This window comes from Paraburkholderia sp. BL17N1, from assembly GCF_003634175.1.
Lineage (GTDB): Bacteria > Pseudomonadota > Gammaproteobacteria > Burkholderiales > Burkholderiaceae > Paraburkholderia.
In genome coordinates this window covers 115,344-173,014 of sequence record NZ_RBIW01000003.1, presented here as the reverse complement: position 1 = coordinate 173,014, position 57,671 = coordinate 115,344, and the positions used below count along the sequence as shown (strand labels likewise).

45 protein-coding genes and 4 pseudogenes (1 of these 49 only partly in view) are annotated in these 57,671 nt (G+C 58.5%); 22 read left to right on the top strand and 27 right to left on the bottom strand.

The window, feature by feature from the left end; genetic code table 11:
• Positions 1-405 precede the first annotated feature (405 nt).
• Positions 406-960, top strand: a complete 555-nt coding sequence (locus tag B0G82_RS36560; protein ID WP_121311189.1) for a hypothetical protein — start codon at positions 406-408, stop codon at positions 958-960.
• A gap of 262 nt (positions 961-1,222) precedes the next feature.
• Here B0G82_RS36560 and B0G82_RS36555 read toward each other — a convergent pair whose 3' ends face one another.
• The 5 genes from B0G82_RS36555 to cofE form a co-directional block, all read right to left on the bottom strand.
• Complete coding sequence (locus tag B0G82_RS36555) at positions 1,223-2,170, bottom strand: LysR family transcriptional regulator (protein WP_121311188.1); 948 nt, start codon at positions 2,168-2,170, stop codon at positions 1,223-1,225.
• Positions 2,171-2,425: 255 nt separating this feature from the next.
• Positions 2,426-2,692: a hypothetical protein gene (locus tag B0G82_RS39595; protein WP_206751630.1), complete on the bottom strand. Its 267-nt coding sequence runs from the start codon at positions 2,690-2,692 to the stop codon at positions 2,426-2,428.
• A 978-nt stretch (positions 2,693-3,670) separates the two neighbouring features.
• The gene (gene cofC, locus B0G82_RS36550; RefSeq protein ID WP_121311187.1) at positions 3,671-4,258 is read right to left on the bottom strand and encodes a 2-phospho-L-lactate guanylyltransferase; all 588 of its coding nucleotides are present in this window, start codon (positions 4,256-4,258) and stop codon (positions 3,671-3,673) included.
• A complete protein-coding gene (gene cofD / locus B0G82_RS36545; protein WP_121311186.1) occupies positions 4,255-5,193 on the bottom strand; it encodes a 2-phospho-L-lactate transferase in 939 nt (312 codons plus the stop codon). Before cofD ends, cofC begins: the two co-directional genes overlap by 4 nt.
• A complete protein-coding gene (gene cofE / locus B0G82_RS36540) occupies positions 5,190-5,927 on the bottom strand; it encodes a coenzyme F420-0:L-glutamate ligase (protein ID WP_121311185.1) in 738 nt (245 codons plus the stop codon). Before cofE ends, cofD begins: the two co-directional genes overlap by 4 nt.
• 271 nt (positions 5,928-6,198) lie before the next feature.
• On the opposite strand from cofE, the gene cofH reads away from it, so the two are divergent.
• The 12 genes and pseudogenes from cofH (at position 6,199) to B0G82_RS39590 (ending at position 19,761) form a co-directional block, all read left to right on the top strand.
• On the top strand, positions 6,199-8,511 hold the full coding sequence (gene cofH, locus B0G82_RS36535) for a 5-amino-6-(D-ribitylamino)uracil--L-tyrosine 4-hydroxyphenyl transferase CofH (RefSeq protein ID WP_121311184.1): 2,313 nt from the start codon (positions 6,199-6,201) through the stop codon (positions 8,509-8,511).
• Positions 8,512-8,613: 102 nt separating this feature from the next.
• Positions 8,614-9,261 (top strand): NADPH-dependent F420 reductase, encoded by a 648-nt coding sequence (npdG, locus tag B0G82_RS36530; protein WP_121311183.1) that lies wholly within the window; start codon positions 8,614-8,616, stop codon positions 9,259-9,261.
• A 129-nt stretch (positions 9,262-9,390) separates the two neighbouring features.
• The gene (locus B0G82_RS36525; protein WP_158608221.1) at positions 9,391-11,472 is read left to right on the top strand and encodes a PQQ-binding-like beta-propeller repeat protein; all 2,082 of its coding nucleotides are present in this window, start codon (positions 9,391-9,393) and stop codon (positions 11,470-11,472) included.
• Positions 11,473-11,519: 47 nt separating this feature from the next.
• Positions 11,520-12,566, top strand: a complete 1,047-nt coding sequence (locus B0G82_RS36520) for an LLM class flavin-dependent oxidoreductase (protein ID WP_121311181.1) — start codon at positions 11,520-11,522, stop codon at positions 12,564-12,566.
• Between the two features lie 65 nt (positions 12,567-12,631).
• A pseudogene (locus tag B0G82_RS36515) lies at positions 12,632-13,348 on the top strand (YCF48-related protein); the annotation flags it as partial.
• Positions 13,349-13,716: 368 nt separating this feature from the next.
• Complete coding sequence (gene pqqA / locus B0G82_RS36510) at positions 13,717-13,788, top strand: pyrroloquinoline quinone precursor peptide PqqA (protein WP_082194460.1); 72 nt, start codon at positions 13,717-13,719, stop codon at positions 13,786-13,788.
• An 81-nt stretch (positions 13,789-13,869) separates the two neighbouring features.
• Positions 13,870-14,781 carry a pyrroloquinoline quinone biosynthesis protein PqqB gene (gene pqqB / locus B0G82_RS36505; RefSeq protein WP_121311179.1) on the top strand — a complete coding sequence of 304 codons (912 nt, stop codon included), beginning with the start codon at positions 13,870-13,872 and terminating at the stop codon, positions 14,779-14,781.
• A gap of 72 nt (positions 14,782-14,853) precedes the next feature.
• Positions 14,854-15,606, top strand: a complete 753-nt coding sequence (gene pqqC / locus B0G82_RS36500; RefSeq protein WP_121311178.1) for a pyrroloquinoline-quinone synthase PqqC — start codon at positions 14,854-14,856, stop codon at positions 15,604-15,606.
• Positions 15,603-15,878 carry a pyrroloquinoline quinone biosynthesis peptide chaperone PqqD gene (gene pqqD, locus B0G82_RS36495; protein ID WP_121311177.1) on the top strand — a complete coding sequence of 92 codons (276 nt, stop codon included), beginning with the start codon at positions 15,603-15,605 and terminating at the stop codon, positions 15,876-15,878. The genes pqqC and pqqD overlap by 4 nt, the downstream gene beginning before the upstream one ends.
• Before the next feature lie 22 nt (positions 15,879-15,900).
• Positions 15,901-17,049 (top strand): pyrroloquinoline quinone biosynthesis protein PqqE, encoded by a 1,149-nt coding sequence (pqqE, locus tag B0G82_RS36490; RefSeq protein ID WP_241975158.1) that lies wholly within the window; start codon positions 15,901-15,903, stop codon positions 17,047-17,049.
• Between the two features lie 4 nt (positions 17,050-17,053).
• Positions 17,054-18,871 carry a S9 family peptidase gene (locus tag B0G82_RS36485; protein WP_241975096.1) on the top strand — a complete coding sequence of 606 codons (1,818 nt, stop codon included), beginning with the start codon at positions 17,054-17,056 and terminating at the stop codon, positions 18,869-18,871.
• Positions 18,872-19,563: 692 nt separating this feature from the next.
• A complete protein-coding gene (locus B0G82_RS39590) occupies positions 19,564-19,761 on the top strand; it encodes a hypothetical protein (RefSeq protein ID WP_134466697.1) in 198 nt (65 codons plus the stop codon).
• A gap of 134 nt (positions 19,762-19,895) precedes the next feature.
• Here the strand turns inward: B0G82_RS39590 and B0G82_RS36475 are convergent, their stop codons facing one another.
• On the bottom strand, positions 19,896-20,807 hold the full coding sequence (locus tag B0G82_RS36475) for a LysR substrate-binding domain-containing protein (RefSeq protein ID WP_121311173.1): 912 nt from the start codon (positions 20,805-20,807) through the stop codon (positions 19,896-19,898).
• 96 nt (positions 20,808-20,903) lie between these two features.
• Here B0G82_RS36475 and glaH point away from each other — a divergent pair, with 96 nt between their 5' ends.
• Both glaH and B0G82_RS36465 read left to right on the top strand, forming a co-directional pair.
• Complete coding sequence (gene glaH / locus B0G82_RS36470) at positions 20,904-21,833, top strand: glutarate dioxygenase GlaH (protein WP_121311535.1); 930 nt, start codon at positions 20,904-20,906, stop codon at positions 21,831-21,833.
• Positions 21,834-21,893: 60 nt separating this feature from the next.
• Positions 21,894-23,132 (top strand): alpha-hydroxy acid oxidase, encoded by a 1,239-nt coding sequence (locus B0G82_RS36465; RefSeq protein ID WP_121311172.1) that lies wholly within the window; start codon positions 21,894-21,896, stop codon positions 23,130-23,132.
• A gap of 214 nt (positions 23,133-23,346) precedes the next feature.
• Here B0G82_RS36465 and B0G82_RS36460 read toward each other — a convergent pair whose 3' ends face one another.
• The 9 genes and pseudogenes from B0G82_RS36460 to B0G82_RS36415 form a co-directional block, all read right to left on the bottom strand.
• Positions 23,347-24,792 (bottom strand): IS1182 family transposase, encoded by a 1,446-nt coding sequence (locus tag B0G82_RS36460; RefSeq protein WP_121311171.1) that lies wholly within the window; start codon positions 24,790-24,792, stop codon positions 23,347-23,349.
• Between the two features lie 31 nt (positions 24,793-24,823).
• On the bottom strand, positions 24,824-25,144 hold the full coding sequence (locus tag B0G82_RS40225) for a hypothetical protein (RefSeq protein ID WP_199730239.1): 321 nt from the start codon (positions 25,142-25,144) through the stop codon (positions 24,824-24,826).
• Between the two features lie 703 nt (positions 25,145-25,847).
• Complete coding sequence (locus tag B0G82_RS36445; protein ID WP_121311533.1) at positions 25,848-26,594, bottom strand: RibD family protein; 747 nt, start codon at positions 26,592-26,594, stop codon at positions 25,848-25,850.
• A 112-nt stretch (positions 26,595-26,706) separates the two neighbouring features.
• A pseudogene (locus B0G82_RS36440) lies at positions 26,707-26,856 on the bottom strand (c-type cytochrome biogenesis protein CcsB); the annotation flags it as partial.
• A gap of 158 nt (positions 26,857-27,014) precedes the next feature.
• Positions 27,015-27,938: a hypothetical protein gene (locus tag B0G82_RS36435; RefSeq protein ID WP_134466699.1), complete on the bottom strand. Its 924-nt coding sequence runs from the start codon at positions 27,936-27,938 to the stop codon at positions 27,015-27,017.
• Positions 27,939-28,140: 202 nt separating this feature from the next.
• On the bottom strand, positions 28,141-29,106 hold the full coding sequence (locus tag B0G82_RS36430) for a YCF48-related protein (RefSeq protein WP_121311169.1): 966 nt from the start codon (positions 29,104-29,106) through the stop codon (positions 28,141-28,143).
• Between the two features lie 32 nt (positions 29,107-29,138).
• A complete protein-coding gene (locus B0G82_RS36425; protein ID WP_121311168.1) occupies positions 29,139-31,499 on the bottom strand; it encodes an efflux RND transporter permease subunit in 2,361 nt (786 codons plus the stop codon).
• 62 nt (positions 31,500-31,561) lie between these two features.
• Entirely contained in the window at positions 31,562-33,397 is a 1,836-nt protein-coding gene (locus tag B0G82_RS36420; RefSeq protein WP_121311532.1) for a DUF1302 family protein, read from the bottom strand.
• 84 nt (positions 33,398-33,481) lie between these two features.
• Complete coding sequence (locus B0G82_RS36415) at positions 33,482-34,846, bottom strand: DUF1329 domain-containing protein (RefSeq protein ID WP_121311167.1); 1,365 nt, start codon at positions 34,844-34,846, stop codon at positions 33,482-33,484.
• A 1,740-nt stretch (positions 34,847-36,586) separates the two neighbouring features.
• Between B0G82_RS36415 and B0G82_RS36410 the strand changes: the two are divergent.
• Positions 36,587-36,766 (top strand): annotated as a pseudogene (locus B0G82_RS36410) (IS110 family transposase); the annotation flags it as partial.
• A gap of 154 nt (positions 36,767-36,920) precedes the next feature.
• On the opposite strand, the gene B0G82_RS36405 reads toward B0G82_RS36410, so the two are convergent.
• From B0G82_RS36405 to B0G82_RS36390, 4 genes are read right to left on the bottom strand one after another with little or no spacing between them, the layout of a single operon-like run.
• Positions 36,921-37,595 (bottom strand): hypothetical protein, encoded by a 675-nt coding sequence (locus B0G82_RS36405; protein ID WP_241975095.1) that lies wholly within the window; start codon positions 37,593-37,595, stop codon positions 36,921-36,923.
• Positions 37,576-38,553 (bottom strand): ATP-binding protein, encoded by a 978-nt coding sequence (locus tag B0G82_RS36400; protein ID WP_121311165.1) that lies wholly within the window; start codon positions 38,551-38,553, stop codon positions 37,576-37,578. Before B0G82_RS36400 ends, B0G82_RS36405 begins: the two co-directional genes overlap by 20 nt.
• A 26-nt stretch (positions 38,554-38,579) precedes the next feature.
• Positions 38,580-40,166 carry an integrase gene (locus B0G82_RS36395; protein WP_121311164.1) on the bottom strand — a complete coding sequence of 529 codons (1,587 nt, stop codon included), beginning with the start codon at positions 40,164-40,166 and terminating at the stop codon, positions 38,580-38,582.
• On the bottom strand, positions 40,163-40,798 hold the full coding sequence (locus B0G82_RS36390; RefSeq protein ID WP_121311163.1) for a hypothetical protein: 636 nt from the start codon (positions 40,796-40,798) through the stop codon (positions 40,163-40,165). The genes B0G82_RS36395 and B0G82_RS36390 overlap by 4 nt, the downstream gene beginning before the upstream one ends.
• Positions 40,799-40,976: 178 nt before the next feature.
• Between B0G82_RS36390 and B0G82_RS36385 the strand changes: the two are divergent.
• Both B0G82_RS36385 and B0G82_RS36380 read left to right on the top strand, forming a co-directional pair.
• A pseudogene (locus tag B0G82_RS36385) lies at positions 40,977-41,483 on the top strand (IS630 family transposase); the annotation flags it as partial.
• Between the two features lie 13 nt (positions 41,484-41,496).
• Entirely contained in the window at positions 41,497-41,796 is a 300-nt protein-coding gene (locus tag B0G82_RS36380) for a hypothetical protein (RefSeq protein WP_121311162.1), read from the top strand.
• A gap of 338 nt (positions 41,797-42,134) precedes the next feature.
• Here B0G82_RS36380 and B0G82_RS36370 read toward each other — a convergent pair whose 3' ends face one another.
• The 6 genes from B0G82_RS36370 to B0G82_RS36345 form a co-directional block, all read right to left on the bottom strand.
• A complete protein-coding gene (locus B0G82_RS36370; RefSeq protein WP_121311160.1) occupies positions 42,135-43,271 on the bottom strand; it encodes a porin in 1,137 nt (378 codons plus the stop codon).
• A 153-nt stretch (positions 43,272-43,424) separates the two neighbouring features.
• Positions 43,425-44,777 (bottom strand): MFS transporter, encoded by a 1,353-nt coding sequence (locus B0G82_RS36365; RefSeq protein ID WP_121311159.1) that lies wholly within the window; start codon positions 44,775-44,777, stop codon positions 43,425-43,427.
• Between the two features lie 41 nt (positions 44,778-44,818).
• The gene (locus B0G82_RS36360; protein ID WP_121311158.1) at positions 44,819-45,814 is read right to left on the bottom strand and encodes a 2Fe-2S iron-sulfur cluster-binding protein; all 996 of its coding nucleotides are present in this window, start codon (positions 45,812-45,814) and stop codon (positions 44,819-44,821) included.
• Positions 45,815-45,834: 20 nt separating this feature from the next.
• Positions 45,835-46,887, bottom strand: a complete 1,053-nt coding sequence (locus B0G82_RS36355) for a 4-hydroxythreonine-4-phosphate dehydrogenase PdxA (protein WP_121311157.1) — start codon at positions 46,885-46,887, stop codon at positions 45,835-45,837.
• The gene (locus tag B0G82_RS36350) at positions 46,884-47,354 is read right to left on the bottom strand and encodes an aromatic-ring-hydroxylating dioxygenase subunit beta (RefSeq protein ID WP_121311156.1); all 471 of its coding nucleotides are present in this window, start codon (positions 47,352-47,354) and stop codon (positions 46,884-46,886) included. The genes B0G82_RS36355 and B0G82_RS36350 overlap by 4 nt, the downstream gene beginning before the upstream one ends.
• A 2-nt stretch (positions 47,355-47,356) precedes the next feature.
• Entirely contained in the window at positions 47,357-48,625 is a 1,269-nt protein-coding gene (locus tag B0G82_RS36345; RefSeq protein WP_241975156.1) for an aromatic ring-hydroxylating dioxygenase subunit alpha, read from the bottom strand.
• 146 nt (positions 48,626-48,771) lie between these two features.
• On the opposite strand from B0G82_RS36345, the gene B0G82_RS36340 reads away from it, so the two are divergent.
• From B0G82_RS36340 to B0G82_RS36320, 4 genes are all read left to right on the top strand, one after another.
• On the top strand, positions 48,772-49,602 hold the full coding sequence (locus B0G82_RS36340) for an IclR family transcriptional regulator C-terminal domain-containing protein (protein ID WP_121311154.1): 831 nt from the start codon (positions 48,772-48,774) through the stop codon (positions 49,600-49,602).
• A gap of 1,255 nt (positions 49,603-50,857) precedes the next feature.
• The gene (gene ltrA, locus B0G82_RS36330; protein WP_121311531.1) at positions 50,858-52,561 is read left to right on the top strand and encodes a group II intron reverse transcriptase/maturase; all 1,704 of its coding nucleotides are present in this window, start codon (positions 50,858-50,860) and stop codon (positions 52,559-52,561) included.
• 135 nt (positions 52,562-52,696) lie between these two features.
• Entirely contained in the window at positions 52,697-54,457 is a 1,761-nt protein-coding gene (locus tag B0G82_RS36325) for a phage integrase family protein (RefSeq protein WP_277872823.1), read from the top strand.
• A 172-nt stretch (positions 54,458-54,629) separates the two neighbouring features.
• On the top strand, positions 54,630-54,899 hold the full coding sequence (locus B0G82_RS36320; protein WP_121311151.1) for a DUF1488 family protein: 270 nt from the start codon (positions 54,630-54,632) through the stop codon (positions 54,897-54,899).
• Positions 54,900-55,590: 691 nt separating this feature from the next.
• On the opposite strand, the gene B0G82_RS36315 is transcribed toward B0G82_RS36320, so the two are convergent.
• Together B0G82_RS36315 and B0G82_RS36310 are read right to left on the bottom strand one after the other, a co-directional pair.
• Positions 55,591-57,171, bottom strand: a complete 1,581-nt coding sequence (locus B0G82_RS36315; RefSeq protein ID WP_121311150.1) for an aldehyde dehydrogenase (NADP(+)) — start codon at positions 57,169-57,171, stop codon at positions 55,591-55,593.
• 28 nt (positions 57,172-57,199) lie between these two features.
• A protein-coding gene (locus B0G82_RS36310) for a fumarylacetoacetate hydrolase family protein (RefSeq protein WP_241975155.1) crosses the window boundary here: on the bottom strand, positions 57,200-57,671 show its 3' end. 779 nt of this gene lie beyond the right edge of the window; only the last 472 of its 1,251 coding nucleotides appear in the window; its start codon lies beyond the right edge, outside the window; the stop codon is at positions 57,200-57,202.

Here is a 57,671-nt window from a genome sequence, read left to right as displayed (position 1 = left end):
CCGAATCGACTGTGCCAGATCCAATCAACCCCCAAATGCTCTTGCCACACTGAAACCGTGAACGCTAAGCGAGCGGCGCTCGAATATCGAGAGTACACGACAAGTCCGTCAACGCGTGGCATACAACAATGATGACGACCAGAGCCTAGGCAGAAAATGACTAACCGGGGAAACAAGACCAATGGGACAGGTACCGAGCCCCCTCTAGGATGCGACATCGCGCAACAAAAATTTGATGCGCGAAGATATGCTGTAAGTAACTGAAACGGAAGTATATAGAGAGTGACAACAGCCTATAGCGGCATATTTTCAAAACTGAATTTCACTCAACTGGTAACGATCTTCGACTCGCTCACGTACAGAATTCGGCACCATGTCACATGAAATCTAACGCGGAGATTCAACATGCAAGTAAGGATTCCACATCAAATATCCATGGTGCAGCGCCAGGATCTGGAGGATACCGTTACAAACCTCACCGCCCCAAGTGATTCCAGCGAGAAGCAAATCTGGGTAAACGACGAGTTGACCGAGCAAGAGCGTGGTAATTTGGCAGTGCTGAATAATTTCTGGCTGTGTTGGAAAACATTCCCTCTCGACATTAACAGACTTGGCCATTTGTTTGCACCTGACGTTACCGTTCGCACAGGTTGGCGCGGTGAGCACGTCGTACACGGGCGGGAGCAGGTCTTGGATATGTATGCTCAGGAAATCGAGCGCCAAACTGCCCGTGGCGAGATTTCAGATTTCCGGTTTCCGGTGGTAATTGCGAAAGGCCCCGTCATATTTCATACTTGGATTTGGATTACCCAGTCAAAACAGCTTGGTTACCACATCGAACGACCTATGGCCGCGTCCTATCTGATTACAAATGGACAAATCGAGCGCTGGGATAGTTATTGTACAGGCCTCGAGTCTGAACCCGGCTATGCCGGCGGGAACGGGCCTGACGGTCTGTGACCGTCCATACGACAACAGGGGGCCCAATGCCGAGAGAAGAAGCCAGATCGCGCAACAGTCCACTCAGTTACAAGCGCTCGCTTCAACTTAAGCGTTGCTCGCGTACCGTCTAGACCGATAACGCCAAACAGTACACAGCAGGCCTCACCAAACGAGTGGTGCAGACCACTTTGTCACCTGAGATAGCGACGACAATGGACCTGATGGCCTGTGATTTGCTTGCCCAACAACAATATCAGCAGGCCAAGCAAGTAATGGACGCCTAGGAGGAGGCTAGCACATGGCAATGAACGTCAGTGACAAAAGCTCGCTTTAGCTCGTGCACCATCTGCTTACACAAAGTATTCGAAGCTATCTCGCTCCGAACCACTGCATAATATTTCTGTTTGGAAGCAATTTTGACTCGGCGAATTTCCCTCAGGCGTCCAGAGGCCACCCATTCCGCAGCAAAATCTCTTGGCAGCAGGGTGACCCACTTTCCCGAAAGTACCAATAGAAGCCTAGCCATAGCCTGTCCAGATCTAGCCGTCACGCTGAATGAATTCATCGCCTCTTCAAATTCTGGATCCTGATAAGCCCAAAAATCGACCGCCTCGCATTTCGCGAGTTCACCGTCAGTAATTTCATCCTCGTTTTTATGAAAAAGAGGATGCTTTTCACCACAATATAGGGCCAAAGACTCTTCGTATAACAAATAAGCTCTAGTTTCCGGAATCTCCCGTGGCACCGCACCTATACCAATATCCGCCTCTCCATCCGCAAGCATCTTCAGGACCCGCTCCGGCGAGGTGAAATATACTTCAAGAAATTTAGTAGTCGCCCCATTATTAATCTTCTCAAAAACATTTTCGAGTACCGGGAAATGACCACAGATGGTATCATCCAAAGCAACCCTGAGAACTCCGCCGACAAGCGACGACACGTGATTGAGACGTTCGCGATACCCGTTAAGATCCGAAAATAAATCTTGGCAGATCTTATATATCTGCTCGCCCTCCGGGGTTAATGAGAAACCCGAACGCCCTCGGTGGCAAAGTGTTTTTCCAAGCCGCGCTTCCAGCGTTGAGATATGTATGCTTATTGCCGATTTGCTTTTGTTAAGACAAGCTTCCGCGGCCGTGTACCCGCCAGCTCGTACAACAGATTCAAAAATTTTCAACAGGAGAATATCTTTCTCAGAAAGATTTAACAGCCTATCTTGTTGTGACATGGCATGCACTTCGTAATCAAATATTTAGCCGATTAATTCTAATTAATTATCGGAGCATGAAAAATGTCTCAGCGCTGATCATCCTTCTAAAGCCTATACAGCAATTGACGTCAGCAGCTTTTCATACACAAAAATGTCCGAAGCCGGAACACTCACATTCTTAAACACTAAGCCCCCCAAAAAAAGCCGTCAATGGGTAGAGACGCTAGTCGAGGGCCTGTACAGTCGAAATAGCCTAGCCTCGCTCCCCAGTTGTCAGGCGACATTCAGACGTTTCGGCGAAAGATGCTTGAGCCATGCTCGAATGTCAAGATATGCAGCAACCGGCGAAAAGGTACGCTTGGCGCCAAGCTGCAGTTCCTCAGCGATCGCAAATCTGCTGGAGTCGGTCGGCGTTTGTTCGTATTTTGATAATCGTTCAGCGGGTTTCCTGCCGGTACCTTCTGGTCGCAAGCCGCAGGGATCATCGACAACCCGCAACCCGGCGAGAGCTTCACCGGATTGCAGGTCATCGCAACCCATTGCTTTGCAGAACGCGCACCGTCTTAGATGCAAGAACCTGGATGGAGAGCAGCGCCCGGATTCAGGTTCCATGAGTGCACCGTTCCGATCTGGAGCAAAGCCCGGCGCAAGAACGGTACATTCCCCATCAGCGAGTTCGAGTGCGGTGAGATCGCGAACGAATATTGTTGCCCTGATGGACACGCGCTAAGCAGGGATCGTCGTGAGTTTATAAACCCCATACACATATCACGAAGGATAAAACGATCGTCTACCGGGCATGTCAATTCGACTGTTGGAACTGCTCAACAAAGAAACGTTGCTGTCCAAACACGCCAATGCCCGACGTCACTCGCAACATCCATGAAGATGCATCGCCACGCGGCCAGACGCATCGCAACAACGCCTGACTAAAAGCAATCTCGCCGCGAGAGGAAGACGGTGAACATGCTGGTCACTCATCTCAAACGCATCCTGAAATTTGATCACTGATGACTTCGTGGACCAACAGGTGCACATGATGAGTTCCTGTTGGAGGCAACCACACGGAATCTGCGGCGGATGGTGAAGTGGCTCGCGCTCGGATGCTTTTGAAGCAAGATCTCCGATTGATAGAGCGGCAATGGCGCGGTCGCTTCGTTCAAACTGGCTTGTTCGTTTATATTCACAATCGAAATACGTGCGGTAAAATTCGCCTACGCTGCGAAAACAAGAGACTTTTGAAATGTGAGGTACTCCTCGATCTCAAGGCAACGTCGAGCCGCGCAGCATCGAGTACCGGGTTTGGGGTGTCAGCCGACAATCTTAACAGCATGCGAAGTCATGAAACAGTCTATTAGCGTCGGCAATCAACGGCGCCGCCAGCAGTGTCTACACGACACATTGACTGATCGCATTGGCCAACATCAACCCAGCTTGACTCTCGGAAATAGTCCCTGCAAACGGAATTGGCAAATTTCGAGTCGCGGCCAGCGAACACCGAAAGGAAAAATCACGCCATCAGGCTCGAGACGCATACGTCGCGATATTCATCCGTAACCTGGCATCGTGGAAGTCATCAGGCGTATCGAGATCGAAGCCCAAGCCATCGCTCAAAATAACCGCAGCATTATTACCTAAGGCCTCCGTATGGCGCCGAAAGCTATCTGGCCCGAATGCGAACGCAAAGTCTTTGCGCGACGTAAGCGCCAGGGCATTAGTACCTGTGCCATGCCTGTCAGGGGCAATGGCGGATCCCTGCAGTTCGGCGGCCTCGATGAGCGCGATCACATCCTTGGCGGTCAGGAAAGGGAGGTCCCCGTGCACGACAAGCAGGGGGCAAGTCGGCTTCGTCGTCCACAGAACATCGAGCTCCTTGTTTAGTCCGCGCCCGTCGTCTTTCGCCCATACAGCGTCGAAGCCTTCGATTTCAACCGGTGAAAGGATCAGTCGCTCTGTGACGGCCTGTACCGCGCCGAGGCAATGCATCACGTGAGCCGCCAACTCGTCGCTAAGTGCCAAACGTTCAGCCGGGGAAAGCAACTGAGCCAGACGCGTCTTGCGATCCGCTCCCGCCTTGAATGGCATAACAGCGGTCCAGGCTATCATGTCGCGAGTTCCTCGGCTAATTGCATCGCAGCCCGTGCCACCCTGGCCTTGTCTGCCATGCTATTCATCAGAGTCGATGTTCGCGCGATTCTGATCGCTTCAGAGTTGCACCCATCGCCGGAATCGATCAGCAATCCGTCGACAAGTCCTTCGTAGTGCGCTGCGATGCTGTCATTGTGGACGGAGATACCCAGCTCCTTCATCAGCTTCGCCGTCGGTCCTTTCACAGCCCGACCGCCCACCAACGGAGACACGGCGACAATTGGCGCCGACCTCCCTTCGAGCGCTATGCGAATGGCGGGGATCGCCAGGATCGGATCGACGCTGAGAAACGGGTTCGATGGCGCGATCAACACCATGTCCGCGCCCCGGATTGCCTCCACCACGCCGGGAGCCGGGCTTGCACGTGATGCACCATCGAAACGGATCGCGCTTACTCGCGGTTCACAACGACGTTCGACAAAATAGCGCTGGAATGGCAGTTCTCCCTCCTCCGTATTGACCACCGTGGCGATCGAGTCATCGCTCATCGGCAAAACGGTCACGCCAATGCCCCAGCGTCGCGCAAAGCCTCCCGTGATGGCGGACAGTGTCTGCCCGCTTGCAAGCGCCAAGCTCCGCAATACATGAAGTGCGAGATCGCCATCGCCCAGTTTAAACCAGTCCTCTCCACCCAATTCCCGTAGCGCCGCCATAAATGCCCAACTCTCGCCCTCTCGCCCCCAACCCTGCGCAACATTGGACTTGCCGGAAAGCGTGTAAAGCAGGGTATCGATGTCCGGTGAAACCCAGAATCCCAAATGACGGAAATCATCGCCCGTATTTACAATCGCAGTGATGTTTCCAGGTGGCAGCACCTGCTGAAGCCCCAACACCAACTTGGCGCCACCGACACCACCTGTGATGCATGTGATCCTGCGACCGGCGCGGCTCATCGGAATAGATCCTGATCAGCAGGGCGTACCAGGTGCGCGGCAGGTCGCGCTTCGCCCGCGAAACGGCAACCCCTCACAAGCGCGGCGGGAATGCCCTCCGCGCCCTCACCGGTCGCCAGACTGGCAGCCGTGGCAAGTACGTCGCCGACGGCAATCTGCGTCACCTTCAGCACACGACCATCGCGATCGACTTCGCCGCGCCTGTCCTGCAGGGCCGGCAAGCCCGCAGCGCCAATCGCAACCGAAGTCACCCCCACTCGCCAGGGGCGGCCGAAACTATCAGAAATGACAACTGGGATGCCTAGCGCGGAACTCAATCGGGCTGCCGTCCCGTCCGGATTTATCGGCAGCAACAGCGCATACTCGCTCTTCTCGGGACCTACATTGGACTGGTCGACCCCCGCATTTGCCATGACATGCCCCAAGCGATGCCTCGCGATCAACACCCCGGGTGCCGCCCGGACAATGCTGTCAGATTCATCCAATACCACCTGAACCAGACGCGGGTCTTTTTGCGTCGTCTCCGCGAGCCGGACCGCTTCCGCGCATGGCGTCACCGTCCCGAGATCTACAAATCTGCCCTCGGCTTTCGATACGATCTTTTGGGTCACCACCAGAATATCATCCTCGCGGATTTCCACGGCTTGACGTTGAAGTGCCTCGCGCAACAGAGTGATGAGTTCATCCCCAGGCAGCACTTCGCTGAGCCCAGTCAGCGGTAAGATTTGAACCATTCCTTTGAAGCCCCCGTCTCCTCAACCAATCATTACCGCAAAATCTGCCCCGACCCACCGATTACGATTGATTGTGCCTAATCAGCGCGCGCCGTTGATTCACCGGCAATGCAAGTGAGGTTTCGCATTTTCATATGTGACGAGAATTCACAATAATTTAGCATGTTTTGAAAATGTCGGATTTGTGGCAAGAACTGACTTTTCTGCGACCGGGACGTCAACCCGCATCCACCAAACGGCAATGCCCCAGTAGTTTGATAAGGTGTAGTTTATGAGCCTGTCAAGTTTTGACGACCCGCATGCCATCGCCCAACAGTTGAACCAAAGGCCGCGCCTCGAGCTGTTCGACGCTGCGGAATCTTTGGCGCTCGCGGGTCATGGCGCCCGCGTCACTTATTCGCGCAAGGTTTTCATTCCTCTGACGAAGCTGTGTCGAGACGTCTGCCACTATTGCACCTTCGCTGAAACGCCGGGCAAAGCGCGTCGTGCCTATCTAAGTCGCGAGGAAATCCTTCAGATTGCCAGGGCTGGCGTCGAGACGGGCTGCCGCGAGGCCCTATTCACACTTGGTGACAATCCAGAGGCCCGCTATCCCGCCGCCCGCGCGGAACTGGATGAACTCGGCCATCCGACGACCCTGTCTTACCTCGCCGAAGTGGCGCGGCTGGTGATGATTGAAACCGGGCTGCTTCCCCACCTCAATCCCGGCCTTATGGGTGCAGAGGACTATCGGGCACTGCGACCGCATTCCGCTTCCATGGGCATCATGCTGGAAAGCGCGTCCGAACGCCTCTGCCTCAAAGGCGGACCACATTACGGCAGTCCAGACAAGGAACCCGCACGAAGAATTGCGTCAATCGCCGAGGCTGGCAAAGCCTCCGTTCCGTTCACGACCGGGCTACTGATCGGCATCGGTGAAACACGGCTCGAGCGAATCGAATCATTGCTCGCAATTCGGGCCCTGCATGCGCAATACGGCCATATTCAGGAAGTCATCATCCAGAACTTCCGGGCCAAACCTGGTACGCTCATGGCCGGTCATCCGAAGCCTTCCCTCGATGAGCATCTCTGGACGATAGCCGCCGCGCGACTGATCTTGGGCGCGGAGATGTCGATCCAGGCACCTCCGAATCTGCGTCGCCGCGAAGAACTGGCTGCGCTACTTCGCGCTGGTGTCAATGACTGGGGAGGTGTTTCGCCGGTCACTCCGGACCATGTGAATCCTGAGGCGCCTTGGCCGCATCTTGAAATTCTCGAGCAAGCCACTACCGTCGCCGGACGATCCCTTATCCAACGTCTCGCAATTGGCCCGGCCTATGCCCGCAACGCCGATAAGTGGACCGATCCTGCTGTCAGGCCTCGCGTTCTTCGGGCCATAGATGCAAGAGGTCTTCCGATCACCGATGGCTGGGCTCCCGGGCGAGGTGACGCACTACCGGAGCTGCCTGCAGGTGCAGGTACGCCAGCACTTCAGCCACTCATCATGAAAGCCATGGCCGGGCAACGATTGGACGAAACCGAAATCGCGGTACTTTTCGAGGCTGACGGTGACGACTTGCAAGCGCTGGTGAGTTTGGCCGACCGCTTGAGACAATGTGATGTCGGAGAAACGATCACATTCGTGGTCAACCGCAATATTAACTACACCAATATGTGCCTTTACAAATGCGGGTTTTGCGCCTTCGCCAAAGGCAGCACGCGCGCATTGCGAGGACCGGCCTACCGACTGGACCTGGAGGAAATTGCCCGACGAGCGGCCGAAGCTGTGGATCGCGGCGCTACCGAGGTTTGCTGTCAGGGCGGCATCCACCCGGATTTCACCGGCCAGACCTATCTGGACATCCTGGCTGCGATCCGCAAGGCAGCACCCGGCATCCACATTCATGCGTTCTCACCCCTGGAAGTGACGCACGGCGCCCAGACGCTGGGCCTAAGTCTCCGCGATTATCTCTGCCGCCTGAAAGACGCCGGCCTTGCCTCTCTCCCCGGAACGGCGGCCGAAATTCTCCATTCGGATGTTCGCGCGAAAATCTGCCCGGACAAGCTCAGCGCCGAGGAATGGCTCGACGTGATGCGTACGGCCCATGCTGTCGGCCTACGCTCGACAGCAACAATCATGTTCGGCCATGTCGACACTTACACGCACTGGGCCAGGCATCTCGAGCTCATCCGCTCTTTGCAGGAAGAAACCGGCGGATTCACCGAATTCGTGCCGCTGCCCTTCGTTCATATGGAGTCTCCAATGGCACGGAAAGGTCAGGCGCGATCCGGCCCGAGCTATCGCGAGGCCGTGTTGATGCACGCCATCAGTCGGATCGTTTTGGGCTTATCCATCCGCAACATCCAGGTGAGCTGGGTGAAGATGGGAGCGGCAGGGGCCGCAGCAATTCTGAATGCCGGCGCCAACGATATGGGCGGTGTGCTGATGGACGAATCTATCACCCGCGCTGCGGGCGGACAGAACGGCCAGATGCTGGCACCCGATGATATGGAAGCCATTGCGGCAAAGATCGGGCGACCGGCTGCGCAGCGAACGACCTTCTATCAAATCATCGAGCATGATGGCGCGTTACACCGCGCCTGAACACATGACCCGCCTAATACCCCGGTAAATAAACAGACGAAACCGCGCCCTCGATCCGCTGACACTGATCGCACAGCAGGTTCCAATAGAAAGGATTACACAATGACGTCTCCTGAAAAGATTGCGATTGTTGGTGGCACCGGCCATCTTGGCGCGGCGATTGCTTGGCGGCTGGCCCGAGGAGGACGGGATGTCACTATCGGCTCGCGCACAGCCGAGGCAGCGCAAGCAAAAGCTGCCGAACTCGGCCACGGCCTCAAAGGGATGACGAATGCTGATGCTGCCGCCGCCGCCGATGTGGTTCTCGTGACCGTGCCCTTCGCCGCACAGTCGTCAATGTTGGAGGAAATCAAAGCACATGTACGTGGCAAGATCGTAATCGACACGACTGTTCCGCTTGTCCCTCCCAAGGTGATGCGCGCACAGCTCCCGCCGGAAGGCAGCGCCGCCGTACGTGCAGCCACCTTGCTTGGCGACGATGTGACCGTCGTTTCCGCGTTCCACAATGTGGCCGCCCATAAGCTTGCCGAAGACATCGACGTCGGCTGCGATGTCCTAGTCTTCGGGGACGATAAGGCAGCTAGGGGGAAGGCCGTCGAGCTCGCCGAAACTATGGGGCTTCGCGGGATTCACGCGGGTGCCCTAGCCAACTCGGCGGCGGCCGAAGCCTTGACATCGGTCCTGATTTTCCTGAACAAAAACTACAACATCGACGGCGCAGGGATCACCATTACCGGCCATTTCAAATAAAAACACTCGCGCGCATATAAAAAGCGGGCGTTTCCAAGATGTTCGATATGCATCGGCCGTATGTGTCTTTTCAAACAAATGCTGTGGCTTCATTGTTCATCAATATTAGACCTTTCATCTGGATTCCTAATGAGATCTGTTCGGCCGAAGCACTTACTGCAAGTTTCTCTCCTGGCGCTGACAGTCTTCCTGAGCGTGAGTTCTGGCGCGCTTTGGGCCCTGACTTCTCCCGATACGAAATCGACGCAGAATGAGGACTGGCCGTTTGCCGATGGGAACCCGGAAAGCTGGCATTACACGGCGCAAACACAGATCAACCACCAAACTGTCTCCCAACTTGGACTTGCTTGGTCTGCCGACATTCCCTCTCCTTCGGGTCTGGTCGGCACTCCCCTCGTCCTCGGTGGCATTGTCTATCAGAGCGGGCCGGGCGGAGCCGTGTATGCCAACGATGCCCGCACTGGTAAATTGCTGTGGCAATTCCATGCGAAAACCCGCTACAACCTGCCGCTGTCTTTCGTCGCATACTGGGCGATGCACCATAATCGCGGCCTAGCCGGCGATGCTGACCGTATTTATGTGGCCGCCGGTGACTGCCGCCTGTTCGCAATTGATCGGATCACTGGCAAGCAAGTCTGGATGGCCGAGGCCTGCGACCCAACCCAGCCGTATGGCATCGCAGGACCGCCGCAAGTCGGCGGCGGCATGGTTTTCATCGGCAATGCCAATGCGGACCTCAATACTTCGCGGGGGACTGTTAACGCCTTCGACGCAAAGACCGGAAAATTCCTATGGCGTTTCTACGCACGCCCGGGCGATCCAACCAAGCCCGAAAACGACACCGTGAAGATGGAGGCCAAAACTTGGGGTAAGGACTACTGGCCGTCCTCGACAGGCGGCGCGCAGGCGTGGAATGGCTTTACCTACGATCCCAAACTGGGGCTGTTGTATTTTGGGACCAACGGCCCACTGCCTTACAACCCTCTCAAGCGCGGCAAGAATGCAGGTGACGAATTGTTCTCTAGCGCGATCGTCGCGCTGGATGCGCGGACCGGAAAATATGTATGGCATTACACCACCGTGCCTCATGACGCATGGGAGCTTTCGGCGGTAGCGACGATTCAGATTGCTGAGTTGCCGATCAACGGAACGATGACGCGCGTCGTGATGCAGGCACCGAAGAATGGCTTCTTCTACGTGCTTGATGCAAAAACCGGAAAATTCATTTCAGCCGGCCAGATTGCCGCCCAGAACTGGACCAAAGGGATCGACCCGAAGACCGGTCGCCCGACTCCCAATCCCGACGCGGAATGGTGGAACCGCCCCGGTCAGGACACGCTCCAGGTCCCTGGGACCAATGGCGCCCATACCTGGGAGCCCTTGGGCTACGATCCACGCACTCAACTCGTTTATATTCCCGCCAGAAACATGGCTACGCTATATACAAAGGACGGTAGCCTCGATTGGTATTACCCGTTCCGCAAGGATGCGAAGGTCAAGGCCGAAGGTTTCCTGCTTGCTTGGGATCCGCTCACGCAGAAGGAGAAATGGCGCGTCTCCAGGACCTCGAGTCACAATGGTGGCGTTCTCGCAACCGCCGGCGACCTAGTATTCGAGGGAACCACCGAAGGTGCCTTCGAGGCCCTCGATTCCGCAACGGGTCGCAAGCTCTGGTCGTTCCAGGGCGACGGCGCAATCATGGGCGCGCCGTCGACCGCGATGATCGATGGTGTCGAATATATTTTCGTTGCCAGCGGTGATAACGGCGCCTCGGCCCAGACTCACTCGGCGGGTGCTTTCAACACTACGCCGAATTCGGAAGGCTCCCCCCGTCTACTCGCCTTCCGCCTCGGGGGTACGGCGAAGATCATTCCCAAGGCGGGATATGGACCTGTCGTCCTACCCAAGCCGTGGAGGCCACGCCAACCCGCAGATCTGGTCGCGCTGGGCAAGCAAGTGTTTCAGGCCAATACCTGTGACCTTTGCCATGGCGTCTATGCGATGCAGGCAGGGCGTGACATCCCCGATCTGCGCGCCTCAAGCCGCGACACGTACGGAGCCATGCGCCTCATTTTCAACGGTGCCTTCAGGCAGGCCGGAATGCCTGCATTCAAAAACATCACCGATAAGGACATCATCGCCCTTCAAGCCTATCTCACCGATCAGGCATGGAACGGCTACGAAGCACAGCAAGCACAGCAAAAAAAGTAACCCCGGGCGTTCACATTCAAACGTTCTGACGAAACAGGAGACTCCCTATGCTCTGGAGCGTACAACTGCCAGGTTCGCATCCCATCGAAAAGCAACTCGAACTGATCGAACTGGCTGATCAGCTAGGCTTTCACGCCTATTACTTCAACGATGAGATCTACCACTACGATATTTGGAACGTGATGGCTCAAGCTGCCGTCCGGACAAAAAATATACGGCTCGTGGCTGTCACCAATGTCGTGGTGCAGGATCCTGTCTATCTGGCGCAGCGGTTGCTCACTGTTGACATGGTGTCGAACGGGCGCGCCGAAGCCCTCTATTCGATCGGCAGCGTGCCGATGCTGAAGCAATTCGGTGTCGATATGGAGCAACTCAAGCCTATCGGTAGGCTTCGTGAGGCCCAGAAAGTGCTGCGCCAGTTTCTGGATACCTCGGAAATTACGTTCGAGGGGAAATACTATAAGTACACTGGGATCTCGACTTCGGCTCGCAAGATTCAAGATCAAATTCCGCTGACGATGGGCGGTATTAAGGGCCCCAAGACCTTCGAAGTCGCTGCCGAGATCTCACATGGGCTGATGACCGGCATTCTCTATTCCCGCGAAGCACTGCGCTATGCCGCCGACCACTTCAAGATCGGCGCCGCGAATGCCGGCCGCGACTGGAAAAGTCTGAGCCTCGGTGCAGGCATCATTGGCACCATCGGGACCGACGGCGATGCAGCGAGAAATGCCGCGCGCAAAATCGGCGCGTTCTATCTTCCCGCCCTCGGCGATGAGGCCGCGATAAGACATGGCATCGACCCCCAGCGGCTTATTCCGATCCGGGAGGCGTTCCATCGCGGCGACGTCAAGGCCGCGATCGAGATGACCCCGAACGATATCGCGGATTCGCAGATTCTCGCCACCGGAACGCCGGACGAAGTGGTCAATCAATTGCGCGTGGTAGAGGAGGAAGGCTACAACCACATCTGCATCGACATTATTGACGCCAGCAGCGTCAAGAACATGACCGGCTTCGATGTAGATGGTATCCCGGACGCGGCGGGTCAGCTCCGCCTTCTTCACGAAAAAGTGCGACCGGCATTCTCGTAGAGAAAGTGCCAAGGTCGCATCAAAACAAAGGATCGTCGGCGGAATCTGTGGGTGATTGGGGCAATTCCGTGTCCGCCGTCACCTTCGTGGATGCGCAGCATGGTTGGGCGGTGGGCCAGTGGGGCGCGATACTCGCGACGAGCGACGGCGGTGAGACATGGAAGAAGCAGCGCATGGACGTTTCGGTGGACCAGCCGCTGTTCTCGGTGTACTTCACAAGTGAAAAGGACGGGTTGGCCGTGGGCCTTTGGTCGCTGATGCTCGCAACGCACGATGGAGGAGCGACATGGAGCAAGGTGACCGTGCCGAAGCCGCCAGGCGGCACGCATGGGGATCGCAATCTGTATCACATCTTTGCGGATCGCCAAGGTGCGCTGTATATCGACTCGGAGCAGGGCATGGTCCTCAAGTCGACGGATGGCGGTGTGAACTGGAGCTATCTGGCCACGGGCGGCAAGGGCACCCTGTGGAGTGGGGTGGCGATGCCGGACGGACGCATCGTCGTCGGCGGACTGCTCGGCAGCCTGTTCGAAAGCAGCGATGGCGGGGCGACATGGTCGTCGGTAGCCACGGGTACGAAAAATTCCATCACAGATCTCGTTGTAACCGCTGACGGTCTGATGGGCGTCGGGCTTGACCGGATGGTGATGTTGCGGAAATCCGGTGCGACGACATTCGAGGTTTCTCAGCGCCCGGATCGCGCGACGCTGACCGCGGCCCTCTTCGGCGCGGGCGGAAATCCGATGCTGTTTTCAGACGAAGGCGTGCTGCGGACGCCCTAAGCACGCGATTCGTCATTCTGGTTGGATAACTTGACGTATACGCCGGTGGCGCAACGAGCGTGGCTGACTGATTCGTGCGCCGTCCGATTTTCTAAGGGTCAGTGGTCCCACACAGCGTACTCCACCGCTAGGTAGTCAAACCCTCGCATAAAGGGAATTAAACATTTAATATAGTAGGAATGCTAACTATATGGCTCGAATGTTTTTAGATGTGGTACTGTCAAGTCGGGGCGAATTGTGCATGCCGAGTGTTGTCTGGACCGCGTCCAACGGCTGCATGATGTGCTTCGTGTTTGCTTTTTTGTTGTCTGTCGTTCGTGCATTGCACGGTACTTCCGTTCCTTCCATCTACTTAGAGGAGTTCAATCATGTGGACCAAGCCCGCATTTACCGATCTGCGTCTCGGCTTTGAAGTCACGATGTACATTTCGAACCGTTGATCCGTAGCATCGAAGATTGCGAGAGCCCGGCTAGGCCGGGGCTTTCCTCTGATTCGCGCCGTGCACAGTTTCTGGGCAAACATGCATATTCAAATTCTCGGCTCCGCGGCAGGCGGCGGCTTTCCTCAATGGAACTGCAATTGCGTGAATTGCGCGGGCTTTCGCGAAGGCCGCATACGCGCCTCTGCGCGTACCCAGTCGTCGATCGCTATTTCGGACGAAGGCGTGGCATGGGTACTGTGCAATGCCTCGCCAGACATCCATGCACAGCTGTCAGGCTTCGCGCCGATGCAGCCGGGCCGCGCGCCGCGCGATACAGGCATCGGCGCTATCGTGCTGATGGACAGCCAGATCGATCATACGACCGGCCTGCTAAGCCTGCGTGAAGGCTGCCCACACGAGGTCTGGTGCACCAACACGGTTCACGAGGATCTGAGCACTGGTTTTCCGCTCTTTCCAATGCTCTCGCACTGGAACGGCGGCCTGTGCTGGAACCCGATCGTCTCGGGCACAGCATTCGTCATTCCCGTATGCCCCAACCTGCGATTCATGCCGTTTGCGCTGCGCAGTGCGGCCCCGCCGTTTTCGCCGCATCGCAACGACCCGCATCCGGGCGACAACATCGGCCTCGTGATCGAGGACTTGCGCACAGGCGGCAAGCTGTTCTATGCGCCCGGACTTGGCGAGGTGGATGACGCCCTGCTCGGCCGCATGCGTGGTACCGATTGCCTGCTGATCGATGGCACGCTCTGGACCGACGACGAAATGCGGGGCTGCGGCGTAGGCGCACGCACGGGCCGCGAAATGGGACATCTCGCGCAAATCGGCGTCGGTGGCATGCTCGAGGTGCTCGATCAGTTTCCACACGTGCGCAAGATTCTCACGCACATCAACAACACGAACCCGATTCTTGACGAGGACTCGTCCGAGCGCGCGGAACTCGTACGACGCAACGTGGAAGTCGCTTTCGACGGCATGAGCATCGTGCTATAGATATTTGCTGGAAACGCGTGTGGCGTATTACCAGGCTGCCGCAATTTTGTCGCAAAGCCACAGGAGAGATTCATGACAAAACCCGCCCTCACAACCGAACAGTTCGAACGGGCCCTGCGCGCGAAAGGCACGTACTATCACATTCACCATCCTTATCACGTGGCGATGTACGAAGGTCGCGCGACCCGGGAGCAAATCCAAGGGTGGGTGGCGAACCGCTTCTACTATCAAGTCAATATTCCTGCGAAAGACGCGGCGATTCTCGCCAATTGTCCCGACCGCGAAGTGCGCCGGTTGTGGATCCAGCGTCTCCTCGACCACGATGGCGCACCGGGCGAAGATGGCGGTATCGAGGCATGGCTCCATCTGGGGAAGGCCGTCGGGCTCGATCCCGACCAATTGCGTGCGCAGGAGCTGGTGTTGCCCGGCGTGCGCTTCGCGGTGGACGCCTATGTCAACTTCGCACGGCGTGCGAACTGGCAGGAAGCGGCCAGCAGTTCGCTCACCGAACTGTTTGCACCGCAGATTCACCAGTCGCGCCTCGATACCTGGCCCCAGCACTACCCGTGGATCGATCCACGCGGCTACGAATATTTTCGCTCGCGACTGAACCAGGCGCGGCGCGACGTCGAGCACGGCCTGCAAATCACGCTGCAGCATTACACGACCTATGAAAGCCAGCAGCGCATGCTCGAAATCCTTCAGTTCAAACTCGACATTCTCTGGACTATGCTCGACGCGATGTCGATGGCCTACGAACTCGGCCGCCCACCTTATCATACGGTGACAGACAAACGTGCCTGGCACAAAGGAATTGCACTGTGACCTTTCACCGCAAACTAACGCCAGCTTGGCGGCGGGGCTACCGCTTTCAGTTTGAAATCGCCCAGAATGCCTACGTGGTGCTCTACCCCGAGGGCATGGTCAAGCTGAATGAAAGCGCAGGCGCGATTGGTGGGCTAATCGACGGTGCGCGCAACATAACCGCCATCATCGACCATCTGAGCATGCAGTATCCCGGCGCGCTGGAGCTTGGCGAGGATGTTGAACAGTTCATGTTGGTCGCGCGCGACAAGCACTGGATCGATCTTGTCTGACGAACACACCACGCGCGCCGACTTGCATGCATCCACAGGGGTGGCCAATAAAACCAAGATCGGGCTGCCGCTCTGGCTCCTTGCAGAACTCACGTATCGCTGCCCGCTTCAGTGTCCGTACTGCTCAAATCCCATCGATTTTGCGCGACAAGGCGAGGAACTTACCACGGAGCAATGGATTCGCGTGATGACCGAGGCGCGTGCGATGGGAGCGGCGCAGATCGGCTTTTCTGGCGGCGAACCACTGGTGCGCAGCGATATCGCGCAATTGATCGGCGAGGCGCGCAGGCTCGGCTACTACACGAACCTCATTACGTCAGGCATCGGCCTGACCGAGCAGAAGGTCGCCGATCTCCAGCACGCCGGACTTGATCACATACAGATCAGCTTCCAGGCGAGCGACGAAGATATGAATAACATGCTCGCGGGTTCGGGCAAAGCGTACGCTCATAAGCTCGCGATGGCACGGGCAGTGAAGGCGCACGGTTATCCGATGGTGCTGAACTTCGTCATGCACCGCTACAACATTGATGACGTCGGCCGCATTATCGAGATGTGCATCGCGCTCGAGGCGGATTTCGTCGAACTCGCCACCTGCCAGTTCTATGGTTGGGCCAAACTCAACAGTGCGCTACTGCTGCCCACACGCGCTCAGCTCGAAAAGGCTGAGCGCATCACCAACGAGTACCGAACCAAGATGGAGGCGATCGGCAGTCCGTGCAAGCTCATTTTCGTGACGCCTGATTACTACGAGGAACGCCCTAAGCCATGCATGGCCGGTTGGGGGGCTATCTTTCTTCTCGTCACGCCCGACGGCACCGCATTGCCGTGCCACAGCGCTCGCCAGTTGCCGATCGAGTTTCCGAACGTGCGCGTTCACGATCTGCACCACATTTGGTACGACTCGTTCGGCTTTAACCGTTTTCGCGGCGACAGGTGGATGCCTGAGCCATGCAGTTCCTGCGAGGAAAAGGAAAGGGACTTCGGCGGCTGTCGCTGCCAAGCCTTCATGCTGACTGGCGACGCAGCCAACGCTGACCCCGTATGCGGGAAGTCGCCTGAGCACCGTATCATAGTGCAAGCCCGCAACAAGTCCTCACAGCCTGTCCAACCAATAAACCGGCTGATCTTCCGCAATGACCGAAACTCGCGCAAGCTCGACAAGTCCTGACTGCGTGTCGGCCGAACAGGCGGTCGCGGCATGCAAAAATTTCGTGGAACTCGTGGCGGGGTCGAGCGGTGTGTTCTGGAGTACATACGATCCGAATGATATCGCGTGCCGTGTTTGGCAATGGCAACAGGGCTCCCCGCCGCGCTGCGTCACACACAAGGGCTTCAGTGTGCGCGGCCGTGTTTACGAGTACGGTGGGGGTTCGTTCTGCATTGCGGATCATCACGTGGTGTTCGTTAACGAAAAGGACCAGCAGCTTTATCGCCAGCGAATCCAAGATGATACCGATGTTGCGAGCGGCGAGCCCGTCGAACTCACGCACGGGAATCGCCGCTATGGCGATCTTCGCTATAGCCACGGCTTGATCGTCGCGGTGGAAGAGGAGTGCAGCACGCATCGCATTGTCTCGATCGCACTCGCCGACGGTGCGCGAGAGGTGCTCGCGCAAGGCGCAGACTTCTACGCGGCGCCCTGCCTGAGTTTCAATGGTTCGCAGCTTGCATGGATCGAATGGTACCGCCCGCATCAGCCGTGGACCTCTACGCTATTGCGTAGCTGCGAACGAGACGCGAATGGGGCCTGGTCCGCGCCCCGCACGCTGGCCGGCGGCGATCGCGTGGAGGCGCTACAGCAACCGCATTTCGATGCATGGGGCGCGCTCCATTACCTGAGCGACCGCAGCGGCTTTTGGCAACCCTGGCTTCTGCAGGACAACGTGCTCGAAGCGCTGCCCGCGGCAGAAGCCGATCATGCTTCTGCACCGTGGCAGCTTGGCGAGCATAGCTGGATCGCACTTGATGACGGCTCGTTTCTTGGCGCGTGGATAAAGGATGGCTGGGGCACGCTCGCTCACATCGACGCTGACGGCACACGGCGCCCACTTGCCACAAAATTTAGCCGCTTCCGCAGTCTCGCCGCCGGCAAGGAGTGCTTCTACTGCATCGCGGCTTCGCCTACTTGCCCCGCCGCCGTGCTTGCAATCGAACGCCGCGGGCATCAAGTGAAAGTGCTAGCCGAAGTCTCGCCGATGATGCCCGAAGAACGCATTCCGCAGCCAGAAGTCCTGCGGTTTCCGAGTGGCAGCAGTGAGGCGCATGCGTACTTCTACGCGCCGGAGTTTGCTCAAAGGTTGCCCCCAGTCATCGTCTTCATTCACGGCGGCCCTACCTCTGCCTGCTATCCGGTGTTCGACTCCCGCATTGCGTACTGGACGCAACGAGGGTTCGCAGTCGTCAATCTGAACTATCGAGGGAGCACCGGATATGGCCGCGACTTTCGCGAGTCGCTCCGGGGGAACTGGGGCATAACCGATGTCGACGACGCGTGCGAGTCCGTCGCCCATCTCGCCGCGCAGCAGCGCATTGACCCCGCGCGTGCGTTCATCCGCGGCAGTAGTGCTGGTGGCTACACTGCGCTTTGTGCGCTCGCGTTTCGCAGAGTGTTCTGCGGCGGGGGTAGCCTGTACGGCGTCAGCGATCCACTCACGCTCGGCCGTCGCACGCACAAGTTCGAGACCGATTATCTGGCCTGGCTGATCGGCGATGCGGTTGCTGACCGCGAGCGCTATCTGGCGCGCACGCCACTGCTTCACGCGCATCGGATCGAGGTGCCGGTGATCTTCTTCCAGGGCGAACTCGATGCCGTCGTGACGCCCGACCAGACACGCAGCATGGTGGCTGCGTTAACGGCAAACGGTGTGACCGTCCAGGCACACTATTATGTCGATGAGCGCCACGGATTTCGAAAGGAAGTGAATCTCGCACACGCACTTCAGGCAGAATACGCGTTCTACCGTGGGGTTCTCGGGCATCCCGCGAAATGAACGGAATCTGTGCGCACGTACTCGAACCCTCAGGCCGGATCGTTCCAGCTTGGCAAGAGCTGAAGGTAACTGCAGGCTTTGTTGCGCAGCTTGTAGCGTCTAGACGAGGTCGCTGATGCGCGTGAACAGCACCCGGTAGACTTGGGGCTTCGTGTAGTGAGGGTTGGTCGCCAGAAAGCTCAGTCGTTCGCCTTTCACGCTGCCATCACATCGACCGCGAACCCGACGAGCTTCGAATTCTAGGTAAATCCGTACATCGCCGTTTGGCAGATCTCGAACGCGACGCACCCTGCGATCGTGGATCGAGCACCGTCGACCACATCCCTCGCAGGCCGTTTTTTTGAGCGCCGAACCAGCATGACGACGCGTGCCATGCAATCACCGAAGACGACGCGCAGCGCTTCGCAAGGACGGAATCCGTCGAACCGGTATGCGTCGGAACGTCGGAAAGACGCCTGAGGTTGCGCGAAGTAGTCATCGCGAAATCATGCCCGATTTCGCGATGCCATCAAGACGCGCAAACCCTTGCCCCGATTGGCTCTCCGACGTTTTCATCATGAAAAACCATCACACTTTTTCGCGAAGATCCGTTTTTCCTAAGGACACGCGATTGGTCACGCCGCTTCGCTGGCTGTAAGGGAACGTATCAATCCGAGACTGACCGCCATCGACACCTGCTCGCCTTCGCGGGCGTGCTGGATCAGAAGCTCGATGCCATCGCACGCGCCACCGCTATTCCAGAGCATCTCGTGCGACAGATGTGTCTTTTACATCGCAAGCGAGAAACCTCCGTCGCGTTCTGGCAAGCGTGGAACCGGTTGCATGCCGCCATCGGCCGCAAGGAGTTCACGCTACTCGAACTAGGCCCGATGCAGCCTCAGCAAATCTAATGCAAGGAGGTCGTAGAAGGCCTCTTTTTGCTTCGCATTCCCATTCTGCAGCTGTGGGCAGGGTGATTCAGCTTGGCTGTGTAACGCAAAAAACGTGGATTTTGCACCACACCAAGGAAACCGCTGGTACTACTCTACGCACGGTTCGCACTAATTTTGACGTTCGCCAGTGCAGAACCCAAAAGCGCACGGGTCGCAGGGGAATACTCTCGGCTTCGTCTTGCAAGTGCCAGATACACATTCTCTTCCAATCCACTTACTGGACGGTACCGCAGAGCGCGTGACATGAGAAATTGCATCGACTCGGGCACAAGCACAAGCCCATATCCAGCGGATGCCATCGTGAGCGCACTGATGAAATCCTGAACACGAATCTCGGCCGCCACAGGAAACCCACCGGAAACGGCAAGTCGTTCTAATGTCAAGCTGAAGCCCTCGTCTTCCCTCAATTGTGGGGTGATGAAAGTCTCATTCGCGAGATCACTGACATTTAGCGTAACTTTTGAGTTCAACGGATGATCCTCGGCGATCGCTACCATCAGTCGCTCATTATGAATGATGGTCGCACTCAGGCCGGATGGATATTTGCGTCTCGGTCTGAGGATCGCGAGGTCAATTTCCCCAGCAGCTAGTGCCTCTAGCTGACGCGGCGTGTCCATTCCCACCAGCTCGACCACGACGTCTGGATGTGTCGATCGAAAATCCTTCAGCATCCGGTTGACCAGACCACTACTTACGCCGGACGCGACCGAGCCTACCCTGACGAAACCTAACTGACCACGCGCCGCAAGGCGGCCGACCTGACCCACCCGTGTGACATGTTGCAACGCGGCCGTGGCTTCTTCGTACACCATGCGCCCCACTTCGGTCAAAGACACCGGCTGCCGCTTATTGCGATTCAGCAGCCGCGCCCCGACTTCCTTTTCAAGTTTCAGGACTTGCACGCTAAGGGCCGACTGCGCAATGCCCAGTTCGTCCGCGGCCTTCGCAAAGTGCAAATGATCCGCCAGCGCAACAAAGTATCGGAGCTGACGCGTGTCAGTCATTTAATCACCCTGATGCATTAAAGATTCGGTTTTTGAATCTTTACCATATCAAACTATTCGTGTCCAATGAAGTCTTTCCAGACGCTGGGTGCCACCATGAACGCTCCTCTTTCCGCAACAGCCTTCGCGACCACAGTCGACAACTTCGAAGTTCGTAGGCACGAGACACATCATCGTATCCAGATGATCGATATCGACGATAAGGCACTTCGCCTCTTTCTGGACGAAGCCCGGCACGTCGACGTTCAGAACCTCGAATACGTTCCCTTCATGCGGTTTTACCTGGGAGGGCTTCTCGCTAGACATGCAGGCGACACCTTCGCATCAACACTTCTCACTCTTGTCCGTGATCGACGGTTCGGAGGATTCACCGTCGGACTGAAGAATTTGACAGAAGATCCTGATGATTTCGTCCGGTTTGGCTCGGCCATCGGGCACCTTTTGGGACCGGCTAATCACGATGCGATGTCGGGAAATTATTACGCCCGCTTCCTCGTCAAACATACCGACGACAGCGACTCGTACCTCCGGCAGGCATACCGTCTCTTCACTCTGCATACTGACGGAACCTTTGTTTCAGACGCCACTGACTGGCTGCTGATGATGAAGTTTGAAGAAAAAAACGCGGTAGGTGGGGAATCACGCTTCCTGCATCTCGACGACTGGAATGAGGTTGATCAGTTCGCCTATCATCGCCTCGGCTCCAAGCCGTTTCTCTACAAATCCCCTGGGTCGAAGAATGTGACCGAAGTTATCGAGCGTCCTCTCTTCTTCCATGGAGAATTTGGTCTTTCAATGTCCTTCATCGATCAGTTCGTGCAGCCGACGAATCTCGAAGAGGCCCTCTTCCTGCGCGAACTGTCTAGCTCGATGGAAGCCTCTGGGGGAACAAAGGAAGTCGCTTTGCCCGTCGGTGAACTTGTCGTTTTGAACAACTATTTTTATCTGCACGGTCGTTCACCGTTTGAGCGTAATGAATCCCTTCACCGTGAGCTCATGCGGATACGCGGAATGCTGGTCTCTTAATACTTCAGCTTTGCTGCGTCGACGCTTACGCGTCGTCGCGTATATTTTGGCAGGATGCCCATGAAGAGTACTGTTAAAGCTACCAACCCTCACGAGGCTGCAGATGCAACAGCGCTCGCAAAAGCGGCCTATGAGGTACGAGCCGACCTTCCAAAACGTCTCCGCAGGGTTCTATCATTAAACGACTTCGAAAACGAAGCACGATCGCTTCTCCCGCGGCCGCTCTTTGGATACATTGCAGGTGCGGCGGAGGACTCCACGTCACTTACCGCAAACCGTCTCGCTTTCGCGCGCCATGAGTTTTGCCCGAAAGTGATGATCAATGTGTCGCGGCGGTCGCAAAGTACGGATCTGTTCGGTCACAAGTACTCGTGCCCTTTTGGAATCGCTCCTGTTGGCATTAGTGCGATCTCGGCCTATCGTGGCGACATCGTTCTCGCAAGCGCGGCTCAAAAGTTGAACATCCCGGCCATCATGAGCGGATCTTCTCTCATTCGAATGGAGGAGGTTCATGATGCCGCGCCCTCGACGTGGTTTCAAGCATATCTTCCCGGCGACAGCAGGCGTATCGATGCACTGATTGACCGCGTTGAGAGCGCGAAATTCTCAACACTCGTGATCACCGTTGACATTCCCGTGTGGGCGAACCGGGAGAACAACATCCGCACCGGATTTTCATTGCCGTTGCGCCCTAGCGTGCGTTTGGCGTTGGATGGCATCACTCATCCACGCTGGCTGTTCGGAACTTTCCTTCAGACCATGCTACGGCATGGGATGCCTCACTTCGAAAACTCCTTCTCGACGCGCGGAGCGCCAATGTTGTCAGCATCGGCGGTCCGCGATACAACCGGGCGTGATCACCTTTGCTGGGACAACATCGAGCGTATAAGGCGCCGATGGAAAGGAAGGTTAGTCCTTAAAGGAATCCTTCACCCGGATGATGCCAAAAGAGCGGCACTGTCGGGCGTCGACGGGATAATCGTATCGAATCACGGCGGTCGACAACTCGACGGTGCGGTTTCTCCGCTGACCGTTCTGCCCCGCATCAAAGAAGCCGTTCAGGACAGCATCGTAGTGATGATGGACAGCGGCATCCGTCGCGGAAGTGATGTCTTGAAAGCGTTAGCGCTCGGCGCTTCGTTTGTGTTCCTCGGACGGCCCTTCATGTATGCCGCCGCTGTCGCTGGTGAATCAGGTGTCAGACACGCGATCACGCTACTTCGCGACGAGGTCGATAGAAACATGGCGATGGTTGGCGCAACTTCCGTTGAAGACCTCACGGCTTCGATCCTCGTCTGACCGTGAATGCCAACAAGGTAAGACCTGTCTTATGCTTCCACGCCGCAGGCCGGGCACAGCATGCAATCCATATGGCCGCGACGATCTATGGCCGAGGGTGTGTGGAAACTCCATTTCTACCGCTGAGGGCGACGTTGCCGGTCGGATCGATCAAGTTAGATGCGTCGAGCTTGCGCTAATCGAACATCGCGGCCGCAAGAAGCCCCTCAGGGCCTCAGCCGGTAGCCAGCTTCATCGCCTTCATCATTCCGGCAACCCCCAGTATATTGAGGACGCGCTTGAGGTTGTAGGCTAGCACCTGAAGGCGCATTTCGGTGCTCACCCGTCCCAGCGTCCGGGTCGGGAAGTGGGTGGCCCCCATCCAATGCTTCAGCGTGCCGAATACGTGTTCGACCGTGCTTCTTCGGATGGTCGTTGCATCAGGCTTCCGGTCGAGTCGACGCTGCATAACTTCCAGTACACGTTCGTGCTCCCATCGTCGGATGCGGCGATAATCGCTGGGCGAACATCGCTCCTTGAGATGGCAACGCGGGTATGCGCTGGGCCAGTACACGCGCAGATTCATGTCCTTCTCAACGGTCTTGAATCGAAGAATTGCGCGCTCACCGGCGGGGCATCGATACTCATCGCTTCTTGCAATGTAGATGAAGTCGCGTTTGGTGAAGAGCCCTTTCTTCCTTGACGCTGAGGTGAGCGGTTTCGGGACATACGCCGTGATCCCTGCCAGTTCGCACGCGTGGATGTCCGGACCGCTGAAGTAGCCCCGATCAGCCAGCACTTTCAACTTTGGCTTGCCCATCGCGTTCTTTGCCGACAGAGCCATCTTGCTGAGTTGACCATGATCGCCTCCGATATTCGTCACCTCGTGTTCGACAATAAGATGATGCTTCGTATCAACTGCTGTCTGGACGTTGTAGCCGACCGTTCCGGTTCTCTTGCCACCGCTGGTCATGGAGCGGGAATCCGGGTCAGTGAGCGACAACTGTCCGTCCGGTTCATTCTTCAACTGATGTTTGATCTGCTCGAGCTCACGCATCCGCTGGCGCAGGAGCGCGATCTTCTCGTACAGGCGCACGGTCTTAACATCGAAACCTGTCGGACTGGTCCGGTCTGCAGTTTCAATCAGGTCGAGGTATCGCTGGACGCTTTCCTCGATCTGCTGCTGGCGTTTGTCGATTTTGCCCGCAGTGAAGTTTCTGTCGCGGCTGTTCACCGCCTTGAATTTGCTGCCGTCGATGGCGACCATGTCGCTCGATAGCAGCTTCAGTCCTCGACACAGCTCGACGAAGCGACGGCATACGTTGCGAATGGCCGGCCCGTTGTCGCGGCGAAAGTCGGCGATCGTCTTGAAGTCTGGCGCCAGACGTCCTGTCAGCCACATCAGCTCGACGTTGCGTTGGCATTCGCGCTCAAGACGCCGACTTGAGGGTACCCGGTTCAGATACCCGTAGATATAGATCTTGAGCATCACGCCAGGGTGGTAGGACGGGCGCCCGGTGATTGCGGGCGTGGTGCCGTTGAAGCCGAGAGTCGTGAGGTCCAGTTCGTCCACGAACACGTCGACGATTCTGATCGGGTTGTCCTGGCCGATGTAGTCATCGACGCATTCGGGAAGTAGTGCGACCTGCTTGCGGTCATCGCCTTCAACGAATCGCTTCATGAGTCACCCGGTCTCAATGAGTTGATTCAGTTTAGGCGATGAGCGCGTTTTCACACAGGTGCGCCGGGAGACCGGCAAGGAGTAAGTGGTGCAAGTCCACTGCGATGAAGGAATAGCGAACCACATCGGCCCCGAGCCGTGCGCAGGCATCCGCGAGGATGTCGGCGAAGCGTCGGCGAAGCGTCGGCGAAGCGTCGGCGAAGCGTCGGCAGGGGTACGTGCAGGCCAGCCATTGAGCCACGATAGAAAACTGATTCCGGGTGCCGACGCTGTCTGTGTAGCGGAAGGCGAAACGTCTGAGCGCGCAATCGCGAGCGCCCGGATGACCCGGCGTGGTCATAGAACCTGGCATGTGCGTACGCTCCTTGTTCGGGAACCGGGAGATCTCCAGTCTGGCCTGCCGCAGGATGGTCGGGTCCGCATCGGGAAGGCGAGGAGCCGGAACGGGCAGCAAAATCCGCCCTTCGCCATAACCAGTGTCGGGACGGGCTCAGTAATAGAGGGCCTGATGGCGAGTGCTGAAAAGTCGCTGCGTGTGATGATCGAGCACTGGCTCGCTCCCGAAGGAGCGGACGATGTTCGCATCGCCCGCTATAAAAACAGTCGCCCCAGACTGGAGCGTTACGTATGCGTCGAGACATTTAACGCGACAAGGTACGCTGCAATGTTTTTCTTTCGCCACCACGACGGCACATGGCGGATTTTCCCACCTAATCGCGAACGGCCGGCGATGCGCGCTGAATATATCTCGGCCCCACCTTGCGCCATGCTGTGGGCTCCAACAGACCGTTGGCCTCCCGTCGCTCTCCCGGGCACGTCAGCTAAGCCGATGTAATCCGAAGACGACGAAATGAGAAAACGAGAAGGCACTTTACTGACGAATTTAAACGCGAAGCCACGCGACTATGCAATGCGCCAAGTGCATCGGTCGCGCAGATTGCCCAAGGCGCGGGCGTGGGCGTAGCGTAATGCACCGCTGGGTCGGGCAACTTTCTTAAGCGTCGCAAGCGTTCGCATCTGATCAAGACATTCTCTGCCGCAACTCTGGTCGGCATCTATGACGAGACAGGCCAGATGTTAATCGTTGGTTGAACTGCCTCAATACGGTAGCGCAGCCAGACGACTCCCGATTCCAACGTTTCCGTGTGAAAGTGTCGTAGGACAGAGCCCTTGGCCGGATGGCTCTGCTCCGTTCCGTGGAATTCGAATATGCTGGGCACCCCGGCGAGACCGTCAATGCCGGGATATATGAGTAGGCTTAGCTCGTCAATAAGGCCCGCCGCAAGAAATGTACCGTTGAGAATACCTCCGCCTTCCAGAAGGAGTTTTTCGACTCCGAAGTCTCGACGTAACGACTGCAATGCTGATTCCAAATTATTTCCGTCTGGCCCGGCAAACACATACGAGATGCCCGCCATGCGAAGCGATGCGAGGTAGGCATCGGACACTTGCGTGCCCAGAACGGTCACAATTCGATCGGTCCTGACGGAATTGCATGAGAATTCAAGCTTACCGTGGGCGTCTACAACGGTTGCAAGGCTCCCAGCCCCCTTATATGCGATGAAGGTATCGCGCGGCAGTGGTTCAGTTACGATTTCTTTGTTGGCAAATGGTCCGGTTACCAGCTCGGCCATTGTATTTCGACCAATCATCCAAGCGTCCGCCCCTAACCGGGATTCTATGCCTTCGTAGACGCGAAAAGCGAGTCCATCTGGCGTGCCGGCCACCGGTGGTGTCCAGCGATCGAGATCCAAGCGCCCGTCAACTGAGCTGATCATGTGACAGATTACATGAGGTCGCATCTTAATCCTCGAGGTTGCCAGTCGGCTAACTGTTAGCGACATGCTCGCTTTCCGATGCTCGGTTCCACCGGGCCTATTAGGTAGGACCCCTACAAGCACGCCACCGGGCGGCAAAGCCCATCAGCACCACCGCCCAGGTCATCTTCTGGCCGATCGCGACGCCTGCGTCGCTGCGCGCGAGCATGCCGATCCAGTAGGACACCGTGGCGAACACGAACAGCGCGGTTGTCCACAGGATCGCGGACTGGCTCGACAGAGCGAATATGTCGTCACCTTGAAAATCCAGCAACGCTTATTGGGTACGTCAGGCTTGTCCCGCTGGGCTTTCTGGATTGTTCACTGGCTACTACCTGTCCCAAGGCGTGTCATTCAAAATAACAAGGAAGAAGGGGGTGTCCACTTCGGTTCAAAACGTCTTGTTCAAAGAACCCGGAAGGCGATGTGGAAGTTGTAGTAGTCGGAGAGACCAACCTGAAAACCATTGGTGAGATTCATTCCTTCGACAAAGTGTGTTCCGGAACTGCCCTCCGTCGAGGACCAGAAAAAGCCGTAGTACCAACCGGCCGGCACTTTATTGCCACTGGCAGTGTATATTTCTCCCAGTTGCGTAATTGTCGGTAGCTCAACCAACACCGGGATCCTCGTCGAGACAGTGCTACCACCTACGATCAGACTCGACGCCCGCAACGTTGTCAAGTTCGTCTCGTCAGGCAGTTCAACTGGATTATCCCTAGTCGAATTCGTCGCCCTGCCGTCGAACAAAGTCCCCAACATTGCCATCGTGTCAATCAGCGGGCCTCCGTTCGACAGTACCTCGTAGAAAAGCTCTCCATTTACGACAGCTGGATACGCCAATGACCAGTTTCTATACGATTGACCGTATTGTACCCCCGACAGGACAATGGAGCTCGGGGCAGGCCCGCACTGGATCCTGATGCTCACATCATGATTTGCGATACCCTGTCCTTTGCGCACGTAACAATAGGTGCCGTCTTTAAGACTTGTACCGTGCCATCCCGATTGCAGCGTCACGTTATAGTCGGTATCAGCCTGGACGGATTCGCTCTTCGAGAAGGGCACTGTGCGGTCACTCGGAGCAACGGCGATAGTCAGGGGACGCCCATTGTTCAGCACAGTGATCTGCTGCCCTGGCTTCGCTCCCGTAATCTTGATCGTCAGAGTGTGACATGATGTCGACGCCATGGGAGCCGCTGCAGAATCGGACCCAGCCGCGGCAACAGAATCTCCCGGGGTGATGTCGGTTCCATTTGCTGCGCGCACGAGGCCGACAAGAAATGCAACAGCAACGCTTCCGTGTCGCGCACAACGACTTGCGTTCTTCATCTTGTCTCCACTACGAACGGACCGTTGTGCTTCAATTGAACCGGGAACGAAAGCGCCAGAAGCGCGCCGATGGTTAGAGCCATATATACCAAGACTCTGAATGGAGAAAGGGACTCACTCACACCTCATGAACACTCGAGCGAATCCAAGGCCCACCCAGCACTGGAAAATGGCTGGGTTCAAGCGGCGCAGAAACATTAGCTCACTGCGGTGCCAACACGCCTTCGTGCGCGAACAAAATCACCTTTCGTCCACCATCAAGCAAGGCCGCGGTCAACGTCGCACGATCCGGGCGCTGAGAGACCTCGAATGTTGTCGCACCGGTTTTCCGCAACATCACCATCCCGTCAAGGCCGACACCCATCAGACCGTCAGCGGTTACAACGAGATCTGTGATGGAATTTTTCGTACCCGTGGCTACCGACGACCATGTCGCCCCGCCATCGCTGCTTTCGAACAGGCTGCCGAGCAGTCCGCCGACGACGATGCGTCCGTCCGGCATCGCCACCCCACTCCACAGGGTGCCCTTGCCGCCCGTGGCCAGATAGCTCCAGTTCACACCGCCATCCGTCGACTTGAGGACCATGCCCTGCTCCGAGTCGATATACAGCGCACCTTGGCGATCCGCAAAGATGTGATACAGATTGCGATCCCCATGCGTGCCGCCTGGCGGCTTCGGCACGGTCACCTTGCTCCATGTCGCTCCTCCATCGTGCGTTGCGAGCATCAGCGACCAAAGGCCCACGGCCAACCCGTCCTTTTCACTTGTGAAGTACACCGAGAACAGCGGCTGGTCCACCGAAACGTCCATGCGCTGCTTCTTCCATGTCTCACCGCCGTCGCTCGTCGCAAGTATCGCGCCCCACTGGCCCACCGCCCAACCATGCTGCGCATCCACGAAGGTGACGGCGGAGAGCGTCGCCGACAACGGCACCTGACGCGCCTGTCGCCAGCTCTTTCCGTCGTCGTCCGACAGCACAACGAGACCGTGCTCGCCCACTGCGACGATTCGCTTGCCGGCCCGAGTGGCATCCATCATCGTCATGTGTGTCGGGTCTGCCCATGCATGAGCCGAGTTCGCACTCCAGACCTCGACCGCTCCCGGCGACGCTGCGAATGCGACTGTCGCACTGCACAGCGCGGCGCACACAACAAGTAGCTTGATCATGACTGTCTTCCTTTAGTCGTGCTCGTCGAAACCTAATGGCTGAAGAGGCCAGGCGCACGCGCCGGCTTGCTGCGCGGGAACCAGCGTTCGAGCGCCGACGCCAATGCTGGCAACGCCGTCATCGCCATCACCAGGTTGACGATGAACATGAAGGCCAGCAGCTTGCCCATGTCCGCTTGAAACTTAAGCGCCGAGAAGCTCCACGTTGCCACGCCGATCGCCAGAGTGATCGCCGTGAAGATCGTAGCAACGCCGACTTCCAGCATCGCGTGCTGCACCGCTTTCACAATGTGTTGACCGCTCGCAAGGTGAAGTTGAAGGCGGTTGTAGATATAGAACGCGTAGTCGACGCCGATACCCACCGCCAAAACCATTACCGGCAGCGTCGCTACCGTGAGCCCGATCTTCAATTCCTTCATGAACCAGTAGCCGATGAAGGTCGCGACCGACAAGGGCACGCAACAGGCCAGCATTGCGCGCCAATCGCGGTAAGCAAGGAAAACCAAGATCAGAATCGCAGCATAGACGTAGAGCATCATTGGCAACTCGCTCCTCGCCACTTCGTCGTTGGTCGCCGCGATAACGCCCGCATTGCCGGCGGCAAGGCGAACTGTAATGCCCGGGAACGGATGCGACAGGCGGTATGCCTTCACATCATCAAGCACCCGGTTGATCGTCGTGGCCTTGTGATCTTTCAGAAACAGATGGACTGCGGTCATACTGCAGTCGACCTTCATGAAGCCCTTCACACGATTCACGTCAACCGAAATAGCCCCGTAGTTCTCCGGGTCAATCGGTACGACGTTCATTTTTGGATAGTCTTCGTTGTATCCTTGGTTGTACGCTCGCAGCATCGTGGTATAGGACTTCACCGACACCACTCCCGGTTCAGTCCGCATTGCCGCGGAGAAATCGTCTTCATATAATCCGACTGCGGGATTGTTGCACGCTCCGCTATCCGATTCCACCACGACCGTAAGCCAATCGAGACCCATGTCATAGTTGTTTGTGATTGACGTGGCATCGAGGTTGAAGCGTGCGTCTGCGCGAAGCTCCGGAGCGCCAGGCTGCAGTGTGCCGATTACGCGGTCCCGGCTTTGCCACACCGCCAAACCTAGCACCATCGCCGTCACTGCAAGCGTCAGCATCGCATACTTCGGCTCCGCCACCCGTGCGAGCACGCGCAACGGCCTGGCGCGCTGCTGACTGCGCTTCAGCGCTTTATCGGCGTAGAGCTTAGTAAAGTTGAAGCACGACGCCGCGACAGGCAGGAGAATCAGGTTCGTCACGATCTTGTACGCAACACCGAGCGACGCGGTGATCGAAAGTTCGCGTACCATCGGAATTGGGATCGACAGCAGCGTGATGAATGAAACGAACGCCGTGATGAGTGCGAGCACACCCGGAATCAGCAAGCCACTGAAACTGTGGCGCGCAGCAGCGAATGAACTATTGCCATGCGCAATCTCCCGCACGATTGAGTTGACCTGCTGCACTCCGTGCGACACTCCGATCGCAAATACCAAAAACGGCACGAGCACCCCTAGCGGATCCAGTCCGAAACCCAACAGCTTTAACGTTCCAAACTGCCAGACAAGGGAGGTCAGCGAGCAGCAGATCAGCAACATCGTGAAACGAACAGAATGGCAGTACCAGTACACTGCAAGGGCGGTCAGTAGCAGTGCAATTGCGCAAAAGCTGAGCACGGCTTTTGCCCCGTCGGCAATGTCGCCGATCTGCTTCGCAAAACCAATAATCTGGATTTCATACCCAGCGTCCTCGAAGGCCTTGCGTACGCGGGAATCGAGCAGATGATTGAACGCTATATAGTCGAGCATCTTGCCTGACGCGTCTCGCTCGTTCAATTCGGCTGTGATCATCGCACTGTCTTCGTCATGCGAGACCAGCGTCCCCACATAGCCACCTCCGGCGGTTGCTCTGCGAATATTTGCGATATTGTCAGGTGTCAGTTGATCCGGCGTTATGGTTCCCGAAATGATCGGCTCAGCACGAAAGCCCTCATCCGTCACCTCGTTGACGTACGAGTTCGGCGTCCAGAGCGACCTGACACCACTGCGATCAACGTTCGGCAAGTAGGTGACAGCCCGCGTCACGTTGTAGAGACGCGTCAACCCGTCCTTTGTCCAGATCGTTCCCTTCCGTGCTCGTACGACGACGGTAATTCGGTTTGCACCAAACAAGTCCGCCCGGTACTTCTGAAACGTCCGGATATATTCGTGGCCGATTGGCATCTGCTTCTCGAAGCCAGCGTCCATTCGCAACTGCACCGCGAACACAGCCATCACCACGGTAAAGACCGCGACCACGCCGAGCACGACCGCACGATGGCCGAAAAAATATCTCTCCAACCCGCTGACTAGACGATTTAACACGACATTACCCCTTAAGTATCACAACGGCGTCCGCCGTCCGCCGTCCTTCATCAGTCCATCGCTCAAAAGTTCCGGGTGGCGAATATCCCGACGAAATTTCGGTCTGTGTATGGTTGACCAACGTTGTTGTGGCCACCGAAGAACGCGGTGAAATTAACGCCCGCCTGCCACACCGTGGGATTCTGATTAAATAGGACGTAAAGGTTCACAGATTTGGCGCCCTGCGAATAGTTTGCGCTCCACGAAGGCGTGTACCCATAAAGGCCGTCCGTGAAAGTCACACCCGGCGTCACCTGCCAGCCGGGGATCAACGTCCCGTCGTAGGTCCAGTTGAAATCGATCGTCGCGCCCACTGAACTGGATGTGCCTTGCGCCATTGCGATCGGGTACCCCAGGCTTGAGCCATTATTCAGCCACGGCCAATAGGCCGCCGACGGAACCTGCATGACCGTTTGGCCGTTCATCGTCCGCGTAAAGCTGCTTCCGGTCACTCCCGGGTAATAGATCCAAGTCAGTTCCCACGTCAGCGCGGCCGCATCGGCTCCGAACAGCTTGAGGAACGGGTAGTCGCTACGCGATAGTGAGAGGATGCCGTTGACGTCGAACTGGAATTTCTTCTTGTCGATCCATTGCTGGCAATTGATGCCCGACACGCCGTTGGTGTTCAGATCAAGTGGTCCACCAGCGCCATAACAGGCCGACAGTGAGACGGCGTCACGCGGCCGATACGACGCTTCTGTACCAATCGCCCAGTCGCCAATCCCGAAGTTCGAACTCAGACCGAAAAGCTGGCGGTTCTCGAGATACGAGTAGTGCGTAGTCCCATCCGCAGACGAGGACACCACGGGCGACTTATCGGTATAGTTCAGGTAATAGAACGCAAAGTTTGCGCCGAACGAACTTGGCGCGAAGTTGAATTTGAAGCCGAATTGCGGCTTGTACTTCGACGGCGCCTGCCATTCAGTAGGAAAGCCTTGAGAGAAAAATGGTGCCCCTGCATACACGCCATTAACAAGACCACCGTTGATCGAGTTGACTGTATCCTGATTGCCCGCTGCACTCGAGCCGCCGATCGTACTCGCAATCGTGCCCGCGCTGGGGCCGCCTACGTTGAAATTGTTCGTGTTGGCCGTCGCCGGGCCTGCGCCACGGCCAAAACTGTTCGAGGTCGCCCAGAATGACCCCACAGGGGGGTAACGGTTTCCGTTCCATTGAAACTGGTAGTAGGCTTCTGTGCTGAACCCATGTGAGAGATCCGCAGCAAAACTCGCCATCGGCGCGGGCAGCAGCGCCTGCTTTAGTTGAGTGCCGGGAACCAACAACTTCTGGATGTCAAGTGAGTTGGTGGCGTTGATACCACCTGATGCATATATGCTTTCACCCCAATTGATCACCTGGTTACCCAGTCGTACGTGAGCGCTTCGCCCGGCGATAGTAAAGTCTTTCTCACCCCACAGGTCGAGCAGTTCAGCGTTGTAGACCACCTGAGCCGCAGCGGTGCTGCTCAAAGCCGTTCGGTCGGTATGTCCAGCTGCAAAGTCATACATCCCCGTGCCGCGGATCATGAACTTGAGCCCTTGGCTCGGCATCTTCAGCAGCAGTTCGCTAGTCAGGCTCAAGGACGCGCTGTATGGCTGCCCTTTGCGGTAATTCAGATCGCCGTCATTGCCGGCCCATTGATTAACGTTCGCACCTGCGCCGCAATCGAAGGCGTTCGGGTCACCCGTGAGAAAACAGGCCGGGTTTTTCGTACGGATCCCCATGCCTGCCGTGACGTTACTCACCCACGATCCGGTCAGATCGCTAACCCCTGTCGTGAAATCGTAGCCGTACGCATTTGATGTTGCCGCTGCGATGACGGCAAGCGACATTGTGCTAAGTTTGAAACTCCGCTTCATCATTGACTCCCCTCCTCCTCCGCCGTGCGTGCCGACGCGTGCATTAGGCGCGTCGGCTCACTTTTTTAATTAACGCAACGACCTTCATCGCTCGCTGACTGACCGCAGCGATTCCGCGGTATAGAAGCTCGCCTTGAAACGTGGATCGTCGATCTGCTGATACCAGTGAATGTCTTTACCTTGGCCCGTGGTGGTTGAATCGAATACGTAACGCCCGTCGATCATGTCGTATTGCACCATCGGTTGGTTATCGCAGGCGCCACCCAATTCCCACACAGGGATCGGATAGCTTTCACGCACCTTCCACAGCTTGCCTTGCGCGTCATAGTCCTCACCGACGAGCGCCAACCAGCTGTCCTCGTCCAGATAGAAGACTTTCTTCGAATCGACGTGGCGCGCGCTCGGCTTGAGCGTCGCTTCGACGACCCAGACGCGATGCGCTTCATAGCGCCGATGATCGGCCGCGATACCGTCCAGCGTGGAGACATCGCGCGGCTTGTCGTTGAATCTGTACATTCCGAAGTCGTTGTAGGGGACAATCATTTCCCGCTTCCCGACCAGCTTCCAGTTAAACCGGTCGATCGAACCCTGGAACATGTTGAATTCATCAATCAGATACTGATTTTCGAAACCAATAAGCGGCGCATCGTGCGTATAGGCCGGCATCCGCCTCACGCGGCGCTGTCCGGTGAAGTAGTAATATGACTCAGCATCTTTGTCGAAATACTGGCGCTGAGTTAACGCCTGGCCTGCCAATGCCGCCGGCGTACTAACCACGCCATACTGCCCCGTGTTCAGCTGATCGACTTCCTGCGGCGTCGTCTTGCCAAGTTTTCCCGACGGGAAATACATGATTTGAAAACCGGTTTCCTCGATCCAATCGCTGCTGCCCGGGCGCGGAGAAGTAGCTGTGTAATCCATCGGCCATTCTATGCCCTCGCCCCGATACCGAGACGTAAAGTTCAAGATCGCCTCGGCGCCGTTCTTCGGTTGTGGAAACGCCACACCGGGAAAGGTTGCCGTCTGAATCGTCTCGCCATCCGCAGCGAGTTTTGCCGTTGTGAGATTTGTCTTGGAATTTTCGGCTGCGACTTCCGGTAACTGGCATTCGCGGTGTGACGGATAGACGTCCATCCGATACCCCTTCTTCTGCTTGATCAGCTGGATCTGACCTGTCGAAAGCATATTGGCGTACTTGTCGACATTCGACGCGTCAATCGAATAAAGCGGCTTCTCATTCTTGTGCTTCCAGAAATCTCCGCGGACTTTCCCCCACTCCCAGCCGGGTGCCGGCGACTGCTTTCCTGTATAGGCCGGCACGGCGCCGTCCGAACTCGCAGCGCGTTCAGCGCCCTCGGGAGTGAGATCTTCCGCTCCGACAGCAGTCCCGACCGCGAGCAATACAGCGGCTGCGATAGCGGACACGACTCCAACTCTGCACTTCTTCATCACAATTCTCCTTTCGATTCGTCCTTTACTTGCCCGTCCCCTTGCTACTCGAGATCACAAAGTGCCTCGATCGGCCTACAGCTCAGGCCATTGGCAACATCCATGCTTAACGTCATTTCAGGTGACCAAACTTCCTCTTCGCATGGTTGCTTCGTAGCGTCGAGCCCGACTTCGCAATCTCGCGCGGTCATCGTCGATTTCACGTTAATACTTATAACGACTTGCACCCGAATCAATAGACGAACGTTTGGTACCATCGTACTACTAATGAATTTGCCAGATGCCTGATAGTTCGTTTTGCTTTTGCTTCGATTTACTACGTTTTGAAAGCTGAGCAGCGAAGTCTAAAACAATGCACAAGAGGAAAGCCGGACCTCCGCGACGAAACAAGTGCTTTGTGATCAACCCGCTGTTATCGCTACCCCGACTTCGGTGCGAGTATAGCCAGCGACCGCTTTCGGCAACCAATCTTGCAGCGCCGACCGGAATGCTGTCTGACTTCAAGAGACAATTCCGTTCGAGCGTCCTGGCTATCGACATGGGACGCAGTTCCGATACAGCCTGCTGACGACGTCTGCAAGACCGATAACCGGCTACAGTCGCGCCGGTCCGGCTGCAGGACTTGCCGCTCACAACGTCGCCGTAGGCGGTCCGGGAAAATCCCGTTGGACCGGAGAGCGCATTTATGCTTGGTTGCGTTACTTTCAATGTCTCCATCCTTCCAACGTCGCGCCGACATCCGTGCACCGTTCCTCGACCTCCGCTTCTGTTCGATCAACTGGGACGCTCCGATACGTCCTGAGCAGGTTGATGAACGCGTCTCTAAGCGTTTTAGTAATCACCCCAGTTGCTTCCACAGTAGCAAGCGATCCCTAGCCGTTAGGCGATACTAGGCTCCAACTTCGCGCCGTAACAATATGTCTTTTGCTAACTTCAATTGCAGAAAGTAGAACCTGTCTGTGGTACATGTGACTGCTTCACCGCCAGCGCCCCCTCTCCCTCTCATACCATTCTTTTCTGAATGAGGTTTGAAGCGGGCGAGGCCGGACAACGGCGTCTTCGCGCGATTTCCCAAGACAGAAGCCGCATAAAATGCTCTACCGCTCCAATCTAGTCCTCGATAACCGATTGCGACAAACCGCGTTGCACGCATGCCGAGAACGATCCGACGGCCGAACCGCTTCGCGAGATTTCCGGCAGAAATCCCGAAGACCAGCAACGTCGGTCCAACCGCAAAATCTAGACTCGCACTCCCCGATCGATAAGTTCGAACGCATACCGAATTGGTTGCAGAAGCGTCGAGGAAGTTGAACGAGCAGGAACAGTAAGTCTGGAGATCGCGGTAGCGGCGACCGACGTCGTCCATGCCTGCGAGCCAACCCCCGTTGGTATTAGCCCGTGAGGGCAGGCGCTCCAGCCTCTCGATGCGGAACAATGTTCATCGACTTTCTCCTCGAAGGACTAATTTTCGACTCGTTGGCCTATTTTTATGCCGCGCTTGTACCAAAGTCAATGCGTCAAAATAAGTTTTCGACTCAAGGGTCAAATTCTCATACGATCGAACTGCCCCGGATTTGGTGGAGGCTCCGACTCTTGAGAAAAATGGTATGGACGCCTCCCCCTTGAGGAAATGGTAGGAATTTCGCAGGTAACCAAGGTCGACTTTCACGGACCTATGGCATGGGCATGCTCATGGTGCAAGATTATTTGGGTGTTCAAAGGCAAACCGGAGGGGCCGACATGAAGCTGACGCCAGTTGGAATCGATATTGCAAAGACGGTCTTCCAGGTGCACTACGTGGACGAGGACACGGACGAGATCGTGAACAAACCAATCAAACGTGCGGCGTTACTCGAACATTTTGCGAACCGGTTGCGTTGCCTTATCGGCATGGAAGCGTGCGGTGGTGCGCACCACTGGCGTAGAGCGAAGGAAAGTTGTCACCGAAAACGAAGCAAATCCGTCAACACCCGTTTTTGCGAACTATCAAGGCCACCTGCGGACGACGATGCGTGAACGCATTCCCGTAAGTCCACCATCTCGCGCCCGTGCGTCAGTCGATGCCTCCGTGGAGCTAGACCCTGCGGTCGTCGCCGCCAAGGCAGAAGCTACCGGCCATGCGATTGTGGAAATGGCGTGCGATCGCGATACGATCCTCTTTGCGCATCGTTGGCCCTGTCGAAAGAACTGGAGGAAATCTGGTGCCGTAGAGCGTGCCGCACCATGCACAACGATACGGCGAGCCTACGAGAATTGCATTCAGGATGTAGGGTGTTTCGCGCCCGCAATGTCGGCACTGCGTCTCCAGCATCCGGTCGTGTGCGGGGCAGCGATTCTCACTGAACATCTGATACGTCACGCTGTGATGGCCACGCGCCGTGCACTGACGGCAATATCGGAAGGTCGGGTGGTGCCGCCCTCTCTGACCAGCGTCGAGGAGCGATGCGCGCAACACCTTCACGGGCAGGCACAGCATTCGCCGCAGGCGCTTCACGTCGATGACATCGCGCATCGGCTCTACGCCCTCGTAAGGGTCGACGTCTGCTCCCATCAACTGCACGAGCGTGTGGCCGGCGAGTCCGTTTGCCCGCGCGAACTTCCACAAGATCGAGACGATCGATTCGCCTGGCAGTAACCACCTGACATCGAAGATAAAGCCCAATGCCGGAGTCAGTTGTCGCTCGTCGAGTGTGAGGATTGGAAAGCGTGGCGCCTTGAGCGCAACACTATCACGCGTGAACGAGTACACGGCCGGTAGCATGACGGGACTGGACATATCCGGAGCGACGAACCGCGTGAGCCCATAATGATTGATCGGGGCAATATCCCGGAGCATCCATCAGTTCGCCATCCTTGAGCACAACCTCGACCGCACGAGCGAACGATTCCATCGGGATTTCGAGACGGCCCGCCAGGCTTGCCTTGTGATGCGCAGCCTCAAAAGCATCCCACAGCAAGGCCGCATCGCTGACGAGTCGATAACCCGCATCGAACGCCTGTGGCATATAGAATCGCGTGAAGCTCCACTGCGTGCCCTCAGGATAGGCGGTCTGATCGTATCCGTTCAGACACGTGGCAACATCTTCGGCGTTACGGATGCCATGAAACGCAAGCTCTTCGACCATCAGACGTGCAACAATTTGCGTCTTGCCGGCGATTTGCAGCGCAGTCTTCTGCGCCAGCAACTCCTGTTGACCGACGAGAAACGTGAATAGCTTGATCTGCTGACGGTCAAGCGCATCGTGCACATCCCGCAGCCACTCGTATTCGTTCTCGTTATAGCGTTGCGCCTCGTCGCAAAAGAGCAGAACGGTACCGCTGCCGGCCCGCGCGGCCGCTTCACGGATCCGCAGCGAGAGGCGCATACGTTTCGCGGGGTTGGTACCGGCGTTCGGATCATGATCGCCGACAGCTTCGAGCAGGTTTGCGAAGAACGGACCTTCCGCGTGCCGCGGCTTGTGCTCGCACTGCGCATGATAGCTCGTCAGTTTGGGGTACTCTCGAGCGAGGAGCAGGCGGACGTATTCGATCGAGCGCGTCTTGCCGATTCTCGGAGCGCCGTAAATGAGCGCGCCCATCACGCGGTAGCGAAGACAACTCACGACGAGTTCGTAGAACGATTCGATAGCTGGTGTGGCGATCCGGTAGTTTCCGGTGACGAGCGGGTGCAGCGACCGATCGATCGGACGCGTGATTTGAAGCGACATGGCTGCCTCCTGTGTGAACCACGCGTTCAGAAAACCTGCCCCGTCCCGATACCAAGCTTGCGCGGACGAACCGGCTCGGCGGGAGCTGTATCGGCAACCATTGCAGTCCCTTCTACTGCCTTCGCTGGGAAGGCTTCTCGACCTGCTGCTTCGAGCCTCATCGGGCCAGGCGGTGTTTTGGCCGTAGGAGCGCTTGCGAGAAGGCGCAGCGTCCGCGCGGCATCGGAGGCAGCCCTGCGAGATTTTTTTGCTGCGGCGACCTTGCTCTGCACGTAGGCTTCGATCGGATTTCCAGTCGACGGATTTCCTGATCGTTTGGTATCCCTCGCCTTCATAATCTCCTTGCGCAAGGTCAGGTTGTGCGGAACGACACGCCAGGCGCCTTGCGCTTCGAGGACACCGAGTTCGCTGCCATCAACAAGGAAGGCTCGCACGCAGCGCAGATCGTCAGCGTTGATATAGACGCGCAATGACCGGCCAATCAGTTGAGCACTGCAGGCAAGGACCATGTTCGTGTAGCGCACGCCAAACAGGTTGATGTGAGGACGAACGCCAAGCGCGAGATAGCCACGCACGCGGCAGTGCCGCGCGGATTGCATCAGGCATAACGTACGTCGGCGCACTTCGGGCAACCAGGCTAACAGTTGCCCTCGTCCACGAACGAAAAACTCCATCGCTTCGAGCGGCGTCACGCCGTTCAACCCGCTGTGGGGCGTGCCGTGATAACTTGCAATCGCATAATCGATCAGCTCGTCCAGCTCATCGAGCGACACATACAGGCGGAGATTACCCTTCGGGTCGGCCAGCGCCCGACTGATCACCAGCAGCCACACGCGCTCGATTTCGAATTCGTGCTCGAAGCCGAGCGGGTCGCGAACGACGACTTTAAGCCGGACGTCGAGCCTGTGACCATCGAATTCGACCACCTGATACGGTCGCGTCGACGCCGGAGCGGGTGCTTCGTCGATACGCGGCAGTCCCTTGATGTGCGAAGCGCCGGCAGCGCCTGCTACCGTGCTGAAGCCACGCAAGAGTTCCGCCTTCACACGCGACGACAGCGACCGGATGGCGCGGCCCGCTGTGTTCAACGGATAGTCGGCGGCCGTCAGGCCCAGTTGCCGGCACTCCTGCAGAAATCTGTCGTGCAGCGCCCGCAGACCGCGCACCCGAATGCGGAGACCGTCTTCTGAAGGTATCTGATTCAGTGCCACGCGGCGCTGTCGGATCTGCAGAACCAGCCACGCCGCGAGCTTGGGATACCGCTCGAACAAAAGCGAAAGCGCACCCACCGCGCCGCCTCGATCGCCGCGCAGAACGACGGGCAGCATCCGCGTGTACTCCGTCACGCGAGCATGAGCGACAAGCGCCCGAAAACCGTATATACGCCCGTCGGGATGCAGCGCAAGTGCCCTGTCGAGAAGCCGATATAGTTGCTTGCGATTTACGCCAGTAGCAGTCTCAATACTCCGGATAGATTCACAATGGGCGTAGCGCTCAATGGCGTCGATATGCTTCTGGACGCGACTGCGCTGAGCGGCATCAAGCTCAGTCCATGCGAGTGTTGGCCACGTGGCGAGATCCAGCGTCTGGAATTCGGGTCTGCGGCGGCTCATAATCCGGCCTGAACCGCAGCGAAGCGCGTCAGCAACGACAGGGTTTCAGTGTATAACTCGAGCGCTTGGATGCGACCGCGGTGCAACAGTTCGAAAGCGGCCGCTCGAACGAGCACGGGATCGCCTGTCGAAAACTCACGCTCGATCGACAGCAGCGATTGAGGTGACGCGACGAACCGCTCAATCGCGTCGAGCATCGAAGGTTTTACGAGGCCGCGCGCGACGACCAGTACGGGCAGCATGCGCTGCCAGTTTCCGGTCCAGACACGCGCCGCGGCCCTTTCGGCCGCATCGATGCGCCTCACGGTGATTGCTTTCGGGTCAAAATCCGGAAAATTTCGCAGGCGTTCAATTGCTGGTGTTGATTCAGATAGCAAGACCAGGCATTCACGGTCACCATACCTCGCCCAGAAATCTACGACGAAACGTTGCCCGTCGACCGCAATGTGGCCGGGCCGTTCGCAGAACGTTTGCACAGCAGGGTCCGATTCGATCATGAGCCAGACATCGAAGGCGCTGCGCCTGTACAGCGTGAGACGTCGCCCTAGTTTCGGACTGAAGACATCGTACCGGTGCGCGCCTCGAGGACGCGGCAGCGCGAGCGGCTCAAAGCTATGCGAGAGATCGACCATAAGAACCACCTTGCGAGCGGACTCATGGTCTAGAACGAACGGGAAGTGACAGATTTAATGCGGACTGATGCGAAGTGACGACTTTACTTCGTTCATTAGCGAAGTAAAGTCGTCAACTCAGACGCTCACGCCCCGCTCTTGTGGGCATGATGCGGTGACAACATTGCTTCGCTTTACGGCCATCGAGCGCAAGCATCCGGGGCGTGCGCCGGCGCAGGGGCGGCTGCGTCGCAGGGGGTTTGAATATATCCGCCATGGCACCCAGGCGCTGATTGCTGCGCTGGATGTGCATACCGGGCAGGTGCTGGCAGATTGCCGCGAGCGCCGCACCCAGGACGACCTGGTCGCCTTCATGGAGCGCGTGGCGGCTGCGTATCCGGGCAAGCAGGTGCATGTGATCTGGGACCACCTCAATACGCATCGTTCTCAGGCTGTCTGGCAAGCGTTCAACTCGCGGCACGATGAGCGGTTTCACTTCCACTTCACGCCGTTGCACGCGAGTTGGGTCAATCAGATCGAACTATGGTTTGCCCGCTACACGCGCCGGGTATTGCGCCATGCCAGCCATACCAGTACCGCGCACCTGCGCGAGCGCACCGAGCAGTTTATGCACGAGCATAATCAGGTAGCACGCCCCTTCAAATGGACTTTCCGGGGCTATCCGCTGCAAACCGGCGCATCGTAATCGAGAGACTGACATGCCAGCCATACCCACCAAACATTATGCGGCCGAACTTCAGCGTCAACTACGCACCATGCTCGGCCACGAGCAAATCGTCACCCAATCCTACGGGCGGCACCTGCTGATCAAACGTCTCGATGACGAGGAGCCGACTGTTGTGGCGCGCCTCACCGAGCTCGCCCGCAATCGTTATAGTGCCGCCTTTCGCAGCCACACCGGCCGATGGGAACCGCTGCCGGGCACAGGTTCGCTCGACCAGATGACCGAGCTCGTCGTTACGCTCCTGCAGCCTTACTTGCAATCTGATAATTATTGAAGTTATTTGCGGGATGTTGTACTAGCAGAGAACCTCGTAGACTGCGCGCATGACATGATGGGCTATTTCTACACAAGTACGCGGCAAACGAACTCTTCATGAAAACGGATGCGCGCGATTACGTTAGTCCGGCCGAGCGTTTCCACGCCGGTTCCGACCAGGAAGTTTCGTTCGCCGTGCAGCGTCCCGCGTCGGCGAACGTCGGCTTCTTACCGACAACTGCAAGCCCAGGACCTTTCAGAATCAAAGCTGACGGTCCCGCATGGCGAAAGAACACGGCCGAAACCGCCGGCACGTTCGCGTGCATCGTGGGCTAACGAAATCCGGCGATGGGGTGTTCAGAAACGATGCCTCAATGAAAGCTTGACGGCGACCTGCGTGGGCGTCGACGACTGACCCAGGGTGCTGATCGCCGCGACCGCCGCATGTCCCGTCGAATCGACACCTGACGCGTGCTGCCACACGCCGACCAGATTGACGTCAGTACGCTTGGAGAACGAGTAGTTCGGACCGAAGTCGATCTGCTCGTATTTGGCGCGGGACGTCTCCGTGTAGGCGAACGACGCGCCGATCAGGAACGCGGGCGTAACGTAATAGCGGCCATTGATCTCGTAACTGTTGAAACTTGCGTTGCCGGTGTTGGGCGTGGACCCAGTGCGCCGGATGTCCTGAAACCGCGCGTTCGTATAGACAAGTCCAATGCTGCCCTGACCGATCTTGTAAGCAGCGGCCGCGCCGAAAATCTGCCACACGTTTGCCGAAGCGAATCCGTTGAACACCGGCGTTCTGCTCGGACTTACGTAGCCTGCCTGGGCTGGCGAAAGCGCGCTATCGAGCACGGACACCGAAGGGTTGTTGATGTTGTCGTACGCGAGCGCGGCGCTCAGCGGACCGTTCACATACTTGAGGCCCAACGCGTAAACACGCCCCGATGCAAAGTTGCCCGGCACGCCGCCGGGCGCAAACATGCCGCTCGCCTGCAGACCATGGAACTTCGGCGATCGATACTTCACCGCGTTGTTCACGCGAAAGGTCGAATTCAGATTATCTAAGTCGCCGGGATGAGTGCCGAGCCATGCCCACATCGAAGTCGCGGCAATTTCGCCGATGAGTTCCGTCATCGGGTCATACTGGCGCCCAAGCGTCACGGTGCCCCACGTATTGCTGCCAAGCCCGACGAACGCCTGACGGCCGAATTCGCGTCCGCCTTGCAGGAGTTTGCCGTTCGACGTGTCGAAACCGTTTTCAAGCGTGAAGATCGCTTTCAGGCCTGCGCCTAGATCCTCGCTGCCGCGCAAGCCCCAGCGGCTGCCGTTCGTCTGTCCGTTGACCATTTGCAGATTCGCGTGTCCTGACTGGTTGTTCACGTACACGAGTCCGGCATCGACAAAACCGTACAGCGTCACCGAACTTTGCGCGTGAGCCGTGCCTGCGAGCAGCGGCAAGGCCAACAGGGTGATTGAAGTTTTTTTCATAATGTCTCCGGCGTGACGAGTCCGCGCTTTCTCGCCGGAGCGCGAGAAAACGGCGGACGTCGCCAGGTTTTTAAATGGCCTGTTTAGGCGGGGAGTGCTGCGATGGATCAGCCGGAAAGCGGGGAGCTTCCGGCCGAAAACTGGATTACGGGACTACCGCGCTGCGCTCGCCTCGGCCACCACGGCACGGGAACCGTAGATGCGCCCCATCACGAACACACAGAGACCCGCGACGAGCACCGGCCATGCTGAAAAGCGGAAGATTTCCGCCGGCGTCCATTGCGCCGTATACAGCATGCCCGCAATGAGCGGCCCAGCAATACCGCCGAGCCGGCCGATGCCGAGCGCCCAGCCCACGCCGGTCGAGCGCAGGTTGATCGGGTAGTAGACAGCCGCGAGTGCGATCACGCTTTTCTGTCCGCCGCTGATGCAGAAGCCGGCGCAGAAGACCATCACCATCAACCACGCGGTGCTGGCGGAAAACGCATCACCGACGAGCCACATGAACACGCAGCCCGCGAGGTACATCACCGTCAGCGTCGCATAGGGGCCGACCCGATCCATGGCGAGGCCGAGTGGCACGGCCGACAGCACGCCTGCTATGGTCGGCAGCGCGGTCACCCAGACAATCGTCGAGGGGGAATATTTCAGCCCCGTCAGCATCGTGGGCAGCCAGCTCTGCATGAAGTAAAACTCGGCGAGGTTGAGGAAGAAGATCAACCAGAGCAGCACGGTGCCGGCGGACGTGCGCCCTCTGACCAGCGCCGCAACGCTCGCACGCGTTTCATTCTGATCTTCGAGCGCGTACGTGCTGCCGGCCGGCACGTCGACCCGGGGAAAGAGCCGCCGCAAAACGGCGCGCATACGTTCGTCGCCGTGCGGGCGCCGTTGCAGGAAGGCCAGCGATTCCGGCAGCAGCCACGCAAGCGGCAAGGTCAGTGCGAGCGGCGCGAGCGCGCCGGCCAGCATCATGGATTTCCAGCCGTAAGCCGGGATGAGCGTGCCAGCGGTGAGCCCTGCCACGACGAAGCCCAGCGAGAAACCGCAGTACACCAGCAGTACGAAGGTGGCGCGCAGCCGCTTTGGCGCGAATTCGCAGGTCAGCGCGACGGCGCTCGGCGCGGCGGCGCCCAAGCCGATGCCCGTCAGAAGACGCAAGCCGATCAACTCGGTTACGTTCGTCGCAAACACGGTCAGCATCGTGAACACAGCGAACAGCACGGTGCTCATCAACATCATGCGTTTATGGCCGAAGCGCGCCGACAGCGGCGCGACCGCCAGATAGCCGATCATCAGACCGACCAGCGCCGCGGAAAAGATCGAGCCGAGAATTTCGCGCGGCAGATGCCAGTCGCGTGAAAGAGCCGGCACGATGTAGCTGATCGCCTGCGTGTCGAAGCCATCGAGAAACATCAGCAGCGCGCATAGCAGTACCACCAGACACTGTCCGGCGCCGACCTTCTGGCGTTCAATGACCTCGGCCACGTCGATAAGGGGGGATGCCACGGGTTTGCCTCCTGGTTATTGTGGGAAAAGCGTCACGTCTTCTAAGGGCGGGTATCCGTGTGGACGAACGCGTCGCTGAAGAAATCCGCCTCGGGCAGGCCGGCTTCGACGAACGTGTCATGCGCGGCGCTTGTCATCGCCGGGTTGCCGCACGCATAAACCTGATAGCCGACGAGCGAGCCGAAATCTTCGAGTACCGTCTCGTGCACGAATCCTCGCCGGCCGGTCCAGCTCTCGTGAGGCTCGGACAGCACCGGCACGAAGTTCAGCTTGCCGCTTGCATGCCATTTCTGCGCCAGTTCTGCCAGGTACAGATCTTCCTCGCGGCGCGCGCCCCAATACAGATACAGAGGGCGTGCGAGCTTGCGTTTGATCGCGTCCTCGACGATCGACTTGACTGGCGCGAAACCCGTCCCGGTCGCCAGCAGGATCGCGGGACTCGTCGAGTCGTCCTGCAGCGTGAACTCGCCGAACGGCAATTCGACGCGCAGCGTCTGTCCCTTATCCAGCCCGCCCAGCATGCCTTCGGAAAATTTGCCGCCCGGCACGTGGCGCACGTGAAGCTGGACGCTGTCGCTTTCGTGAGGCGGATTCGCCATCGAGTAGTTACGACGGCTGCCGTCTTCGAGCTCGATCTGCAAATACTGGCCGGCGCGAAACTTCGCGCGCACGCCGGTGGGCAAACGCAGTTGCACGACGCTGACGTCGGCAGCCGGTTGCGTGATGCGATACACGGACATGTCGAGCGTCTTGCGCATAACCGGCTCGCGCTTGCCGATCTTGCGCGGCGCGATCGTCATGTCCGAGGACGGCCGCAAACAGCACAGCAACACCCGCTCGGCGGGGCCTTGCACTTCGCCCTGCACGGTTGACCGGCCGGCGCCGGCCAACACGCCGCCCTCGCAGGTCGAACAGACGCCTTTTCGACATGAGTAAGGCACGCTGTAGCCCGAGCGCTCGGCGGCGTCGAGCAGGGTTTCGTCCGCCTCGCAGCGGAACGCGACATCGCTTCCCGCGATGGAAATCCGGTAATTCAAAGTGTGACCTCGATGAGCAGTTATGACGTTTCAGCCGGCTTGTTGGGCAGCACGATCCCGGTCGTCACGAGATGGATCGCACCGACCAGCGGCGCGATATCGGCGCGCAGCGTGCCGGCGATGTCGAAGCCGCTGCCGTGGCCCACGCTCGAGAACATCACACCAGCGCCGATCGACAGTGCCGCGCAATGACGGCCTGCGCGCAGCTTGACGGGAATGTGTCCCTGGTCGTGATACATCGCGACGAACACGTCGACGTCGGGATTCGTCAGCAACAGGTCTGCGCCCTGCGGCCCGATCACGGCGATCCCCTCGTCGCGCAACTTCCGCGCGGCGGGTTCCGTGATGTCGATGTCCTCCCGCCCGAACAGTCCGCCCTCGCCCGCATGCGGATTGATGCCCATCAGTCCGACCACCGGACGTTCGATGCCCATCAATTGCAGCGTCCGCGCGGCAGTTCGCGCGGCGCGCTCGACATGGCGCTGATCGAGCCGCGCGAGAGCCGATGCGATGCCTTCGTGCAAGGTCGCATGGACGACGCGCAGGCCGCCGCCGATCAGCAGCAGATAGACGTCGCCGGCCGGCATGCCCATCTGTTGCGCGACGAAGCCAGGATAACCGGCGAAGCGCACGCCGGACGCATTGATCGCCGTTTCGGAGTGCGGACACGCGATCACGGCGTCGACCTGGCCGGCCCGCGCGGCGGCGAGCGCTGCGCTGACATAGGCAAGCGTCGCTGTTCCGGCCGCCGCGGCGACTTCGCCCGGCACGAACGCTGCGGCGGCCAGCGCCGCGACATCGACCACGTCGATCGCGCCTGGTAAGGCCGGCGGCAAACCGTCCGCCTGCACTTCCCGCAGCGTCGTTCCGGGACAGCACCGATGCGCGTACCAGCGAATCACGAAGGCGTCGCCGAACAGGACGACGCGCGGCGACGGACAGGTGTCCGCCATGTCGCGCGTGCTCTGCGCGGCGGCTCTCACCGCGATCTCGGGACCGATGCCGTTCGGGTCGCCTATCGCCAGCGCGATGGTCATCGGGCGCATCGCCGACTGGGTCACTGCGTGCGTCATAGCGGTAGCGCCAGCAGCGTGTCGATGCGCGAGCTGTCGCACACGACAATCCGTTCGCGCAGCTTCACACCGCCGTCCGCCACGACGTAGACGTCGCAGTAACGGCCGGTGGCAAACAGAGTCGTCGTGCCGTCGCGCATGATGCGCGCCACCATGAACGAGGTTTCGCTGCGCGCTTCCCGTTCCCTTTCGCTCATGACGTAAGGCTGTCCAAGCAGATGCCGGTACGCGTGGCGCTCATAGATGTTGGCGTCGCGCAGCGAAGCGACGCGGTCGATCAGCATGCCGCGCGAAGCCGCGAAGATCATGCTGCCCGCAAGGCCGCGCTTATAGTTGTCGGCGGTCGTGACCTTGTAGACGCAAGCTTCGGTGAAAAACTCCGGCCATTGCGAGAGATCGCCGTCGTCGATGCAACGCACGTATTCGGCTTGCGCGCGAGCGACCAGTTGATGGATGTCCTGCGCCATTCTCAATACCCCATTGCGTTGCGATATGCCTTCCAGAAGCCGCGAATCGACGCTTCCGTCACACGGCTTTCGCTGCTTTCAGCGCTGTCGCCGCCCATCTCGATCACCGAGCGGCTGTCGCTCGCGCCGTCGATCCCGCGCTGCACGAAGCCGCCGACGCAGCCGTCTTCCATCGACACGTAACCGGCCGGCCCCACGAGGTTGGCTTGCCGCAGACGCATCTCGCGCAATTCAGGGGTGTCGTCTTCGAAGCCGAGGTAGGTCCAGTTCAATTCGGTCTGCTGCGTGCCTCGCGGCAGGATCTGGCGAACCGCGATCGCGTTCTGGATCTGCTGCAGCACGAAGCCGGGGAACACCGAGAGGATCTGCAACGTGACGCCGTCGCCGAATTCGTCGGTGCCGGCCAGCACTGATATGTCCTCGAGGCGATGTTCGCTTTCGGAGCGGATCTTCTGTTCCGCGTAATCGCTGGCGGCCTGCGCCTGCGCTGCCGCCTCCGCGGCATGGTCGACGGCCGAGTAGCTGACGTGATGGCCGCCGCTCGGGTCGACGATGATGCCGCCGCGCTGTGACAGCCGGTTCAACTGGAACGTCGTGAAGAAAAGATGCAGGATGCTCGCATGATAGGAATCCTTGACGTTCTCGAAGTAGAGCTTCCAGTTGTTCGGCAGCATCTGCGTAAAGCGGCCGAGCACGACCGGAGTGCGGTTTTCGAGCACGCGTGCAATGCACTCGACGATTTCTTCGCCGAGATATTCATCGAGCGGCGGGACGTCGTCGGAGAAACTGCCGAACACGAGGCCGTGCAGCGTCGCGACTCGCAGCTTGCGCAGGCCGTGGTCGCCTTCGCAGAACTCCGGCTTCATGCCGCCCTTGCCGCCGATGCCGTCCTTGAACGCGACGCCGAGCAGATCGCCTTGCAGGTTGTAGGTCCAGGCGTGATAGACGCAGCTGAAATCTTTGGCGTTACCCTGGTCTTCGAGGCACACCATCGCGCCGCGATGCGCACAGCGATTTTCGAATGCATAGAGTTCGCCGTCGGTGTCGCGCGTGACCACCACCGGCGCATCGCCGATGAAGCTGCTGCGGAAATCGCCCGGATTCGGCAATTCGGCTTCGAGACACAGGTAGCTCCAGTTCGGGCCGCGGAAAATCGCGTCCTGTTCGTCGGCGTAGACGTCTCCGTCCTGAAACAGTGTGTAGGGCACGCGCGTGAGGCCTTCGGACGGCCAGCTGATGCTGACGCGCCGCGCCGGCTTGATGGGGATGATGTTCAAGTTGCTCGCTCCATGTATTGCAAAGGCCGTTAAACGTTGCCGCCCTTTGACCGGGGACAGTCGTTCGGGTGTCGGCGAAAGTTGACACGGCCAATCTAGTGTGTTCGAATATCGTACATTGTTCGATATTTCAATTAAATATGACATCCGTCAAAGAACCTGTCAACGGGCAGGAGAGCGCGTCGTCGCTCGAAGAAGACACCGAGTCGAGCGGCAAAACGCGCGCGAAGGAAGGCATGGCGGGCCTCGCCAAGGGGCTTGCGATCATTGAGGCGTTCGGAGCGTCGACCACGCGCATGACCGTGTCGGATGCCGCGCATCTGGCGGATCTGAGCCGGCCCGCCGCGCGCCGGTGCCTGCTTACGCTCGTCGATCTTGGCTATCTGGCGCACGACGGCAAATTTTTTACACCGCTGCCGCGCATGTTGAGGCTGGGGAGTGCGTACCTGAGCACGTCGTCGTTGACGCAAATTGCACAGCCGCTTCTGGTGAATGCGCGCGACGAACTGCAGGAATCAGTATCGCTCGCGGTCATGGACGCGGGCTACTCGGTGTTCATCGCGCGCGCCGAAGCGGTCAGGATCGTGTCGACAGGGGTCAAACTCGGAGGCAGATTGCCGGCGTATTGCTCGGCGACCGGGCGCGTACTGCTGTCCGGCTTGACGGAAGACGAGGCTCGCCAGCACCTCGACAGCGTGCCGATGAAGCGGTTAACCGATCGCACGCTCGCAAACACCACAGCCGTCTTGAAGGCCGTCAAGCTCGCGGCGGAAAACGGCTACGCCATCAGCAACGAGGAGCTCGAGATCGGTATGTCCGCGATGGCTGTACCGGTCAGAAATCGAAGCGGCGAGATCGCGGCCGCACTCAGCGTCAGCGTGTTTTCTGGACGCGTAAGCGTGGCCACTTTGGAGGAGAAGTTTCTGCCCGTTTTAAGGATGATTGCGGCGCGACTGCAGCGCGCGCTTTGAGCGAAAGATGTGAATCGCGACGGAAATTCCCAGGGGACGTCATGACACTACCGGTGAAGCTGCTTGAGCATGTCTGGAATGCAGTACCCGGAAAAGTTGACGTTGCAGTACCGGGGCATACCCTTTCTCTGCTGCGAGAGGAAGTGAGCCGAAGCGGCGGTGACTTGCCGACACTGCAAGGTGACGTAGTCCGTGAGAAACGGGGCTTGCGTCGAAGCGGTTACGCCAAGATGAGCCTCCAGGGTGAGCATGGGACGGTTGAGGAACACGAACCTATTGAAACGCATCTGAGGGTTGAAATGTCACCCCTGGCCACACCGCTTTACGGGCAGGACGCGGACTGTTGCCGGTCACACGTATGGCCCGGCGACACGAGTGCTGACTGGAATTGTATGCTGTTCAGCATGGAGCCACGGGAGCGCGCAGCTAGACCGTGGTGTTCGCGACGACTTGCGGCGAGCAAGGACAAAGACTGCGACAGGCAACCTCGCCCATGCGTTGAGTCCAGCATGTGAACTGGGAGAGGCTTGCACAGATGCCAAGGGAGTGTGCCCCCGATGATATGCAGGCTGGCGGAGCCGGCCCCGGATTCCCAGAAAAACCCGACTTAAAACTGTGCTATTAAGATAAGTTTTCTTATGTGCGACGTGAGGTCGCTTCGTTCGTTGTTTTACCGTCGATGTCTGGCGGGAGGAAACCGGGCGTTCCGTCGCCCGTAGTCTATTGGTGCATGCGGGGCTGGTAACGGCGCCGTGTGAAGCCACCGAGACAATGTAGCCCGGCGCAAGCTAAGCCGTGGTCGTGAGACGACGATGCCCCTGCGAGTGTCAATGCGGAGGGGGCGCTAGACTGGATGGCATGGCTAAAGTATTTGAACTGCTGATAAACATCGTTAACTTAGACGGGCCAAAGACACTGATAGGCCCCACCCAAAACGGGAACGTAGCAGGTCTGCCCTTTATAAGATGGGGCAGCGCGGACATGGTGCTACCGGTGGAGAAGCAGAGCCTAAACCATTCCTGCGAACGATGCGGAACACGGAAACCCCGTATCTCTGCCCAGTCGGGCAAGCCGACCGTGAGGAAAGCTGTTGGAGGTGCGGGAACAGGAGTGCGGAGAAAGCGAACGCCGTCCTGTAATCGGACGGATAGGGATTGCGCCGCAAGGCAACATCATCCTACGCGAAAGCGGGCAGACTTCCGCATGGTCTTTCGTCACGAAAGAGTCTGACGAACCTTCAAAGGAGGAGAAGCAAATGACAGTGCAGCAAGCCGGCACCGGTGCGTCCTCCGATCGCGCAATGCATTGGAACGATGTCGATCGGGCCCGATGCTATCGTGAGATTCGAAGGCTGCAGGCTCGCATCGTGAAGGCGACACAGGACGGCAAGTACGGCAAGGTGAAGGCTTTGCAGTGGTTGCTGACCCACTCGTTCAGCGGCAAGGCACTCGCCGTCAGACGGGTGACTGAGAATCAGGGTAGACGGACTCCCGGCGTAGACGGCCTCACGTGGTCTACGCCGAGGTCCCGACTCCAGGCAGTGAAGTCTCTAAAGCGGCGGGGCTACCGCCCTCTGCCGCTGAGACGAATATATATCCCGAAAGCCGACGGGAAACGGCTGAGACCTCTTGGAATTCCCTGCATGGTCGACAGAGCGCAACAGGCGCTTCATCTGCTTGCACTCGAACCTGTTGCAGAAACCATGGCGGATCCGAACTCTTATGGGTTCAGAGCCGCCCGCTCCACGGCCGACGCGATAGAACAGTGCTTTATCTCACTGGCCAGCAGCAATCGCGCGCAGTGGATTCTGGAGGCCGACATCCGGAACTGCTTTGATGAAATTTCGCATGATTGGTTGGTCGCCCACATCCCAACGGACAAAGCGATACTGCGAAAGTGGTTGAAGGCTGGCTACCTTCACAACAGTGTCTTTCACTCGACGGAAGCGGGTACGCCTCAGGGCGGTATTATCTCGCCCACGTTGATGAACATGACTCTCGATGGGTTAGAACGAACACTTCTTGCGAAGTTCTGCAGAGGCGGCCGGAATCCGTCGAAGGTTAACGTCGTTCGATATGCAGACGACTTTGTTATCACTGGCGCGACGCGAGAAGTGCTGGAGGATGAAGTCATGCCGCTGGTCGTGCAGTTTCTTGCACAGCGGGGATTATCGCTGTCACGGGAGAAGACCCGGATCACGCATATCAACGATGGGTTCGATTTCCTGGGCATGAACGTTCGCAAGTACGACGGCAAGTTGTTGATCAAGCCGGCCAAAACGAGCGTTCAGCGCTTCATGCGGAAGCTTCGGGACGTCGTGAAAGGCAATGCAACGCTAAGGCACGATCGTCTGATCCGCCTGCTCAACCCAAAGATTCGCGGTTGGGCGAATTATTATCGGCATGTCGTGGCGAAGCGCACCTTTAACAAGGTTGCTCATGCGATTTGGCAATGTCTATGGCGTTGGGCGAAGCGCCGACACCCGCAGAAGAACTCGCACTGGGTACGTCGGAAGTACTTTCGAACCGTTGGCGCCCGCCAATGGGTCTTTGGTACGGCGACGGACAAAGTGCTCAGCAATGGAAAGCGTGAACTTCTGACGCTGTACGACATTGTCGGCACGCCGATCCGGCGGCACCGCAAGATCAAGGGTGCCGCAAACCCGTTCGACCCGCAGTGGGAAAGTTATTTCGAAGAGCGGTTGGGCTTCGCGATGATGGACTCGCTCAAGGGCCGGATGCGGCTGATCCGGTTGTGGCTCGATCAGCAGAGGTCCTGTCCCGTCTGTCGTCAAATGATCACGAAATCCAGTGGCTGGCGGCTGTACCACCTGGAGCGAAAGATCGATGGCGGTAAGGACACGATCAGCAACCTGACGATGCTTCACCCGGATTGCCATCGGGCCGCGCGTGCCCTCGGACTCTCAGTAGTGAAACCGGCCTCGGCAATGGGGCTTTGAAAGGCTTGAGCCGTGTGCTGGGAAACTCGCATGCACGGTTCTTAGGGGGCGGCGGTGCAGTAATGCACCGCTGCTACCCGACCTAAAGGCATCTGTTTTCAGGCTAAACTCCGGGGTATGAAAACGCGCCACGCCCTGCCCCCTGCAGCTGCTGCTGACGCTGCATCCTCTGCATCCTCTGCATCCTCTGCATCCTCTGCATCCTCTGCATCCTCTGCATCCTCTGCATCCTCTGCATCCGGTTTTCCCGGCGCCGACGAGCTTGCCGTGCTGCGCGCGTGGTACGCCGGCGTGTCCGTGCGGCAGGCCGTGGCGCGTTACCTGCCCGCCGCACTCGGTGACGGGAAATCGGCGCGCGGCGTGCTCGGGCGCATCCGCGGCAAACTGCTGGACGTTGCGCGCGCGGCCCATCGCGACGATCTCGTCGCCCTCCTCACTCATCCGGTAGCGGGACGCGAGCAGCATGCAAAAGGCGTGGCGCAGGCGATCGACGCGCTGCGCACCGCGCGCCCGCCGGAACCGCAGATCGCCGACGACATCGCGCAGTGGTTTTCCCCGCGCGCGGCGCGCGTACTGCACGCGTACGGCATCACGACGCTCGCCGATCTCACCGTGCGCATTCCGCGCCGACGCCAGTGGTGGAAGGCCGTGCCGGGGCTCGGCACCGCGAGCGCCCGTTCGATCGAGGCGTTCTTCGCCGCCTGGCCTGCGCTCACGGACAGGGCGCGTGGGCTGGTGGTCGCGAGCCCGCGCGGCGACATCGTGCCGTGGGAAACCCTCAAACTGCCGCACGAGGTCGACGGCTCCGCCGGCACCTTCCGCGCACCGCCCGCCACCTGCACGCTCGACGCGTCCAACGACTACGAGGCCGTGCAGACGTGGCTGTCCCTGCACGAGTCGCCCGCCACGCAGCGGACCTACCGCAAGGAAGCCGAGCGGCTGATCCTCTGGGCCATCGTCGAACGCGGCCGCGCGCTGTCGTCGCTCACGACCGAAGACGCGATTGCGTACCGGACGTTCCTGCGCCATCCGTCGCCGCGGGGACGCTGGATCGGCCCGGTGCGCCCCCGCACGTCACCGGACAGGGTGCCGTTTAACGGCACCCTGTCGGCGCGCTCGGTCGCGCACGCGCTGTCGATTCTCGGCGCCCTGTTCCGCTGGCTGGTCGAACAGCGCTACGTGCTGGCCAATCCGTTTGCGGGCATCAAGGTGCGCGGCGGCAAGACGGCATCGGCGCTCGACGCGGCGCGCGCCTTTACCGACGGAGAATGGGCACTGCTACGTACGATCGCCGACGGCCTCGAATGGTCTTACGGCTGGACGGTTCCGGCCGCGCAGCGCTTGCGGTTCCTGCTCGATTTCGGCTTTGCGACGGGTTTGCGCGCGAGTGAGCTGGTCGGCGCGACGCTCGGCCACGTCGAGACGGACGCACGCGGCGAGCACTGGCTGCGCGTCACCGGCAAGGGCGGCAAGATGGCGCGGGTGGCGCTGCCGCCGCTCGCGTGGGACGCACTGGTCCGCTATCTGGCCGGGCGCCAGTTGCCGACTACTACTGCGCGCTGGCGGCCGGACACACCGGTCATCGGCAGCCTGGAAGCGGACAGTGACGCGGCCATCAGCAGTGTGCGGCTGTGGAGCGTGCTCGAGCGCTTTCTCGTCCTTGCCGCCAGTGCCATCGAGGCCGATCACCCGCCGCTCGCGGAGAAGCTGCGCCGCGCGAGCCTGCACTGGATGCGGCACACCCATGCCACGTATGCGCTGGGGCACGGCGCCGAACTCACCACGGTGCGCGACAACCTGCGGCACGCTTCCGTCTCGACGACGTCGATTTACCTGCACAGCGACGAAGTGAAGCGCGCACGGCAGATCGGCGAGGCTTTTACAAACCGGAGGTGAGAGTGCCCGGTCGCGTCACGGGCGCGCCTGTCAGCCGCCATCCGGTATGCCCGCCTGCGCGCTTCGCGATGCGAAGCAGCCTGTATCCTGATGCTGGCGACGATCGCCAACCTCATCAGACCGATACGCATACCGCTTTACCCGCATAAACGGCAACGCCCTGAAACCCGACATGGAAAAACCTGAATTCGAGCCGCAGATTCTGGCAAACCAGCAAGGCGTGTCATTCCGCCTCGTCATTGGGCACGCCCTCGTCGAATGCGTCATCACGACCGCAGCGCTGGAGGCCCACTTCTGGCTCGAAGACCGGGCCGACGACCTCCAGATCCTCAGGACCTTCCGCAACGGATACAGCCGCATCCGCGCGATCGCTGAACGCAAGCTGCTCGCGCACCCGGGCGTACGCGTCGAACTGACACCTAACGATTTCAGGCGCCACTGATCAAACCGGGCAACGCAGGTTACGCCACATCGTGGTCCGCAAGGAAATCAAAGGTTGCTCAACCCGGATGTCCCTTTTTCGGACGGACGAGACGGTGGCCCGCTATCATCCTTCTGCCAGACGGGGTTGTGGCGAAGCCAGGCGGGAGGGCGCGAGCGTTTGACGGTTAGTTGCGTTATGAATGCCGGGGCGCCTTGAGTACACACGGGTTGCTGCCCTATCTCGCAGCCATTGCTCCGTCAAAAGCCAGAACGATGATGTCCGTAACGTTGTGAGGTTCGAAGACCCCTGCTGCGTTCGGGCGCGGCCCGGCATCCGTGCCCGACCGCGTTCAATCGCACACGACTGTATGCGCCCCAGCGATGAGCCATGTATTTCGCGGGCCATCTACGGAAATGCTTCCCGCGCGGACGCCCGCTCCAGGCTGACAACTGAGCGGCCGGCGCTTGCCGAGCCCAACAACGTCTGGCTGCTCTGATAGTTGTTCGAATCGTCAACAAGTCCATGCAGGGCACCGTTACACCGAGCATTGCGGGGGGCGCGGTGCAGACAGCGTTCACCATTACTTGCAATCTCAAGTTACGGTTACGGCTTTCCTATTTCATCTGCTCCGGGTACGGAAGACTCCTTCCAAAGAAACAAGCTCAAGTAGCTTTGTCCATTACCGCACCTCCGGGCGGAAATCCCCGGCTCACTTCAGATTCATCAATCCGTTCACCCTGCGATTCAGAGCAAGCGGATTCGACTCTTTGAGAGCATCCGGCAACAGGTCGTCAGGCATGTCCTGATAGCTCACTGGACGGAGAAACCGGTCGATCGCCAGGCTGCCTACTGACGTGGAGCGGCCATCGGATGTCGAGGGGTAGGGGCCGCCATGGACCATCGCGTGGCCGACCTCCACACCAGTCCCAAAACCATTCACCAGAATGCGGCCGCTGCGTCGTTCCAGCGCCGGCAGGAACATGCGCACGTTGGGATGATCGGCAGCGTCGATATGCACGGCGGCGGTCAATTGCCCTTCGAGCGATTCGACCAGCGCCAGCATTGCCGCCAGGTCCGGGCAGCGTACGACGAGCGCCGCCGCCCCGAATATCTCCTCATGCAGTTCAGCGTGGCGATTGAAAGCGTCAGCGGTCGTGACGAACAGCGCTGCCCGCGCCTCTTGTGCTGTTTTCGGCTCATTGCCGCGCGCTGCCGTCTTTACTGCATCGTGCGCTGCAGTTCTGGCGACGGCCGTTTCGTACGCCTTGCGGATGTCGGGCGTCAGCATCGTGGCCGCGGGCGCATCGGCCAGTCCGGCGGCAGCGCCTTCGATGAACCGATCGAGATCGGGCGAGTCCACCGCGAGAATCAGACCAGGATTCGTACAGAACTGACCAGCACCGAGCGTGAGGGCCGCGGCAAATGCCAGCCCTATTGCCTCGGCGCGATTCGCCAGCGCGGCGGGGAACAGCAGGACGGGATTGACACTGCTCATCTCGGCGTAGACCGGAATCGGCTCAGGGCGCTGGGCTGCGAGCTTCATGAGCGCTGTTCCGCCACCCCGCGAACCCGTGAAGCCGACTGCCTTGATTCGGCGGTCGCCGACAAGACGTTGTGCAATGTCCCTCCCGCTGTCGAAGAGAAGTGAGAAGGTACCCTCAGGCATGCCGCAATCCCGAACCGCCTTCTGCACCGCCAGCGCGGCAAGTTCGGACGTTCCCGGATGCGCGGGATGTGCCTTGACGATGACCGGACAACCTGCCGCCAGCGCAGACGCCGTATCTCCGCCGGCCACTGAAAACGCCAGTGGAAAATTGCTCGCACCGAATACCGCCACAGGTCCGAGTGGAACATAGCGCAGGCGCAGATCCACGCGAGGAAGTGGCTTCCTTTCGCTATCGGCAGGGTCGATGCGAACCCCAAGAAAGTCTCCCTGACGCACGACAGCGGCAAACATCCGTAGCTGACCCACCGTGCGGCCGCGCTCGCTCTCGACCCGCGCACGCGGCAGACCAGTTTCCGCGACACAGCGCTCGATCAGGTCACCCTCCAAATCAAGGATGTTCTGCGCAATAGCCTCAAGAAAATCAGCTCTAGCGGGGAGCGAACCTTCCCGGTAGATGTCGAATGCCGACCAGGCCAGCGCGCAGGCGCGTTCTAGGTCGGCATAGGTAGCGCCGCCGAATGCCGGTTCGATCGTCTCCCCGGTTGCCGCGTGGACCGCACGGATCGACCCGTTCGTGCCCAGAACAGCCGTGTGACCTATCAACATTTTTCCTTCTATTCGCATAACTAAATTCTCAAGTGAGACTGCGTGTTTAACCTGAGCCATGTCCGCTGATATTCAATGAAAGATCAGCGGACCCACGGCAATGAAGCGGATACGACTCCGCTTTCCCGATATGCCCACGAAGAATGCTCGCGAGCAGTGCGCCGAACCCGAACTCCCACGGCGCAATGCGATGCGAATAGTTGACGGTGTTGACGAGTGCACCGAAGCGCGGGCTCGATATCGTCACCGTATCGCCGATCTGATGCGTGAACCCTTGCCCTGGCACGTTACGATCCGCGGTCGGTGCAAACAGCGTCCCGAGATACAGCATCATGCCGTCCGGGTATTGATGGTGAGGGCCCATCGCCTGCGCAACGAGTTCCGAGGGGTCCCGGCTGATGCGTTTCATGGAACTCGCCCCTGTCAGAACGTATCCATCTGTTCCTTCCACGCGCAGCGAAAGCTCCGCAGCCCGAACATCATCGAGACCGAACGTACTGTCGAAGAGGCGAATGAAC

Excerpts from the sequence above, each read along its gene's own strand:
- B0G82_RS36320 (WP_121311151.1), top strand. The coding sequence starts at position 54,630 with ATGGAAAAACCTGAATTCGAGCCGCAGATTCTGGCAAACCAGCAAGGC.
- cofC (WP_121311187.1), bottom strand. The coding sequence starts at position 4,258 with ATGATAGCCTGGACCGCTGTTATGCCATTCAAGGCGGGAGCGGATCGC.
- B0G82_RS36430 (WP_121311169.1), bottom strand. The coding sequence starts at position 29,106 with ATGATCAAGCTACTTGTTGTGTGCGCCGCGCTGTGCAGTGCGACAGTC.
- B0G82_RS36415 (WP_121311167.1), bottom strand. The coding sequence starts at position 34,846 with ATGAAGAAGTGCAGAGTTGGAGTCGTGTCCGCTATCGCAGCCGCTGTA.
- pqqB (WP_121311179.1), top strand. The coding sequence starts at position 13,870 with ATGCATATTCAAATTCTCGGCTCCGCGGCAGGCGGCGGCTTTCCTCAA.
- B0G82_RS36400 (WP_121311165.1), bottom strand. The coding sequence starts at position 38,553 with ATGTCGCTTCAAATCACGCGTCCGATCGATCGGTCGCTGCACCCGCTC.
- B0G82_RS36525 (WP_158608221.1), top strand. The coding sequence starts at position 9,391 with ATGAGATCTGTTCGGCCGAAGCACTTACTGCAAGTTTCTCTCCTGGCG.
- B0G82_RS36350 (WP_121311156.1), bottom strand. The coding sequence starts at position 47,354 with ATGGCGCAGGACATCCATCAACTGGTCGCTCGCGCGCAAGCCGAATAC.
- npdG (WP_121311183.1), top strand. The coding sequence starts at position 8,614 with ATGACGTCTCCTGAAAAGATTGCGATTGTTGGTGGCACCGGCCATCTT.
- B0G82_RS36520 (WP_121311181.1), top strand. The coding sequence starts at position 11,520 with ATGCTCTGGAGCGTACAACTGCCAGGTTCGCATCCCATCGAAAAGCAA.
- B0G82_RS36475 (WP_121311173.1), bottom strand. The coding sequence starts at position 20,807 with ATGACTGACACGCGTCAGCTCCGATACTTTGTTGCGCTGGCGGATCAT.
- B0G82_RS36380 (WP_121311162.1), top strand. The coding sequence starts at position 41,497 with ATGCCAGCCATACCCACCAAACATTATGCGGCCGAACTTCAGCGTCAA.
- cofE (WP_121311185.1), bottom strand. The coding sequence starts at position 5,927 with ATGGTTCAAATCTTACCGCTGACTGGGCTCAGCGAAGTGCTGCCTGGG.
- B0G82_RS36420 (WP_121311532.1), bottom strand. The coding sequence starts at position 33,397 with ATGAAGCGGAGTTTCAAACTTAGCACAATGTCGCTTGCCGTCATCGCA.
- pqqC (WP_121311178.1), top strand. The coding sequence starts at position 14,854 with ATGACAAAACCCGCCCTCACAACCGAACAGTTCGAACGGGCCCTGCGC.
- ltrA (WP_121311531.1), top strand. The coding sequence starts at position 50,858 with ATGACAGTGCAGCAAGCCGGCACCGGTGCGTCCTCCGATCGCGCAATG.
- B0G82_RS36555 (WP_121311188.1), bottom strand. The coding sequence starts at position 2,170 with ATGTCACAACAAGATAGGCTGTTAAATCTTTCTGAGAAAGATATTCTC.
- glaH (WP_121311535.1), top strand. The coding sequence starts at position 20,904 with ATGAACGCTCCTCTTTCCGCAACAGCCTTCGCGACCACAGTCGACAAC.
- B0G82_RS36560 (WP_121311189.1), top strand. The coding sequence starts at position 406 with ATGCAAGTAAGGATTCCACATCAAATATCCATGGTGCAGCGCCAGGAT.
- B0G82_RS36445 (WP_121311533.1), bottom strand. The coding sequence starts at position 26,594 with ATGCGACCTCATGTAATCTGTCACATGATCAGCTCAGTTGACGGGCGC.
- B0G82_RS39595 (WP_206751630.1), bottom strand. The coding sequence starts at position 2,692 with ATGGGTTGCGATGACCTGCAATCCGGTGAAGCTCTCGCCGGGTTGCGG.
- B0G82_RS36435 (WP_134466699.1), bottom strand. The coding sequence starts at position 27,938 with ATGAAGAACGCAAGTCGTTGTGCGCGACACGGAAGCGTTGCTGTTGCA.
- B0G82_RS36395 (WP_121311164.1), bottom strand. The coding sequence starts at position 40,166 with ATGAGCCGCCGCAGACCCGAATTCCAGACGCTGGATCTCGCCACGTGG.
- cofH (WP_121311184.1), top strand. The coding sequence starts at position 6,199 with ATGAGCCTGTCAAGTTTTGACGACCCGCATGCCATCGCCCAACAGTTG.
- B0G82_RS36465 (WP_121311172.1), top strand. The coding sequence starts at position 21,894 with ATGAAGAGTACTGTTAAAGCTACCAACCCTCACGAGGCTGCAGATGCA.
- B0G82_RS36355 (WP_121311157.1), bottom strand. The coding sequence starts at position 46,887 with ATGACGCACGCAGTGACCCAGTCGGCGATGCGCCCGATGACCATCGCG.
- B0G82_RS36370 (WP_121311160.1), bottom strand. The coding sequence starts at position 43,271 with ATGAAAAAAACTTCAATCACCCTGTTGGCCTTGCCGCTGCTCGCAGGC.
- B0G82_RS36390 (WP_121311163.1), bottom strand. The coding sequence starts at position 40,798 with ATGGTCGATCTCTCGCATAGCTTTGAGCCGCTCGCGCTGCCGCGTCCT.
- B0G82_RS40225 (WP_199730239.1), bottom strand. The coding sequence starts at position 25,144 with ATGCCAGGTTCTATGACCACGCCGGGTCATCCGGGCGCTCGCGATTGC.
- B0G82_RS36315 (WP_121311150.1), bottom strand. The coding sequence starts at position 57,171 with ATGCGAATAGAAGGAAAAATGTTGATAGGTCACACGGCTGTTCTGGGC.
- cofD (WP_121311186.1), bottom strand. The coding sequence starts at position 5,193 with ATGAGCCGCGCCGGTCGCAGGATCACATGCATCACAGGTGGTGTCGGT.
- B0G82_RS36460 (WP_121311171.1), bottom strand. The coding sequence starts at position 24,792 with ATGAAGCGATTCGTTGAAGGCGATGACCGCAAGCAGGTCGCACTACTT.
- B0G82_RS36340 (WP_121311154.1), top strand. The coding sequence starts at position 48,772 with ATGACATCCGTCAAAGAACCTGTCAACGGGCAGGAGAGCGCGTCGTCG.